General features: G+C 57.4%; 49 protein-coding genes and 1 pseudogene (1 of these 50 cut by a window edge). 32 read left to right on the plus strand and 18 right to left on the minus strand.

Annotated features, from left to right (window positions below; genetic code table 11):
• Window positions 1–383: the 3' portion of a molybdopterin-synthase adenylyltransferase MoeB gene (gene moeB / locus URZ40_RS12435; protein WP_316379999.1), read on the plus strand. It extends 370 nt beyond the left edge of the window; only the last 383 of its 753 coding nucleotides appear in the window; its start codon lies off the left edge, out of view; it ends in the stop codon at window positions 381–383.
• A gap of 89 nt (window positions 384–472) precedes the next feature.
• Here the strand turns inward: moeB and fsa are convergent, their stop codons facing one another.
• Entirely contained in the window at window positions 473–1,135 is a 663-nt protein-coding gene (fsa, locus tag URZ40_RS12440; protein ID WP_316379998.1) for a fructose-6-phosphate aldolase, read from the minus strand.
• 128 nt (window positions 1,136–1,263) lie between these two features.
• Here fsa and URZ40_RS12445 point away from each other — a divergent pair, with 128 nt between their 5' ends.
• From URZ40_RS12445 to URZ40_RS12460, 4 genes are all read left to right on the plus strand, one after another.
• The gene (locus URZ40_RS12445) at window positions 1,264–2,163 is read left to right on the plus strand and encodes a glycyl-radical enzyme activating protein (protein WP_166710550.1); all 900 of its coding nucleotides are present in this window, start codon (window positions 1,264–1,266) and stop codon (window positions 2,161–2,163) included.
• A gap of 4 nt (window positions 2,164–2,167) precedes the next feature.
• Window positions 2,168–4,600, plus strand: coding sequence for a formate C-acetyltransferase/glycerol dehydratase family glycyl radical enzyme (locus tag URZ40_RS12450; RefSeq protein ID WP_316379996.1), 2,433 nt, complete (start codon window positions 2,168–2,170; stop codon window positions 4,598–4,600).
• A gap of 165 nt (window positions 4,601–4,765) precedes the next feature.
• Complete coding sequence (locus URZ40_RS12455) at window positions 4,766–5,581, plus strand: Cof-type HAD-IIB family hydrolase (protein ID WP_163330797.1); 816 nt, start codon at window positions 4,766–4,768, stop codon at window positions 5,579–5,581.
• 149 nt (window positions 5,582–5,730) lie between these two features.
• Window positions 5,731–6,987 carry a DUF1479 domain-containing protein gene (locus URZ40_RS12460; protein ID WP_320720620.1) on the plus strand — a complete coding sequence of 419 codons (1,257 nt, stop codon included), beginning with the start codon at window positions 5,731–5,733 and terminating at the stop codon, window positions 6,985–6,987.
• Here URZ40_RS12460 and URZ40_RS12465 read toward each other — a convergent pair.
• Window positions 6,984–8,057, minus strand: a complete 1,074-nt coding sequence (locus URZ40_RS12465) for a LacI family DNA-binding transcriptional regulator (RefSeq protein WP_316379994.1) — start codon at window positions 8,055–8,057, stop codon at window positions 6,984–6,986. The two genes, URZ40_RS12460 and URZ40_RS12465, sit on opposite strands and share 4 nt — an antisense overlap.
• 288 nt (window positions 8,058–8,345) lie before the next feature.
• Here URZ40_RS12465 and URZ40_RS12470 point away from each other — a divergent pair.
• Window positions 8,346–9,646, plus strand: a pseudogene (locus URZ40_RS12470) (MFS transporter).
• 17 nt (window positions 9,647–9,663) lie between these two features.
• Entirely contained in the window at window positions 9,664–12,027 is a 2,364-nt protein-coding gene (locus tag URZ40_RS12475; RefSeq protein ID WP_320720621.1) for a glycoside hydrolase family 31 protein, read from the plus strand.
• Between the two features lie 91 nt (window positions 12,028–12,118).
• Here URZ40_RS12475 and URZ40_RS12480 read toward each other — a convergent pair whose 3' ends face one another.
• Complete coding sequence (locus URZ40_RS12480; RefSeq protein WP_163330792.1) at window positions 12,119–13,714, minus strand: ABC-F family ATPase; 1,596 nt, start codon at window positions 13,712–13,714, stop codon at window positions 12,119–12,121.
• Between the two features lie 222 nt (window positions 13,715–13,936).
• Here URZ40_RS12480 and ldtB point away from each other — a divergent pair, with 222 nt between their 5' ends.
• Complete coding sequence (gene ldtB / locus URZ40_RS12485; protein WP_008501186.1) at window positions 13,937–14,857, plus strand: L,D-transpeptidase; 921 nt, start codon at window positions 13,937–13,939, stop codon at window positions 14,855–14,857.
• A 42-nt stretch (window positions 14,858–14,899) separates the two neighbouring features.
• On the opposite strand, the gene URZ40_RS12490 is transcribed toward ldtB, so the two are convergent.
• The 9 genes from URZ40_RS12490 to mntR form a co-directional block, all read right to left on the minus strand.
• Window positions 14,900–15,616, minus strand: a complete 717-nt coding sequence (locus URZ40_RS12490) for a GntR family transcriptional regulator (RefSeq protein WP_116343400.1) — start codon at window positions 15,614–15,616, stop codon at window positions 14,900–14,902.
• Window positions 15,617–15,631: 15 nt separating this feature from the next.
• A complete protein-coding gene (locus tag URZ40_RS12495) occupies window positions 15,632–16,954 on the minus strand; it encodes a PTS sugar transporter subunit IIC (protein ID WP_116343399.1) in 1,323 nt (440 codons plus the stop codon).
• A gap of 51 nt (window positions 16,955–17,005) precedes the next feature.
• Complete coding sequence (locus URZ40_RS12500) at window positions 17,006–18,382, minus strand: glycoside hydrolase family 1 protein (protein ID WP_320720622.1); 1,377 nt, start codon at window positions 18,380–18,382, stop codon at window positions 17,006–17,008.
• A 150-nt stretch (window positions 18,383–18,532) separates the two neighbouring features.
• Window positions 18,533–19,573, minus strand: coding sequence for an aldo/keto reductase (locus tag URZ40_RS12505; protein WP_320720623.1), 1,041 nt, complete (start codon window positions 19,571–19,573; stop codon window positions 18,533–18,535).
• Between the two features lie 102 nt (window positions 19,574–19,675).
• Window positions 19,676–21,199 carry an efflux transporter outer membrane subunit gene (locus tag URZ40_RS12510; protein ID WP_320720624.1) on the minus strand — a complete coding sequence of 508 codons (1,524 nt, stop codon included), beginning with the start codon at window positions 21,197–21,199 and terminating at the stop codon, window positions 19,676–19,678.
• Entirely contained in the window at window positions 21,199–22,770 is a 1,572-nt protein-coding gene (locus URZ40_RS12515) for a DHA2 family efflux MFS transporter permease subunit (RefSeq protein ID WP_320720625.1), read from the minus strand. Before URZ40_RS12515 ends, URZ40_RS12510 begins: the two co-directional genes overlap by 1 nt.
• The gene (locus tag URZ40_RS12520; RefSeq protein ID WP_116343395.1) at window positions 22,767–23,861 is read right to left on the minus strand and encodes an HlyD family secretion protein; all 1,095 of its coding nucleotides are present in this window, start codon (window positions 23,859–23,861) and stop codon (window positions 22,767–22,769) included. Before URZ40_RS12520 ends, URZ40_RS12515 begins: the two co-directional genes overlap by 4 nt.
• Window positions 23,862–23,962: 101 nt before the next feature.
• Window positions 23,963–25,072 carry an anion transporter gene (locus tag URZ40_RS12525; RefSeq protein WP_116343394.1) on the minus strand — a complete coding sequence of 370 codons (1,110 nt, stop codon included), beginning with the start codon at window positions 25,070–25,072 and terminating at the stop codon, window positions 23,963–23,965.
• Window positions 25,069–25,542: a manganese-binding transcriptional regulator MntR gene (mntR, locus tag URZ40_RS12530; protein WP_023335001.1), complete on the minus strand. Its 474-nt coding sequence runs from the start codon at window positions 25,540–25,542 to the stop codon at window positions 25,069–25,071. The genes URZ40_RS12525 and mntR overlap by 4 nt, the downstream gene beginning before the upstream one ends.
• A 183-nt stretch (window positions 25,543–25,725) precedes the next feature.
• Here mntR and mntS point away from each other — a divergent pair, with 183 nt between their 5' ends.
• The gene (mntS, locus tag URZ40_RS12535) at window positions 25,726–25,854 is read left to right on the plus strand and encodes a manganase accumulation protein MntS (RefSeq protein WP_014831181.1); all 129 of its coding nucleotides are present in this window, start codon (window positions 25,726–25,728) and stop codon (window positions 25,852–25,854) included.
• Window positions 25,855–26,123: 269 nt separating this feature from the next.
• Entirely contained in the window at window positions 26,124–27,707 is a 1,584-nt protein-coding gene (locus URZ40_RS12540; RefSeq protein WP_116343393.1) for a phosphoethanolamine transferase, read from the plus strand.
• 125 nt (window positions 27,708–27,832) lie between these two features.
• Here URZ40_RS12540 and ompX read toward each other — a convergent pair whose 3' ends face one another.
• Window positions 27,833–28,351 (minus strand): outer membrane protein OmpX, encoded by a 519-nt coding sequence (gene ompX, locus URZ40_RS12545; protein WP_014883110.1) that lies wholly within the window; start codon window positions 28,349–28,351, stop codon window positions 27,833–27,835.
• 354 nt (window positions 28,352–28,705) lie between these two features.
• Between ompX and rhtA the strand changes: the two genes are divergently transcribed.
• The 6 genes from rhtA to ybiO all read left to right on the plus strand — a co-directional run bounded on the left by rhtA (window position 28,706) and on the right by ybiO (window position 35,301).
• Window positions 28,706–29,593: a threonine/homoserine exporter RhtA gene (rhtA, locus tag URZ40_RS12550; RefSeq protein ID WP_116343392.1), complete on the plus strand. Its 888-nt coding sequence runs from the start codon at window positions 28,706–28,708 to the stop codon at window positions 29,591–29,593.
• A gap of 298 nt (window positions 29,594–29,891) precedes the next feature.
• The gene (gene dps, locus URZ40_RS12555) at window positions 29,892–30,395 is read left to right on the plus strand and encodes a DNA starvation/stationary phase protection protein Dps (protein WP_008501171.1); all 504 of its coding nucleotides are present in this window, start codon (window positions 29,892–29,894) and stop codon (window positions 30,393–30,395) included.
• 361 nt (window positions 30,396–30,756) lie between these two features.
• Window positions 30,757–31,500, plus strand: coding sequence for a glutamine ABC transporter substrate-binding protein GlnH (gene glnH / locus URZ40_RS12560; RefSeq protein ID WP_014831177.1), 744 nt, complete (start codon window positions 30,757–30,759; stop codon window positions 31,498–31,500).
• 84 nt (window positions 31,501–31,584) lie between these two features.
• Window positions 31,585–32,244: a glutamine ABC transporter permease GlnP gene (glnP, locus tag URZ40_RS12565; RefSeq protein ID WP_003858462.1), complete on the plus strand. Its 660-nt coding sequence runs from the start codon at window positions 31,585–31,587 to the stop codon at window positions 32,242–32,244.
• Window positions 32,241–32,963 (plus strand): glutamine ABC transporter ATP-binding protein GlnQ, encoded by a 723-nt coding sequence (gene glnQ, locus URZ40_RS12570; RefSeq protein WP_116343390.1) that lies wholly within the window; start codon window positions 32,241–32,243, stop codon window positions 32,961–32,963. The genes glnP and glnQ overlap by 4 nt, the downstream gene beginning before the upstream one ends.
• 124 nt (window positions 32,964–33,087) lie before the next feature.
• The gene (gene ybiO, locus URZ40_RS12575) at window positions 33,088–35,301 is read left to right on the plus strand and encodes a mechanosensitive channel protein (RefSeq protein WP_320720626.1); all 2,214 of its coding nucleotides are present in this window, start codon (window positions 33,088–33,090) and stop codon (window positions 35,299–35,301) included.
• A gap of 43 nt (window positions 35,302–35,344) precedes the next feature.
• Here ybiO and rlmF read toward each other — a convergent pair whose 3' ends face one another.
• On the minus strand, window positions 35,345–36,256 hold the full coding sequence (gene rlmF, locus URZ40_RS12580; protein ID WP_163330783.1) for a 23S rRNA (adenine(1618)-N(6))-methyltransferase RlmF: 912 nt from the start codon (window positions 36,254–36,256) through the stop codon (window positions 35,345–35,347).
• A gap of 243 nt (window positions 36,257–36,499) precedes the next feature.
• On the opposite strand from rlmF, the gene mcbA reads away from it, so the two are divergent.
• From mcbA to ybiJ, 3 genes are all read left to right on the plus strand, one after another.
• Window positions 36,500–36,766 carry a DUF1471 family periplasmic protein McbA gene (mcbA, locus tag URZ40_RS12585; RefSeq protein ID WP_163330782.1) on the plus strand — a complete coding sequence of 89 codons (267 nt, stop codon included), beginning with the start codon at window positions 36,500–36,502 and terminating at the stop codon, window positions 36,764–36,766.
• A 121-nt stretch (window positions 36,767–36,887) separates the two neighbouring features.
• A complete protein-coding gene (locus tag URZ40_RS12590; RefSeq protein WP_116343387.1) occupies window positions 36,888–37,154 on the plus strand; it encodes a DksA/TraR family C4-type zinc finger protein in 267 nt (88 codons plus the stop codon).
• Window positions 37,155–37,440: 286 nt separating this feature from the next.
• Window positions 37,441–37,701 carry a DUF1471 family protein YbiJ gene (ybiJ, locus tag URZ40_RS12595; protein ID WP_014883102.1) on the plus strand — a complete coding sequence of 87 codons (261 nt, stop codon included), beginning with the start codon at window positions 37,441–37,443 and terminating at the stop codon, window positions 37,699–37,701.
• A 114-nt stretch (window positions 37,702–37,815) separates the two neighbouring features.
• On the opposite strand, the gene ybiB is transcribed toward ybiJ, so the two are convergent.
• Window positions 37,816–38,778: a DNA-binding protein YbiB gene (ybiB, locus tag URZ40_RS12600; protein WP_320720627.1), complete on the minus strand. Its 963-nt coding sequence runs from the start codon at window positions 38,776–38,778 to the stop codon at window positions 37,816–37,818.
• Between the two features lie 256 nt (window positions 38,779–39,034).
• On the opposite strand from ybiB, the gene URZ40_RS12605 reads away from it, so the two are divergent.
• From URZ40_RS12605 to URZ40_RS12625, 5 genes are all read left to right on the plus strand, one after another.
• The gene (locus tag URZ40_RS12605; protein WP_061098798.1) at window positions 39,035–39,571 is read left to right on the plus strand and encodes a fimbrial protein; all 537 of its coding nucleotides are present in this window, start codon (window positions 39,035–39,037) and stop codon (window positions 39,569–39,571) included.
• 69 nt (window positions 39,572–39,640) lie between these two features.
• Window positions 39,641–40,315, plus strand: a complete 675-nt coding sequence (locus URZ40_RS12610; RefSeq protein WP_116343385.1) for a molecular chaperone — start codon at window positions 39,641–39,643, stop codon at window positions 40,313–40,315.
• 24 nt (window positions 40,316–40,339) lie between these two features.
• Complete coding sequence (locus URZ40_RS12615) at window positions 40,340–42,883, plus strand: fimbria/pilus outer membrane usher protein (RefSeq protein ID WP_316379985.1); 2,544 nt, start codon at window positions 40,340–40,342, stop codon at window positions 42,881–42,883.
• 22 nt (window positions 42,884–42,905) lie between these two features.
• A complete protein-coding gene (locus URZ40_RS12620) occupies window positions 42,906–43,895 on the plus strand; it encodes a fimbrial protein (protein ID WP_320720628.1) in 990 nt (329 codons plus the stop codon).
• 5 nt (window positions 43,896–43,900) lie between these two features.
• Complete coding sequence (locus tag URZ40_RS12625) at window positions 43,901–44,404, plus strand: fimbrial protein (RefSeq protein WP_116343424.1); 504 nt, start codon at window positions 43,901–43,903, stop codon at window positions 44,402–44,404.
• Here URZ40_RS12625 and dinG read toward each other — a convergent pair.
• Both dinG and rhlE read right to left on the minus strand, forming a co-directional pair.
• On the minus strand, window positions 44,391–46,568 hold the full coding sequence (dinG, locus tag URZ40_RS12630) for an ATP-dependent DNA helicase DinG (RefSeq protein WP_320720629.1): 2,178 nt from the start codon (window positions 46,566–46,568) through the stop codon (window positions 44,391–44,393). The two genes, URZ40_RS12625 and dinG, sit on opposite strands and share 14 nt — an antisense overlap.
• 97 nt (window positions 46,569–46,665) lie before the next feature.
• Window positions 46,666–48,048, minus strand: coding sequence for an ATP-dependent RNA helicase RhlE (gene rhlE, locus URZ40_RS12635; RefSeq protein WP_320720630.1), 1,383 nt, complete (start codon window positions 48,046–48,048; stop codon window positions 46,666–46,668).
• A gap of 205 nt (window positions 48,049–48,253) precedes the next feature.
• Between rhlE and cecR the strand changes: the two genes are divergently transcribed.
• The 5 genes from cecR to URZ40_RS12660 are packed head-to-tail and all read left to right on the plus strand — an operon-like array spanning window position 48,254 to window position 53,894.
• The gene (cecR, locus tag URZ40_RS12640) at window positions 48,254–48,931 is read left to right on the plus strand and encodes a transcriptional regulator CecR (RefSeq protein WP_163330776.1); all 678 of its coding nucleotides are present in this window, start codon (window positions 48,254–48,256) and stop codon (window positions 48,929–48,931) included.
• Window positions 48,928–49,923: a secretion protein HlyD gene (gene hlyD, locus URZ40_RS12645; RefSeq protein ID WP_116343380.1), complete on the plus strand. Its 996-nt coding sequence runs from the start codon at window positions 48,928–48,930 to the stop codon at window positions 49,921–49,923. Before cecR ends, hlyD begins: the two co-directional genes overlap by 4 nt.
• Window positions 49,916–51,655: an ATP-binding cassette domain-containing protein gene (locus URZ40_RS12650; protein WP_320720631.1), complete on the plus strand. Its 1,740-nt coding sequence runs from the start codon at window positions 49,916–49,918 to the stop codon at window positions 51,653–51,655. Before hlyD ends, URZ40_RS12650 begins: the two co-directional genes overlap by 8 nt.
• Window positions 51,645–52,778: an ABC transporter permease gene (locus URZ40_RS12655; RefSeq protein ID WP_163330773.1), complete on the plus strand. Its 1,134-nt coding sequence runs from the start codon at window positions 51,645–51,647 to the stop codon at window positions 52,776–52,778. The genes URZ40_RS12650 and URZ40_RS12655 overlap by 11 nt, the downstream gene beginning before the upstream one ends.
• A 9-nt stretch (window positions 52,779–52,787) precedes the next feature.
• A complete protein-coding gene (locus URZ40_RS12660; RefSeq protein ID WP_116343377.1) occupies window positions 52,788–53,894 on the plus strand; it encodes an ABC transporter permease in 1,107 nt (368 codons plus the stop codon).
• On the opposite strand, the gene URZ40_RS12665 is transcribed toward URZ40_RS12660, so the two are convergent.
• Window positions 53,856–54,266, minus strand: coding sequence for a YbhQ family protein (locus URZ40_RS12665; RefSeq protein WP_115874544.1), 411 nt, complete (start codon window positions 54,264–54,266; stop codon window positions 53,856–53,858). The two genes, URZ40_RS12660 and URZ40_RS12665, sit on opposite strands and share 39 nt — an antisense overlap.
• A 133-nt stretch (window positions 54,267–54,399) precedes the next feature.
• Here URZ40_RS12665 and URZ40_RS12670 point away from each other — a divergent pair, with 133 nt between their 5' ends.
• Genes URZ40_RS12670 through URZ40_RS12680 form a run of 3 tightly spaced genes read left to right on the plus strand, consistent with a single transcriptional unit; the run spans window position 54,400 to window position 57,358 of the window.
• Window positions 54,400–55,161: an endonuclease/exonuclease/phosphatase family protein gene (locus URZ40_RS12670; protein WP_116343376.1), complete on the plus strand. Its 762-nt coding sequence runs from the start codon at window positions 54,400–54,402 to the stop codon at window positions 55,159–55,161.
• Window positions 55,158–56,396, plus strand: a complete 1,239-nt coding sequence (gene clsB, locus URZ40_RS12675; protein WP_320720632.1) for a cardiolipin synthase ClsB — start codon at window positions 55,158–55,160, stop codon at window positions 56,394–56,396. The genes URZ40_RS12670 and clsB overlap by 4 nt, the downstream gene beginning before the upstream one ends.
• Entirely contained in the window at window positions 56,396–57,358 is a 963-nt protein-coding gene (locus URZ40_RS12680; RefSeq protein ID WP_316379980.1) for a YbhN family protein, read from the plus strand. The genes clsB and URZ40_RS12680 overlap by 1 nt, the downstream gene beginning before the upstream one ends.
• The last annotated feature ends 64 nt before the right edge of the window (window positions 57,359–57,422 follow it).

Genomic DNA, 57,422 nt, shown 5'->3' on the forward strand with positions numbered 1-57,422 from the left:
ATCTGGTGCTGGACTGCACCGACAACGTGGCTATTCGTCACCAGCTGAATGCGGGCTGTTTTGCCCATAAAACACCGCTGGTTTCCGGCGCGGCCATCCGTATGGAGGGGCAAATCAGCGTCTTCACGTACGCCGAAGGTGACCCCTGCTATCGCTGCCTGAGCCGCCTGTTCGGTGAGAACGCGCTAACCTGCGTCGAGGCGGGCGTGATGGCGCCGCTCGTTGGCGTTATTGGTTCGCTGCAGGCAATGGAAGCGATCAAAGTGCTGGCTCGCTACGGCACGCCTGCCGCGGGGAAAATCGTGATGTATGACGCGATGACCTGCCAGTTCCGCGAGATGAAGCTGATGCGTAACCCGGGGTGTGAGGTTTGTGGAGGTTAAAGCAAACGGCAACCTTCAGGTTGCCGTTTTAGTGTTTGCTCCCTCTCCCTGTGGGAGAGGTTTGGAGTGAGGGCATCAGGCCGCCCCCGTCAGATCGACGTCCGTCCAAACGCCCTCTGCCAGTCCTGCTCAAATTTCACAATCGCCGCATCCACAGCCGGAGACGTAATAAACTGCTGCGCCACGTCCAGCGGCAGCGTGATGGACTCACACCCTGCCAGCAGGCAGTCCAGCGCCTGACGCGGCGTTTTGAAGCTCGCGGCCAGCACCTTTGACTGCGGGGCGTGCAGCGTCAGCAGCTGTTGCAGCTCAATCACCGTCTGGATCCCATCTCCGCCCTGCGCGTCCACGCGGTTGACGTAAGGGGCCACATACTCCGCCCCCGCCAGCGCGGACAGCATTCCCTGCGCGGCACCGTACACCGCCGTACCCAGCGTCGGGATCCCTTCCGCTTTCAGCATTTTAATGGCAGCCAGCCCTTCCGCGGTCACCGGCACTTTCACCACCAGATCGTTAATGATGGCCCGCAGCTTACGCGCGTCCTCCACCATCCCTTCGGCGGTGGTCGCCATCACCTGGGCGAACAGACGGCCTTTACCACCCAGCGCGTCATGCAGCGCGGGCAGCAGCTCGTCGAGCGGCGTTTTACCTGCCGCCACAATGCTTGGGTTGGTGGTCACGCCCGCCAGCGGGAAGATACGCGCCAGCTTTTTGACTGCCGCAACGTCAGATGTGTCGAGATAAAGTTCCATGATGTCACCCTCAAAATTAGCCTGCACTTACCCTATCACGACAAAACCTGCTCAAGAGTTGACCTGCATCAAGATAACTTTCATTCGAAAGTCATTTAATCTTCATATGCAAGATGAGAGGCGAAATCATGATCTTCAATATTCAGCGTTACTCTACCCACGACGGCCCCGGTATTCGAACCGTGGTGTTCCTGAAAGGCTGCTCGCTGGGCTGTCGCTGGTGCCAGAACCCGGAAAGCCGCTCCCGCAGCCGGGACGTGCTATTTGATTCGCGTCTGTGCCTGGAAGGCTGCGACCTGTGCCAGCAGGCGGCACCGGGCTGCATCGAACGCGCGCTGAACGGGCTGGTCATCCACCGCGAAAAGCTTGATGACGCCACGCTCAACGCCCTTACCGACTGCTGTCCGACGCAGGCGCTGACCGTCTGCGGTGAAGAACAGCAGGTCGAGGAGATCATGGCGACCGTACTGCGCGATAAACCTTTCTACGACCGCAGCGGCGGCGGGATCACCCTCTCCGGCGGCGAACCGTTTATGAACCCGGAGCTGGCGCACGCCCTGTTTAAGGCCAGCCACGAACAGGGTATCCACACCGCTGTCGAAACCTGCCTTCACGTGCCGTGGCACTATATTGAGCCGTCATTACCGTACGTCGATCTGTTCCTCGCCGACCTGAAGCATGTGGATAGCGAAGTGTTTAAACAGTGGACCGACGGCTCGGCCAAACGGATCCTGGATAACCTGAAGCGCCTCGCGGCTGCCGGGAAAAAGATCACCATTCGCGTGCCACTGATCCAGGGCTTCAACGCGGATGAAGCGTCCATTACCGCCATTACCAATTTCGCCGCCGATGAACTTGGCGTCGAGGATATTCATTTTCTGCCGTATCACACGCTGGGCATGAACAAATACAGCCTGCTCGGCCAACCCTACTCTGCCCCTGACAAACCGCTGGATAACCCTGCCCTGCTGGACTTCGCGCAGCAGTACGCCTGCCAGAAAGGGTTAACCGCGACCTTACGAGGATAAACCTATGACCACTCTGAATCTCAACACCCTCAGCGAGCGCATTAAAGCGCATAAAATGGCGCTGGTGCATATCGTTAAGCCGCCGGTCTGCACCGAGCGCGCACAGCATTACACCGAGATGTACCAGCAGCACATGGACAAGCCGATCCCGGTGCGTCGCGCTCTGGCGCTGGCGTATCACCTGGCTGAGCGCACCATCTGGATCAAACACGACGAGCTGATTATTGGTAACCAGGCAAGCGAAGTGCGCGCCGCGCCGATTTTCCCGGAATACACCGTCTCCTGGATTGAGAAAGAGATTGACGATCTGGCGGACCGCCCGGGCGCGGGCTTTGCGGTGAGCGAAGAGAACAAGCGCGTACTGCATGAAATCTGCCCGTGGTGGCGCGGCCAGACGGTGCAGGACCGCTGCTACGGCATGTTCACCGACGAGCAGAAAGGCCTGCTGGAAACCGGCATTATCAAAGCCGAAGGCAACATGACCTCCGGCGACGCGCACCTGGCGGTGAACTTCCCGCTGGTGCTGGAAAAAGGTCTCGACGGCCTGCGCGCCAAAGTGGCCGAGCGCCGCTCGCGCATCAACCTGACGGTGCTGGAAGACCTGCACGGCGACCAGTTCCTGAAGGCGATTGATATCGTGCTGGAAGCCGTCAGCCTGCACATCAAACGCTTCGCCGATCTGGCGCGTGAGATGGCGTCTGCGGAAACCAGCGAAAGCCGCCGCGACGAGCTGCTGGCGATGGCGGAAAACTGCGACGTGATTGCTCACGAGCCGCCAAAAACCTTCTGGCAGGCGCTGCAGCTGTGCTACTTCATTCAGCTGATCCTGCAGATTGAATCTAACGGTCACTCGGTGTCATTTGCCCGAATGGATCAGTATCTCTACCCGTACTACCGCCGCGACGTGGAGCTGGACCAGAGCCTGGACCGCGAGCACGCCATCGAGCTGCTGCACAGCTGCTGGCTGAAGCTGCTGGAAGTGAACAAAATCCGCTCCGGCTCGCACTCGAAAGCTTCCGCCGGTAGCCCGCTGTACCAGAACGTCACCATTGGCGGCCAGAAGCTGGTCAACGGTGAGCCGATGGACGCGGTCAACCCGCTCTCCTACGCGATTCTGGAATCCTGCGGTCGCCTGCGCTCCACACAGCCTAACCTGAGCGTGCGCTACCACGCAGGGATGAGCAACGACTTCCTCGACGCCTGCGTGCAGGTGATCCGCTGCGGCTTCGGGATGCCGGCGTTCAACAACGATGAAATCGTAATCCCGGAATTCATCAAGCTCGGCGTTGAACGCGACGACGCCTACGACTACGCGGCCATCGGCTGCATCGAAACCGCGGTGGGCGGCAAGTGGGGCTACCGCTGCACCGGCATGAGCTTTATCAACTTCGCCCGCGTGATGCTCGCCGCGCTGGAAGGCGGCCGCGACGCCACCAGCGGCAAGGTGTTCCTGCCGCAGGAGAAAGCGCTCTCCGCCGGTAACTTCGACAACTTCGAGGAGGTGATGGCGGCGTGGGATACACAGATCCGCTACTACACCCGCAAATCCATCGAGATTGAGTACGTGGTAGACACCATGCTGGAGGAGAACGTCCACGACATTCTCTGCTCGGCGCTGGTGGACGACTGCATAGAGCGCGCGAAAAGCATCAAGCAGGGCGGCGCGAAGTATGACTGGGTCTCCGGCTTGCAGGTGGGGATCGCCAACCTCGGCAACAGCCTGGCGGCGGTCAAGAAGCTGGTGTTCGAACAGGGCACTATCGGTCAGCAGCAACTGGCGGCCGCCCTGGCGGATGACTTCGACGGGCTGACTCACGAGCAGCTGCGCCAGCGTCTGATCAACGGCGCGCCGAAGTACGGCAACGACGACGACAGCGTGGACATGCTGCTGACGCGCGCCTATCAGACCTACATCGAAGAGCTGAAGCAGTACCACAACCCGCGCCACGGCCGCGGCCCGATTGGCGGTAACTACTACGCGGGAACGTCGTCCATCTCCGCCAACGTGCCGTTTGGCGCGGCAACGATGGCGACCCCGGACGGACGTAAGGCGCACACCCCGTTGGCGGAAGGGGCAAGCCCGGCTTCCGGTACGGACCACCTCGGCCCGACGGCGGTGATCGGCTCGGTCGGTAAACTGCCGACGGAAGCGATTCTTGGCGGCGTACTGCTGAACCAGAAACTGAACCCGTCGACGCTGGAAAACGACAGCGATCGCCAGAAGCTAATGGTGCTGCTGCGCACCTTCTTCGAGGTGCATAAGGGCTGGCATATTCAGTACAACATCGTCTCGCGCGAAACGCTGCTGGAAGCGAAGAAACACCCGGACCAGTATCGTGATCTGGTGGTGCGCGTCGCGGGCTACTCGGCATTCTTCACCGCCCTGTCGCCGGATGCGCAGGACGATATTATTGCGCGTACTGAGCATACGCTGTAAGAAAACGCCCGGTGGCGCTGCGCTTACCGGGCCTACAGAGTCTCCCCGTAGGCCGGGTAAGGCGAAGCCGCCACCCGGCTTTCTGACTTTCATTCGAAATTAAATTTGTGCTCCCCGTCACCTTGTTATTAGAATGTTTCAAAACGAGTGACCCAGGAGCACAGTATGACCGTTAAAGTTATCGTCACCGATATGGACGGAACTTTCCTTGATGATGCCAAGCAGTACGATCGTGACCGCTTCCAGGCACAGTTTGAACAGCTTAAAGCCCGCGACATTGAATTTGTTGTCGCCAGCGGCAACCAGTATTACCAGCTCATATCCTTCTTCCCCGAACTGAAAGACCAGATCTCCTTCGTGGCGGAAAACGGCGCGCTGGTGTTCGACCACGGCGAACAGGTTTTCCACGGCGAACTGACGCGTCATGAGTCGCAGATCGTCATTGGCGAACTACTGAAAGACAAAGGGCTGAACTTCGTGGCCTGCGGTCTGGAGAGCGCCTACGTCAGCGACCAGGCCCCGGACGCCTTCGTGGCGCTGATGTCAAAGCACTACCACCGCTTAAAGCGCATCAGCGATTACCGCGAAATTGACGACGTGCTGTTTAAATTCTCCCTGAACCTGCCGGACAGCGATATCCCAACTCTGGTGGATAAACTGCACGTCTCCCTGGACGGCATTATGAAGCCGGTCACCAGCGGCTTTGGCTTTGTGGATTTAATTATCCCCGGCCTGCACAAGGCCAACGGCATCAGCCGCCTGCTGAAACGCTGGAAAATCTCTCCGCAGGAGTGCGTCGGCATTGGCGACAGCGGCAACGATGCCGAGATGCTGAAGCTGGTGAAATATTCTTTTGCGATGGGCAACGCGGCAGAGAGCATCAAAGAAATCAGCCGCTACAGCACTGACGACAACAACCTTCAGGGCGCGCTGAACGTCATTCAGGCCGTGCTCGACAACCATTCCCCGTTCGACGCCTGATCCTCTCCTCGCCGGAGCCTCGCTCCGGCCTCTCACTCTTTTTCCGTCCTGTGGCTTGCGTCAAGTTTTTAAACTTGCATTAACTTATTTTTAACTTAAAGTATCACTTGTAGATATTTTTACTTTCGAATGAAAGATGCGAGGCGGTTATGACCTTTACCAGTGAAACTTTGCCGGCGGATCACAAAGCGGCAATCCGTCAGTTGAAACGTGAGCTGCGCGCGCAGATCGGCGACGTGCAGGCGGTGTTTAATAAGCTCAGCGATAAAATTGCCACCCGCGTGGCGGAGATCAACGCCCTTAAGAACAAAGGCGAAACCGTCTGGCCGGAGATCCCGTTTGCGGACGTGAAAAACGGCACGATTACCGACGCACAGCGCGAGGCCGTTAAGCGCCGCGGCTGCGCGGTGATTAAAGGTCATTTCCCGCGCGAGCAGGCGCTGGCGTGGGATCGGTCGATGCTCGACTATCTCGATCTGAACAAATTTGACGACGTGTACAAAGGGCCAGGCGATAACTTCTTCGGCACCTTAACGGCCTCCCGCCCGGAGATTTACCCGATTTACTGGTCGCAGGCGCAGATGCAGGCGCGCCAGAGCGAAGAGATGGCGCAGGTGCAGTCGTTCCTGAACCGTTTATGGACTTTCGAGAGCAACGGCAAGCAGTGGTTCGACCCGGACGTGAGCGTGATTTACCCGGACCGTATTCGCCGCCGTCCGCCGGGAACCACCTCGAAAGGGCTGGGCGCGCATACCGACTCCGGCGCGCTGGAGCGCTGGCTGCTTCCGGCTTATCAACAGGTGTTTGCCCGCGTGTTTGACGGCAACGTCGATAAGTACGATCCGTGGAACGCCGCGCACCGTACCGAAGTGGAAGAGTACACCGTCGATAACACCACCAAATGCTCGGTGTTCCGCACCTTCCAGGGCTGGACGGCGCTGTCGGACATGATCCCCGGTCAGGGGCTGCTGCACGTGGTGCCCATCCCGGAAGCGATGGCGTACATTCTGCTGCGTCCGCTGCTGGACGACGTGCCGGAAGACGAGCTGTGCGGCGTGGCGCCGGGGCGCGTGCTGCCGGTTTCCGAGAAGTGGCACCCGCTGCTCATCGAGGCATTAAGCAGCATTCCGGCACTCGAGGCGGGCGATTCCGTATGGTGGCACTGCGATGTGATCCACTCCGTCGCGCCGGTGGAAAATCAGCAGGGCTGGGGCAACGTGATGTACATCCCTGCCGCGCCGATGTGCGAGAAAAACCTCGCCTACGCGAAAAAGGTCAAGGAAGCGCTGGAAACCGGCGCGTCGCCGGGAGACTTCCCGCGCGAGGATTATGAAAAAAGCTGGCAGGACCGCTTTACCGTGAACGATCTCAACATCCACGGCAAGCGCTCGCTGGGCATGGCTTAACTGTCGTAAAGCCCTTCTCGCTCCACGGCGGTGCGTCGTTTCCCCTGACGTATCCGCCGTACCGATTCCCGCACGGTCAGGGTTCCATTAAGCAACAACGTTCCCACCGGCGCGTCCGGGCGCATCAGCCGCTGCTGGAGCATATGCACCGCTTCGGTTCCCAGCTCGTCGCGGGGCACATGCACCGCCGTCAGCGGCACGTCCTGGATTGCCGCCAGATTAAATCCGTCGATGCTCATCACCGACACGTCCTGCGGCACGCGCAGACCGTGGTTTTGTAATGCGCTGATGGTACCCGCCGCCATGAAGTCGCCGCCGACCAGAAACGCCGTCGGCAGGTCTTTTCCCTTCTGCTGGTTAAGCCACTCGCTCACCAGCTGCTCCGTCTCTCTGGCGCTGAAGCTTGGCACCACCAGCAGATCGCGTTTATCGTTGAATTTCAGGTTATGAGACTGCCACGCGTCGCGGATCCCCGCCAGGCGCAGCTCCATGGTGTAGCGGCGCAGGCACAGCACGTTCATCACCTCGCGGTGCCCCATCTCGAACAGGTACTCCGCCGCCCGCTCGCCAATGGTGCGGTGATCCGGGGCGACGGCAGGCAGGCGCATGCGGCGGTCCCGGCAGTTAATCAGCACGCAGGGTTTCCCCACGTCCACCGCCAGGTCGTGAATATGTGGATCGTCGATGCCGAGAAGAATGGCCGCCTGGGTATCCGGCTCGTTCATGCGCGCCAGAAACAGCTGGGCGTCGCTGTCGTTCTCCTCCAGCGCGCAGTAGCGCAGCCGGACCTCGTGCGAGGCAAGCCCTTTGCTCACGCTCTGGATCACGCGGTAATAAAAGATGTCGGACCGCTCGTCAAACGCCCGCTGCGGGGCAAAAACCACCAGGCTGTTAAGCAGCAAACGTCCTGCCGCCATGCCCTCCATCACCCCCAGCTCCCGCGCGCACGCCAGCACCTTTGCGCGCGCCTTTTCGCTGGTATTCGCTTTGCCCGCCAGCACGCGGGAAACCGTGCTGATGGAGAGCTGTGTGCGGGCCGCGATTTCGGTGATTTTTAGCCTTTTGTTCATTTTGTGATCTGGCTCCATTTGCGAAATGAAAAAATTTTCATAGCGTATCCGTCAGGCAAAAACTGACATGAACGCCATCATGCCAGAGTGTTTTCGTTAGTTATGAGAAATTTTGCACAAAATCCACTTTTGCCCTCTCATTTTCTCCCTTAAGGTGAACCTGTCACACAACTTCCATACTAGTTGTATAGCAACTTAAGCAGTTTAAACGGATAGAAATCAAAGGCATAAAAATCTGTGTGACACCTGAACCTCCGTCCCCTTACCGTCCGTCTTGTGGAGAGTAAAATGAGTCAGGACATCAATAACACCGTTGCGACAAGTAAAACCCGTCGCGTCATCAAGAACCTGCGCTGGTACGTACTGGTGCTGTTCTTACTTGGCGTCACCGTTAACTACATCACCCGTAACTCGCTCGGGATCCTCGCCCCGGAACTGAAAGAGAGCCTGGGGATCACCACCGAGCAGTACTCTTGGATCGTCGGCGCGTTCCAGATCGCCTACACCATTTTCCAGCCCCTGTGCGGCTGGCTGATTGACGTTATCGGCCTGAAGATTGGCTTTATGGTCTGCGCCGGGATCTGGGCGCTGATGTGTATCTTCCACGCGGGCGCCGGAAGCTGGCTGCACCTGGCGATTCTGCGCTTCTTTATGGGGGCCTCTGAGGCCGCTGCCACCCCGGCGAACGCCAAAACCATCGGCGAATGGTTCCCGAAATCTGAGCGACCCGTTGCCGCCGGCTGGGCAGGCGTGGGCTTCTCCATCGGCGCGATGCTGGCTCCGCCTATCATCTACTTTGCTCACGCCTCGTTCGGCTGGCAGGGCGCGTTTATGTTTACCGGCGTGCTGGCGCTGCTGTGGGTGATCCTGTGGTGGGCGTTTTACCACAACCCGGAGCTGCACCCGAACCTGAGCAAGGACGAGCTGGCGTTTATCAAGCAGGATAACGAACCGCCCGCGGTGAAACTGCCGTTTCTGACCGCGCTGAAAACCGTCTCGAAAACAAACGTTTCTACGGTATCGCCATTCCGGCCTTTATGGCGGAACCGGCCTGGGCCGTGCTGAGCTTCTGGGTGCCGCTGTACCTTGCCAAAGAGCACGGCATGGACCTGAAGCAGATTGCGATGTTTGCCTGGCTGCCCTTCCTCGCCGCCGACCTCGGCAGCGTGGCGAGCGGCTACCTGACGCGCCTCTACACCCGCTGGTTTGGCTGCTCCCGCGTAAACTCGGTGGTGGCAAGCTCCGTCACCGGCGCGTTCCTGATGATCTCGCTGGCCATCGTCGCCATTACCCGCGACCCGTATATCACCATCGTGCTGATCTCCATCGGCGGCTTCGGGCACCAGATCATCTCCTGCATGCTGAGCGCCCTGGTCGTGGAGTCGTTCGACAAAGGCCAGATGGCGACCGTCAACGGCATGCGCGGCTCGGCGGCGTGGATCGCCAGCTTCCTGTTCTCGCTGTTAATCGGTGTGACCGCCGACAAAATCGGCTTTAACCCGCTCTTTATAGCCATGGGTTTCTTTGACCTGATTGGCGCTGTCTTCCTGGTAGCATTTATTGCTGAACGTCGCGCCAAGCGCGCCTGATAGTGGATGTATTGCATATGAAAACCCTGAAAAACTGGACCGTAGATAAGCAGTCGGCAAACCATCTGGAACTGCTGGTCGATAACCAGCACCGCCTGTGCCTGTATGTGCTGGAAGAGAACCTGTTCCGCGTGCTGATTACGCGTAAAGGCGAGCTGGCGCTGGACCGCACCTGGAGCATCGCGCCGGAAAAAGACGTGCCGTGGGAAGGCCGTCGTCGTGACGATATAAGCGGTTTCTCCTGCCCGGCCTGGACGCTGACGCAGCAGGATGATGCCGTTACGGTGGCAACGGAGCAGCTGCGCGTGACCGTCCACCAGCCGCTATGGATGGAGTGGCACTACCGCAATGAGGCGGGCGAATGGCAGCCGCTGGTTAATGACCGTCCGACCAGCGCCTACCTGCTGAACGCCCACGGCGACGGCGTGGCGCACTACTTCAGCCGTCGCAAGGACGAGCGTTTCTACGGCCTGGGCGAGAAAGCGGGCGATCTGCAGCGCAACGGCAAGCGCTATGAGATGCGCAACCTCGATGCAATGGGGTACAACGCGGCCAGCACCGACCCGCTCTACAAGCACATCCCGTTCACTATCGCCCGCCGCGACGACGTCAGCTACGGCCTGTTCTACGACAACCTGAGCAGCTGCTGGCTGGATCTGGGCAACGAGATCGACAACTACCACACCGCCTACCGCCGCTGGCAGGCGGAAGCGGGCGATATCGATTACTACATTTTTACCGGCAGGCGCGTGCTGGACGTCACCAAAGCCTTCGTGCGCCTGACCGGGAAAACGCTGTTTGGGCCAAAATGGAGCCTGGGCTATAGCGGCTCAACCATGCACTACACCGACGCGCCGGACGCCCAGAACCAGCTGATGAACTTTATCCGCCTGTGCGAAGAGCACGCCATTCCGTGCGACTCGTTCCAGCTCTCCTCCGGATATACCTCCATCAACGGCAAGCGCTACGTCTTCAACTGGAACTATGACAAGGTGCCGCAGCCGAAGGTGATGAGCCAGGCCTTCCACGACGCGGGACTGAAGCTTGCGGCCAACATCAAGCCGTGCCTGCTGCAGGACCATCCGCGCTATAACGAAGTGGCGGAGAGCGGCCTGTTCATTCGTGATTCAGAAACTGATGCACCAGAACGTTCAAGCTTCTGGGATGACGAAGGCTCGCACCTCGACTTTACCAACCCGCAGACGGTGAAGTGGTGGCAGAACGGCGTCACTACCCAACTGCTGGAGATGGGCATCGACTCCACCTGGAACGACAACAACGAATATGAAGTGTGGGACGGGGAAGCGCGCTGCTTTGGCTTCGGCAAGGAGATCGCCATCAAGCACATTCGTCCGGTAATGCCGCTGCTGATGATGCGCGCCTCGCTGGAAGCGCAGCAGCGCTTTGCGCCGGAGAAACGTCCGTATCTCATCTCCCGCTCCGGCTGCGCCGGGATGCAGCGCTACGTTCAGACCTGGAGCGGCGATAACCGCACCAACTGGGACACCCTGCGCTATAACATCCGCATGGGGCTGGGCATGAGCCTGTCCGGGCTGTTCAACGTCGGCCACGACGTGGGTGGTTTCTCCGGGGATAAGCCGGACGCCGAGCTGTTCGTGCGCTGGGTGCAGAACGGCGTGATGCATCCGCGCTTTACCATTCACTCATGGAACGATGACCACACGGTGAACGAGCCGTGGATGTATCCGGGCGTCACGCCTGCTATTCGCGGCGCGATTGAGCTGCGCTACCGCCTGCTGCCGTACCTCTACACCCTGCTCTGGCAGGCGCACGCCGACGACGAGCCGATGCTGCGCCCGACCTTCCTCGACCACGAGCACGATGCGCAGACCTTCGTAGAGTGCGATGACTTCCTGCTGGGCCGCGACCTGCTGGTTGCCAGCGTCGTCGAAGCCGGGCAGCGCGAGCGCCGCGTCTGGCTGCCGGATAATGCCACCGGCTGGTACGATTTTTACACCCACGCGTGGTATGCGGGCGGCCAGTCGATCGTTCTCGACGCGCCGCTGGAAAAACTGCCGCTGCTGGTGCGCGCCGGTGCCGGTCTGCCGCTGAGCGAGCGCATTACCCACGTATCCGCTGAAAAAGACGACACCCGCGAGCTGAAGCTGTTCCCGGTGAAGGGCGTCGGCACCACCTCCGGGCTGCTGTTTGAAGACGACGGCGAAAGCTGGGGCTATCAGAACGGCAATGCGCTATGGGTGGAATGGGAAATGGTGTGCGATGGCGCAACCGTCAACCTGAAGATCAACGCGCGCGGGGATTATCGTCCGGCGTGGAAAGCGCTTAAGGTGTCGTTGCCTGTAGGGGAAAAACGTAAGCTGCTGGTGAACGGGATTGAAGGGGGCGAGTGGGTGGTGTAGTGCGGCCTGATGCCCTCACCCTAACCCTCTCCCACAGGGAGAGGGGATAGAACGTAGGCCGGGTAAGGCGAAGCCGCCACCCGGCTTTTTTTTAGTTCTCGATACCTTTGCTGCGCAGGTAGTCTTCGTAGTTTCCGGTAAAGTCCACCACGCGCTCAGGCGTAATTTCGATCACGCGGGTCGCCAGCGAGCTGACGAACTCACGGTCGTGAGAGACGAAGATCAGGGTGCCCTGATACATCTCCAGCGCCATGTTCAGCGATTCGATAGATTCCATATCCAGGTGGTTAGTCGGTTCGTCCATCACCAGGATATTCGGTTTTTCCATCATCAGCTTGCCGAACAGCATGCGGCCTTTCTCGCCACCGGAGAGCACTTTGGCCGGCTTTTTGATATCGTCCTGGCTGAACAGCAGACGACCCAGAATGCTGCGCACCGCCTGCTCGTCGTCGCCTTCCTGCTTCCACTGGCTCATCCAGTCGAAGACGGTGAGGTCGTTTTCGAACTCGTACTCATGGTCCTGCGCGTAGTAGCCAATCTGCGCGTTCTCGGACCATTTCACGGTGCCGTTGTCCGGCTGCAGTTCGCCGACCAGGGTTTTCAGCAGTGTGGATTTACCCACGCCGTTGGCGCCGAGGATGGCAATCTTCTCGCCCACTTCCAGCAGCAGGTTGAAGTTTTTAAACAGCGGGCCTTCATCAAAGCCTTTGGTAAGGGCTTCCACTTCCAGCGCGTTACGGAACAGCTTCTTGTCCTGCTCGAAGCGGATGAACGGGTTCTGACGGCTTGAGGCTTTAACTTCTTCCAGCTTGATTTTGTCGATCTGACGCGCACGTGAGGTCGCCTGACGCGACTTAGAGGCGTTGGCACTGAAGCGGCTAACGAAGGACTGCAGGTCCGCAATCTGCGCTTTCTTCTTGGCGTTGTCCGCCAGCAGACGCTCACGCGCCTGGGTGGCCGCCGTCATGTATTCGTCGTAGTTGCCCGGGTAAACGCGCAGCTCACCGTAGTCCAGATCCGCCATGTGCGTACAGACCATATTCAGGAAGTGACGGTCGTGCGAGATGATGATCATAGTGCTGTCGCGATCGTTCAGCGTCTGCTCCAGCCAGCGGATGGTGTCGATGTCCAGGTTGTTCGTCGGTTCGTCGAGCAGCAGGATGTCCGGGTTAGAGAACAGCGCCTGTGCCAGCAGCACGCGCAGCTTCCAGCCTGGGGCGACTTCGCTCATCGGACCGTAATGCTGTTCAACCGGAATGCCTACGCCCAGCAGCAGCTCGCCCGCACGCGCTTCCGCAGAATAACCGTCCATTTCGCCGTACTGCGTTTCCAGATCGGCCACTTTATAGCCGTCTTCTTCGCTCATTTCGGCCAGCGCGTAGATGCGATCGCGCTCCTGCTTCACTTCCCACAGCTCCGCGTGCCCCATGATCACGGTGTCCAGCACGGTGAACTCTTCAAAGGCAAACTGATCCTGACGCAGCTTACCAATGCGCTCGTTAGGGTCGAGCGACACGTTGCCGAGCGTTGGCTCCAGATCGCCGCCGAGGATCTTCATGAAGGTGGATTTTCCGCTACCGTTGGCGCCAATCAGGCCGTAACGGTTGCCGCCGCCAAATTTGACGGAAATGTTTTCGAACAGCGGCTTACTGCCAAACTGCATAGTGACGTTGCTGGTAACTAACACGGGGAGATTCCTGCGAAAAGTGTGATAAACACGGCATTATGCCACAATTCCGAATTGAGATCCCGTGTTGCGGCAATCCACTAAACTTTAACAAAATCGAAAAAAATGTGATTTCGTACACATCTGAATTCCCTGTTAGCGGGAATGCACATATAATGCGCTCCCATCACAGATTCAGACTTATCAACTCATCGCCAGAATGGCTTAGATACCTCGCACAACATGAACATGAAATTAACAACGCTTTTTGCGGCGGCGTTAGCCGTAGTAGGTTTTTGTAAGACCGCGTCTGCGGTGACGTATCCCCTGCCGACCGACGGAAGCCGTCTGGTGGGTCAAAATCAGGTAGTGACGGTACCTGAGGGTAACTCTCAGCCGCTGGAGTATTTCGCCGCACAGTACCAGTTGGGCCTGTCTAACATGCTGGAAGCGAACCCGGGCGTTGACCCGTATCTGCCAAAAGCGGGTACCGTGCTGAATATTCCTCAGCAGCTGATCCTGCCGGATACCGTTCATGAAGGTATCGTAATCAACAGCGCCGAAATGCGTCTGTATTACTACCCGAAAGGCACCAACACCGTTATCGTGCTGCCAATCGGTATCGGCCAGCTGGGCAAAGACACCCCGCTGAACTGGACCACCAAAGTCGAGCGTAAGAAAGCGGGCCCAACCTGGACCCCAACCGCCAAAATGCACGCGGAATACATCGCTGCGGGCGAACCGCTGCCCGCCGTTGTGCCAGCCGGCCCGGATAACCCAATGGGTCTGTACGCGCTGTACATTGGCCGCCTGTACGCTATCCACGGCACCAACGCCAACTTCGGTATCGGCCTGCGCGTAAGCCACGGCTGCGTGCGCCTGCGTAACGACGACATTAAGTTCCTGTTTGAAAACGTGCCGGTCGGCACGCGCGTGCAGTTCATCAACGAACCGGTGAAAGCGACCTCTGAGCCAGACGGCAGCCGCTACATTGAAGTGCACAACCCGCTGTCCACCAGCGAAGACCAGATCAATAACAACGAGATCGTACCGATTACGCTGAACAGCGCGGTGCAGTCCGTGACCTCTCAGCCTGACGTGGAAACCACCATCGTCGACCAGGCGATTCAAAACCGCTCCGGTATGCCGGTTCGTTTGAATTAACAGAGAAAAATTAAAAAAGCGGGCTTCGATGCCCGCTTTTTTTTACCCGTTATTCACGATCACGATCCCGCCGTGGTCGTAGCGATAGTGGCAGTGGGCATACTCCAGCGCTGTGCCGTCCTCCAGATAAATCACCTGCTCCACTTCCAGCACCGGATCGGTCTGCTCGCAGACCAGATGCTCTCTGTCCAGCGCGTTTGGCTTTAGCGCCCTCACCACCCGGTACGATCCCATAATTTTCAGCCCCAGCGTCTCCTGAACGTACTGGAACACCGAACCTTCAAGATGGCTTTTCGTCAGGCCGGGCACCAGATTCATCGGCATTACCGTGGAATCCAGCGACATGGGTTCACCGTTTAGTAAGCGCAGGCGGATAAAATCGTAGACAGGCGCATCGGCGTTAATCATCAGCGACGCCTGCTCTTTCTCGTTCGGGAAGCGCAGTTCAAAATGCACCACCCGGCTGGTGACCGTGCCCAGATGCTCCCAGGTTTTGGTGGCGCCGAAGTAGTCGCTGCCGGAGAGATCCCACTGCGAGAGTTGAAGGAAATTTTTGCGGATAAACGTTCCCTGTCCCTGGCGGGTATAGACCAGACCTTCGACGATCAGCTGGCGCATCGCCTGCTGAATGGTCATCCGGCTGGTGCTGAACTCCGCCGCCAGCGCAAACTGGTCCGGCAGCGGTTCATTGGCGGCGTACTGCTGGCTGATGATGCGTTTTTTAATTTCCCGCGCTATGGTGATGTACTTCGCCGCCATCGTCCTTCCTTTCAGTTAGTTTTCTATCCCGCTGTTTTTCATCGCCACTCTCTCGGCAATCTTGAGGAAAGGCAGGTAGAAGAATACACCAAATACGATGATTGCCAACTGCACCACCACCGCGCGCCAGTCCCCCGCCGTCGCCAGCCAGGCGCTGAGAATTGGCGGAGTGGTCCACGGGATCATCACCACGCAGCGCGACATTAATCCCAGCGTGGTACAGAGCCAGGCGAAGTAAATGCCGATGGCGGGCAGCAGCACAAACGGGATCATCAGCGGCAGGTTAAACACGATCGGCAGGCCGAAAATGACCGGCTCGTTGATGTTGAACAGACCCGGCGCCAGCGACAGACGCGCCACCTGCTTCGCCGACTTTTGTCGGGAGAAGATAAAGATGGCGATCAGTAGCGAGATGGTGCTGCCCGTGCCGCCCACCATGCCAAACGTCGGCACGAAAATGTTGTTGATGATATGCGGGATGGGTTGACCGTTGGCGAAGGCCAGCATGTTCTCGTTGGTGTTGATCAGCAGGAACGGCTCCAGCACCACGCTGTTAACGACTGACTGATGAATACCGAGGGTGAACAGAAAGTTACCGAAGCTGTAGATGAAAATCGTCCCCGGCAGGCTGGTGTTGATCAGCCGCAGCGGCTGCTGGATAAAGGTCGTAATGAGATGGATCAGGTCCGTGTGCAGAACGTTTGCCAACAGCGCCGCCAGCACGGCGAACACCGACAATGTAAGAATGGTTGGGATCAGCGCGGTAAAGGATTTGCTCACCGCCGGCGGCACGTTCTCACCCAGCGAAATGTGCAGCGCCTTCAGGCGCGAAATAGCGATAAACAGTTCCGTTGAGAGCAGCCCAATCAGCACCCCGGCGAAAATCCCGGTTGAGCCAATATTGGCGAACGTCAGCACCTGAGTGACGTTCACCACGGCGTCGCTACCGACGGGCGTAAGCTGCAGGCGCATCGGCATCATGATGATGAAGCTGCTGACGGCGATAACCACTGCCGAGACCGGATTGTCGAAATCTTTGTTGCGCGCCAGCGACCAGGCAATCATCGGGGCCAGCAGCAGCGCGGCGATGTTCAGCGTGCCGTTGATAATCGCCTCGCCCCACACCTTAAACTGCACGAGCGTCTCGCCGTGAAAAATCCACGGAAACACCACGTTGTTCACCAGCACCGCCAGACCGGCGAGGATGAAAATCGGCATCACCGTGGCGAAGGCATCGCGCAGGGAGCGCAGGTGCACCTGGTTTGCCAGGCGCGCCGAGAACTCAACAAATTTATCGACAAAGGACTGCATATGCGGTGTTATTTTTGCTTCAGACATAGCGGATAGTTCCCATCAATCAGTCACAAAAACGGCCCGGCAGCGTACGGCTTACATCTCGCGTCCGTTGGTATGAATAACCTGTTTTAACCACGCGTAGCTTTTCTTCGGCACGCGTTTCAGGTCTTTCAGGTCGTGGTTTTCCCGGTTGACGTAGACCACGCCGTAGCGCTTACGCATGTCACCCTGGGAGCTGAGAATGTCGATTAAGCCCCAGCCGAGGTAACCGATCACCTCCGCCCCGTCCTCGAACATCGCCGCCTTCATCGCGTCGATATGTGCCCGGTGGTAGTCGATGCGGTAGGTGTCCTCAATCGGGTTCACGCCGTCCCAGGACTCAATCACCCCGATGCCGTTCTCGATCGGGAATACCGGCATCCGCCAGTCGTTAGCGTAGCGGGTGATGATGGTGCGAAAGCCCAGCGGATCGATCTGCCAGTTCCACTCGGTGGCCTTCAGGTACGGGTTGTTTTTCTCGCCGTGCAGGAGGTAATAGTTCACCGGCGTGCCTTCCGGGATCGCATCGCTGTCCAGCGTTTTGCTGGCGTAGTAGCTGAAGGCCATATAGTCGTTTCTGGTACGCGCGAGAAGTGCTAAATCCTCGGCGCGATAGATATCACCAAAACCCTCCTGCTCCACCACCGCCATCACCGCCGGGCTGTAGCCCTGCCCGGCAAAGACGCGCAGCAGGTTCTGGTTGAGGAACTCGTCGTACTGCTGGGCGCAGAAGATATCGCGCGGTTTGCAGGTGGCCGGGTAGATCAGCTGGTGCGCCAGCATGCCGCCCATCAGCTTGCCCGGTTTGGTCTGGTGCAGATACTCGGTCAGCGCCATGTGCGCCACCATGGTGTGATGCTGCAACTCGTAGAGCTCGCGCAAGGTTTTCTCGCCTTTCATGTAGCCGGAAATGCGGAAGGCTTCCGGCATATGGAAGATGTTCTGCTCGTTGAAGGTCAGCCAGTACTTCACCCGGTCGCCGAAGCAGTCGATCATCTTTTTGCCGTAGCGGATAAAGGCGTCCATCACGCGGCGGTCGTTGAAGCCGTTGTTCTCCTGCGCCAGCGCCAGCGGCATATCGAAGTGGTACAGGCAGATCATCGGCTCGATGCCGCGGGCGATCAGATCGTCAATAAAACGGTCGTAAAACGCGATGCCTTCGTCGTTGAACGCGCCGTCACCCTGCGGACACACGCGGCTCCAGGAGATCTGGAAGCGGTAGCAGTTCATGCCCAGATCCTGCATCAGGTCAAAATCTTCCCGGTAGCGATGGTACGAATCGGTCGCCACTTTCCAGTCGGAGATGTTTTCCCCGGCTTCGCGAATGTCGTACACCGACATGCCCTTCCCGCCCTCGTTCCAGGCCCCTTCCGTCTGCATGCTGGATACCGAGTTGCCCCATAAAAAATTGGCCGGCAGCGATTTGTTCATGCTCTCTCTCCCTATATGACTAGTCATTTAAATATTCATGACTAGTCATATAGTCGAAGATAAAATGGCGATCAAAGAGGAGGATCGTTTTTTGTGAGCGATGCGGAAAAAAAGCCCCGGTAAGCGAAGCGTCACCGGGGAAAAGGAAGGTTACTGCTGCGCGAGCTGGTTACGACGATATTCGCCCTGGCGCTCCAGCATCCAGCCCGGGTATTCGCGCGGCAGCGCGCTCACCGCATCAAGCTGCTTAAGCTCGTCTTCGCTTAAGCGGATCCCGGTCGCGGCGATGTTGTCGTCCAGCTGATCGACACGTTTCGCACCAATAATCACGCTGGTCACGGTTTTTTGATGCAGCAGCCACGCCAGAGCGATTTGCGCGACGGAGACGCCCTTGCTTTCGGCAATCGTGCGCATCACGTCCACGCAGTCGAAGGCGCGGTCTTTATTCACCGGCGGGAAGTCGAACTCCAGACGGCGGCCTCCGGTTTCGCTCGTCCCGTCGCGGCCATATTTTCCGCTCAGCAGGCCACCCGCCAGCGGGCTCCAGACCATCAGCCCGACGCCTTCGCTCTGCATCATCGGTACCAGCTCGCGCTCAAGATCGCGCCCGGCGATGGTGTAGTAGGCCTGCAATGACGCAAAACGCGCCAGCCCCAGACGCTCGGAAATCCCGAGCGCTTTGGCTATCTGCCACGCCGCCCAGTTCGAGACGCCGATGTAGCGCACGTGGCCGTGCTGCACCAGGTTATCCAGCGCATAGAGCGTCTCTTCAATCGGCGTTACGGGGTCAAAGCCGTGAAGCTGGTAGAGATCGATATGATCCAGCTGCAGGCGACGCAGACTCTCCTTCACGCTGCTGATGATGTGATAGCGCGAGCTGCCGCGCGAGTTCACCCCCGCGGTGCCCGTTTCGCCGAACACCTTGGTGGCAACCACCACATTCTCGCGCGGGACGTTGAGGTTTTTCAGCGCCTGCCCGAGGATCGCCTCCGAGCGCCCTTCCGAATAGACGTCGGCGGTATCGATAAAGTTGATACCCGCGTCCAGCGCGCGACCCACCAGCTGTTCGGCTTCGCTCTGCTGCAGCTGGCCAATTTTTCCCCACATGCCGCCTTCACCGCCGAAGGTCATGGTGCCGAGGCACAGTTCAGAAACAAACAGTCCGGTGTTGCCCAGTTTTTGATAACGCATAAGTTAATCCTCGCATGTCGATTGGGTACCCGATAGTTATACCCGCCCCTCAGTCATCGCGAATGTGGCGTTCCTGTCCGTTTCTTGCCCAATCCTCTGAATTTATCCGCGCGGAGCGTCACCAAAGACGCTGTAATCCGGGAGCTGCACCTGCTGATAGGGCTCCCAGCCGCCGCCGAGCGCCTTGTAGAGCGCCACCAGATCGAGCGCACTCTGCACCTGCGCCTGAGCGCGCTGCTGCTCGGCCTGCGCCAGCTGACGCTGGGCGTCCAGCACGTCAATAAAGCTGGCGATCCCCTGCCGGTAGCTGTCGCTCGCTAAATCAAAGGCGTTTTGCAGGGCGTCAATCGTTTTTGCGAGACCCGCTTCACGCTGCTGGTCGGTACGGTAACTTACCAGCGCGTTTTCGACATCCCCGAGCGCCGTCAGGACCGTCTGGCGATAATCCAGCACCGCCGCCGCCTGCTGCGCGCGCGCCACCTTGACGCTGGAGACCAACCGCCCGCCCTGGAAAATGGGAATGGAGACCTGCGGCCCAAAGCTGTAGAAGTGGCTGCTCCAGTCGGTCAGCCAGTTGCTTTCGCTGTTGCGCAGACCAAACTGCCCGGAGAGCGTAAAGCTCGGGAAAAGCTCCGCCACCGAGATGCCGATTTGCGCCGTCGCGGCGTGGAGGTTCGCCTCCGCTTCGCGCACGTCCGGACGGCGGCGCGCCAGCGTGGACGGAATACCCGTTTGCACGATATCCGGCAGCGCGGGCATTGGCTGCACGCTTTGCAGTTCCGCATCCAGCGCTCCCGGCGGCTTGCCGAGCAGGATCGCCAGGCCGTTCATCGCCTGGCGCTCCTGCGCCTGATACTGCGGTAGCTGCGCTTCGAGGTTGCCCAGCTGCGCCCGGGCGTTTTCCACATCCATCTGCGGCGACAGCCCGCCCCGCTGGCGGCTTTCGGTCAGATCCAACGTCTGCTGGGCGCTTTTAATCTGGGTATTCAGGGTGGCAATAATGCTCTGCGCCCCGCGCAGCTGTAGCCACGCGCGCGCCACTTCGGCTTCCAGCGACACCAGCGCGTCATTACGCTGCTCTATCGCCGCCTTCTGCTGAGCCTCCGCCGCCTCCACCTGACGGCGCACCTTGCCCCACAGATCGATTTCCCATTGGGCGTCGAAGCTGCCCTGGTAGAGGTTAATCGGCTGCGTCAGCGGCCCCAGCGCGCCTCTGAGTTCAGGATCGACATTATCCAGCTGGTCGTAAACGCCGTGGGATTTCAGCTCCCCTTCCAGCCCGAGCTGCTGGCGCGTCGCCTGCAGATTGCCGTTCACCGACGGGAAAAATGCCCCGCCCGCCTGGTTAATCTGTTCACGCGCCCCGGCGATGCGCAGCACCGTCTGCTGCAGCGTCAGGTTTCCGGCGATGGCGCGCTCAACCAGGCTGTCGAGCTGCGGCGAACCGAAGGTTTTCCACCAGCGGGGGTTGGTCGCGGCGGAGGTGGTTTGCGATTTCACCGCGCTGTCGCCCTTATCGTTCCAGTGCGTAACGGCGGGCGGCGCAGGCTGCTGGTAGTCCGGCCCGACGGCGCAGCCCACCAGCAGCATCACTATCATCAGGGGGTGTAAACGTCTGTGTATCATCAATGTGCTCCTGCACTCCCCTCGCTCTTAACCGGCGAGAGCAACAAACAAAACGGAATCAGTAACAAGGCCACCGCGCTCAGGATGGTGAAGACATCGATGTAGGCCAAAAAGCGCGATTGCTCGATCATCGTCTGGTACATCCTCCCGGTGGCTATTCCCGTAGGGTCACCCACCTGGGTGGTGAAGTTTTGAATAGCCTGCGCGCTCTCGCGAATCGCCAGCTGGAACTGCTCGTTAAACGGCGAGGCGTGGTACGCAAGGTGCGCGCTGTGCGCCTGCGCGCGCTCGGTGATGGCGGCCGTCGAGAGCGAAATCCCTATGGACCCCGCCACGTTGCGGAACATGGTAAACAGCGCCGCCGCATCGGCGTTGAGCCGTCTCGGTATAGAGATAAAGGCGATGGTGGTGAGCGGCACAAACAGGAACCCGAGACCTATCGACTGGGCGCTGCGGAACAGCACCAGCGTTTCGAAGTCGATATCCGGCGTCAGCGTGCGCGACCAGAAGAACGACACCGCCAGACAGGTAAAGCCAAAGGCAATAATCCAGCGCGTCTGTACCACCGGCATCAGCTTCAGCACCAGCGGGATGGTTAACACAATCAGCACCGCCCCGGGCGAGAGCACCAGCCCGGACCAGGTGGCGGTATAGCCCAGGTCCTGCTGCGCCAGCTGCGGGATCACCACCGAGCTGCCGTAGAGGATCATCGCCATCCCCGCCATCAGCAGGCTGGAGATCGCGAAGTTGCGGTCTTTCATGCAGTGCAGATCCACCACTGGCTTTTTGGCATACATCAGCCAGTAGATTGCGCCAATAATGCCGACCAGCGTCAGCACCGCGAAGGTGCGGATAAAGTTCGAATAGAACCAGTCGTCATCCTCGCCCCGGTCGAGCATCACCTGCAAACAACCGAGACCAAGGGCGATCAGGCCGATCCCTGTCCAGTCAATTGTCAGCTTATCTTTTGATTTACTCTCCCACGGCGGATCTTCCAGCAGCTGGTAGATCGCCAGCACCGTGACAATCCCCACCGGGATGTTGATAAAGAACACCCAGCGCCAGGAGTAGTTGTCGGTGATCCAGCCCCCCAGCGTCGGGCCGAGCACCGGCGCAACGATAATCGCGATCGAGGAAAGCCCGAACGCTTTGCCCCTGTCCTCCGGCTTGAAGTAGTCGAGCAGCACCGACTGCTGGGTGGGCTGTAGCCCGCCGCCAAAGAAGCCCTGCATCACGCGGAACAGGATAATTTGCCACAGCTCGGTGGCGATGCCGCACAGGAACGAGCAGATGGTAAACATCACGATGCAGATCAGGAAGAACTGCTTGCGGCCAAACAACCGGCTCAGGAACGCCGAGATGGGCAGCACGATGCCGTTCGCCACCAGGTAGCTGGTCAGCACCCAGGTGGATTCGTCATAGCTGGCCGAGAGCGACCCCGCAACGTGCGGCAGCGCGACATTGACGATGGTGGTGTCCAGAATTTCCATAAACACCGCCAGGGTGACGACAATCGCCACCGCCCACGGATTGCTGGCGGGCTTCCAGTTATCGTGGCTGTGATCCGTCATTCCACGGTAACCTTCGGTTCAACCGACAGCCCCAGCGGCAGCGGCTTGTTTGGATCAAGACCTTTATCAATGACGATTTTTACCGGCACGCGCTGAACAATCTTCACAAAGTTACCGGTGGCGTTTTCCGACGGGAAGGCGGAGAAGCGCGAACCGCTGCCCTGCTGGATGCTGTCGATATGGCCCTCAAGTTCCATATCCGGCCAGGCATCCACGGAGACGCTGACCTTATCGCCGGGCTTCATGCGCTCAAGCTGGGACTCTTTAAAGTTCGCCACCACCCACACGTTCGGGGAAACCAGCGAGAACAGCGCGGTGCCCGCCTGCACCAGCGTGCCGGGCTGCACGTTGCGTTTGGTGACAAAGCCGTCGAACGGAGCGCGGACTTCGGTGTAAGAGAGGTTCAGGTTGGCTGTTTCCAGCTGCGCTTTAGCTTGATCGACCTGACGCTCGCGGGCTTCGACGTTAGTCTCCTGCTGTCGAATTTGCAGCTGAACCTGCTCCGCCACTTCCAGCTGCGCCTGGGCGCTGGCCAGACCGGCCTGGGCGCTGCGCAGCTGAGCATTCGCGGAATCAATACTTTGCTGGGTGGTCGCACGCGGGTCGACGCCGCGCTGGCGACGGTACTCTGCCTGCGCGTTCGCCAGATCGGCCTGCGCTTTCAGCACCTGCGCTTTAGCTTCATCACGCTGGGCGGGATACTGCACTTTTGAGAGCGCCAGCTGCGCCTGGGCCTGATGGAGCTGCGCGATAGCCAGCCCAAGCTGCGCCTGAGCCTGATCGCGCTGCGCGGTGGTATCACGCGGATCGATGACTACCAGCAGGTCGCCCTTTTTCACACGCTGGTTATCGCGCACGCGCAGCTCGGTAACGTAGCCCGCCGTCTTGGGGGCAATCGTCACCACGTCGCCGTCGGTAAAGGCGTCGTCGGTCGTCTCTTCGTTACGGGTTAAAAACCACCAGACCAGCGCCACAACAACCATCACCACCACGACAATGCCGAGGATAATTAACGGTTTTTTGCCCGGGCGCTTACGCTCATTATTGTTTTTGTCCTGCTCGTCAGCAGGCGGGTTTTGATCTTCAGCCATAGTTCAGCAACGGTCCTGTCAGTGAGCGGCATCACACTATGCCGTTCACTAAAGCTAGGACGTTGCTATACGTTTGCCAGGAAAAACTGACAAATTGCGCACTATATGAGAAGGAATAGTCCGAAACCGATCGCCGCAGCCCAGAGCAGCATCGGAATCGACCAGAGATGGAAGCGCCACCAGATGCGGCGGTCGTTGGCCATGCGCAGGGCGATCAGGTTTGCCAGGGAGCCGGGCAGCAGCCCAAACCCGCCAATGTTAACCGCCCAGGCCAGCAGCGTGTCCGGCGGAACGTAGTTGAGCAGCAGAATGGTGGCAGGCACGTTGCTGATAAACTGCGACAGGCCAATCGCCGTCAGCCACAGCCCCGGCTGCGACAAGCCGCTGACGCTGTGCAGAACGTTTTGCAGTACCGGAAGCTGGATAAGAAGATGCACATCAATAAACATCGCCATAAAGACCAGCAGCAGCGTCCAGTCCACGCTCACCAGCACGCGCCGTGCCAGTACGACAAAGCCCGCAGCGACGAGCAGGACGCCCGCCAGCTCGTACTTCAGCTCCAGGGCGAACAGAAAGACGATATACAGCCCGAGGCAGCTCCAGACCAGCCGCGGCTGCCACTGCGGGCCCGTGGTCCCGCTATGGTATTGCAGCTTTTTATCCGGAAACGCGAACCAGCACACAGCCAACAGCGACAGCATCATCACCAGCGCCAGAGGCACCATCTGCCAGGTAAAGGCAGCGAACGACAGACCGGAACGACCCCAGAGGAGGATATTTTGCGGGTTGCCGATAGGGGTCAACAGAGAACCCGCGTTAACGGCGAGTGCTTCAAAGATGATCAAGCGGCTGACCGGGATCTCGCACAGCTTACGCAGCGTGAGCGTGAGGGGCACGATGATAAACAGCGCCACGTCGTTGGTCAGAAACGTTGACAGTACCGCGGCGGAGAACACCATAAACAGGGCCAGCCTGCGCTCGGTGGCAAAACGGCGCACCATTTTACGGCCCAGCACGTCAAAATAGCCGCTCAGCTCGACCCCTTTGGTCAGCATCATTAACCCGCTCAGGGTAATGATGGTGCGCCAGTCAATCGCCGCAGACCAGGCCTGTGGCGCAAACGGCACAAACAGGCTTAACGCTGCGCCAATAATTAATAAGAGATGGAAGAAACGATCGCGTGACAGGGCCTGCAGTCCAGGGATTTTCATTCAGCGGAGGGACCATATTTAAGGGTAAACTCACGAAACTTCACCAGCGTCTCTTCGCTAACGTGGTGTTCCATTCCTTCCGCATCCCGGCGGGCAATTTCCGGGCTGACGCCCAGTACCAGCAAAAAATTCTCGACAAGCTGGTGACGCTCGCGGCTCTCCTGCGCAAGCTTCTCCCCTTCCGGCGTCAGAAACACGCCGCGCCAGGGGATCATTTCAATAAGGCCCACCGAGGCCAGACGTTTTAACATTTTCGCGACCGTCGGCTGCGAAACCCCCAGCCTGGCGGCCATATCAACCTGACGCGCTTCCCCGACCTCGCGGATCAGATCGGAAATCAGCTCAACATAATCATCAATTAGTTCACGCCGGTGCGCCTCACGGACCTGGCGAAAACCTTCGACATGTTCTTCAACATTCACCAGTTGCGTCGTTTTCCTCATTGTTGGCTTACCTGCACGACGGTTCATTGTACTTCCTCAGTGGGGTGACGCTTCCAGCGCCCGGTATCGAGAGCGCACATTGTAAACCATAGCTCTGCAAGCACAAAAAATTAACGAAATAGCCATAGCTATACAATATAGCCTGTGCTATATCTGTATGTAATGCAGTCACCCTTCACGGATCGAAGGGATCAAAAATCAGGAGGTCTTATGAACGAATTCAAGAGGTGTATGACCGTGTTTACCCACTCTCCTTTTAAAGTGCGCTTAATGCTGTTGAACATGCTGTGCGATATGTTTAACAACAAACCGCATCAGGACGACAAACCTTCCCACTAAGCGGCGTTGCGGTACGCCGCTTCATTTTTCTGTCACATTTCCGCTGTAAACTGACCAATTCCCGATTATTTTTGCGGATTTGCAGCCCCCTTCGCAAAACATCTGTTTAGCAACTGTTGACCTTAATTCACGCTCGCACTATCTTCTTGCAGCCCTGCACAATTTGCGGCTCGCTGAAGCGGACCTCTCATTCCCTTTCCACGCACTGTCCGGCAGGCTTTGACCCTTGGCGCCAGGGTGAGCACATGGCGTTTTTGTGATAGTGACCTATGAATGTAACCCTGATAGATACCATCGTTACCCGCAGCCGGGCCTTAAGCCCGTGGACGGGATTTTACTTTTTGCAGTCGCTGCTGATTAACTTTGCGCTCGGCTATCCCTTCAGCCTGCTTTATGCGGTGGCTTTCACCTGTGTGCTCCACGTACTGTGGAGGAGTGCCCCGCGAGTGCAGAAAGCGTTTGTGGGGGTCTGTTCACTGGTTGCTGCTATGTATTTCCCGTTTGGTCAGGCCTACGGCTCGCCAAACTTTAATACCCTGCTGGCGCTGCACTCGACCAACATGGAAGAGTCGACGGAGATCCTGACGATCTTCCCGTGGTACAGCTACGTGGTAGGGTTATTCATCTTCGCGTTGGGCGTTATCGCCATCCGCCGTCGGTCGGGCGAGAAAAAATCCTGGGGTAAAATCGAAATACTCTGTCTGGTCTTCAGCCTTGCCGTGGCGTTCGTCGCCCCCATCCAGAATATTCCCTGGGACGGTAAGCTAAGGCTCATCAATATCGGCTATCCGGTTTTCCGCTTCGTTAAAGACGTCGTTGTCAACAATAAAGAGGTTCTCGACGAGCAGGCGCGCATGGCTGAACTTTCCAATATGAAAGACACCTGGAACGTGCTGGCGGTTAAGCCGAAATATCATACCTACGTGGTGGTGATTGGCGAGAGCGCACGTCGCGACGCACTGGGTGCCTTCGGCGGGCACTGGAATAACACGCCGTTTGCCAGCTCGGTCAACGGCACCCTGTTTACCGATTATGTTGCGGCCAGCGGCTCGACGCAGAAATCGCTTGGCCTGACGCTGAACCGCGTGGTGGATGGCAAACCTCAGTATCAGGATAATTTTGTTACGCTGGCCAACCGCGCCGGTTTTCAGACCTGGTGGTTCTCCAATCAGGGGCAAATTGGCGAATACGACACGGCCATCGCCAGTATTGCTAAGCGTGCTGACGAAGTGCAGTTCCTGAAGAGCGGCGACTTTGAAGCCGACAAAAACACCAAAGACGAGGCGCTGCTGAAGATGACGGCGCAGGTCTTTGCTACCCCGCGCACCCAGCCTCAGCTGATTGTTCTCCACCTGATGGGATCGCACCCGCAGGCCTGCGATCGCACTGGCGGGAAATACGCAGAGTTTGTGCAGTCAAAAGAGACCTCTTGTTATCTCTACACCATGACGCAAACTGACGATCTTCTCAGCAAGCTGTATGATCAGCTGCGCAACACGGGCGAAAGCTTCTCTGTGGTCTATTTCTCGGATCACGGGCTGGCGTTTAAAGAGCGTGGCAAAGAAGTCCAGTATCTGGCGCACGACGACCAGTTCCAGCAGAACTTCCAGGTGCCGTTTATGGTGCTGTCGAGTGATGATAAAACGCATCGCGTCATTAAAGCGCGGCGCTCGGCGAATGATTTCCTGCAGTTCTTCTCACAGTGGACGGGGATTAAGGCCAAAGAGATAAAAAATAGTTACCCGTTTATCTCCAACAAGAAAGCGCCCCCAGTGTACGTTACCAACTTCAAGTTACAGAAAGTTGACTACAACCATCTGGGTACGGATATTTTTGATATTAAGAGTAAGTAGTTTCTGCCGTCTCGTGCGGTCTGATGCCCTCACCCTGGCCCTCTCCCACAGGGCTGAGGGAAAAGGGAAAAGGCAAAAAAAAATCCGCCACATTGGGCGGATTTTTTATTTCATCACCGGAGTGATTAGAAGCGGTAACCTACGCCCGCGATCCAGGTGCCAACGTCAACGTTGCGGATACGGCTCTGCTCATAGGAGAAGTCCAGAGCCACGTCCTGGATTGGGTTGAACTGCAGGCCTGCGCCATAGGAGAAGCCGTAGTCGCTGGTGCTTGCAGTGCGGTTCAGACCCTGGTTTTCGGTCTGCTGGAATTTACCGTAGCCAACACCTACAACACCGTAGATGCTTGCCCAGTCGTTCAGACGGTAAGCTGGACCAGCGGTGATACCGTAGTACTGGCCTTTGTTGTATGCGCCGTTTTCAGTACGATCTTTCTCGGTGTAGGTGAAAGAACCGATCACGCCCAGCGGGTTGTTATCCTGCTCGTAACGATACTTCAGGTTGAAACCGTTGGTTTTGTTCATCACGCCCTGCATATCGCTCTGAGCGTAACCACCGGTTACAGTAGAAGTAGCAGCTACAGCGGTACCTGCGGAAACAGCCAGTACAGCGGCCAGTGCTGAAAGACATGCAATTTTTTTCATAACCACCTCAAATGTGCTTCAAGTAAGTCCGTAAGTTTTAAATATATCAAAAAAATTTGCGAAACTCTTTGTGATTCGTGATGTCTAATGAGGCCTTTCCTGTAACAGAACGTTTCCAACATCAGCTAACTCTTTCAAATCACATGCGATTTTTCCTACTAAACGCCCATATTGCGCGTCTGCGCCGTTACATTCATCCAGATTATTCCTAATCTTTCAGGCGATAAATCCACCAGCGCTTAACCATTTTACGGATTTCACGGGCTTTTTTTTCAACAGAGTCTCAACCGTAGCTGTATATTTCCTTTACACTGCAACCTTTACTCCATTTGACATTAGCTGACAGGAGAAAGGATGCCTGGGTTATCCCGCACGTCGTCGGTCTGGTTGCCGGTAGCCGTCATACTCATTGCCATGTTGTCTATCCAAAGCGGTGCCTCGCTGGCAAAATCGCTTTTTCCTCTGGTGGGTGCCCCCGGGGTGACGGCCCTGCGTATCGTGCTGGGCACGGCGATACTGGTGGTCATTTTCAAACCCTGGCGTCTGCGCTTCAAAAAAGAGCAGCGTCTCCCCCTGCTTTTTTATGGTCTCTCCCTCGGGGCAATGAACTATATGTTCTACCTCTCCATCCAGACCATTCCGCTCGGGATCGCCGTCGCGCTGGAGTTTACCGGCCCGCTGGCGGTGGCGCTTTTCTCCTCCCGTCGTCCGGTGGATTTTATCTGGGTCGTGCTGGCCGTTCTGGGCTTATGGTTCCTGCTGCCGCTCGGCCAGAATGTCTCTGAGATTGATCTCACGGGCGCAGCGCTGGCTCTGGGAGCAGGGGCCTGCTGGGCTGTCTATATCCTCACCGGGCAGCGCGCGGGTGAAGAACATGGCCCGGCAACGGTTGCCCTGGGTTCCGTGATTGCGGCTATCGTTTTTGTGCCGATCGGTATGGCGCAGGCCACGGAGTCTATCTGGCAATGGTCAGTCATGCCCATCGGGCTGGCGGTCGCTGTTCTTTCAACGGCTCTCCCCTATTCTCTGGAGATGATCGCCCTGACGCGTCTGCCGACGCGCATATTTGGCACCCTGATGAGCATGGAGCCCGCCCTTGCGGCGATCTCCGGGATGGTGTTCCTGGGCGAAACGCTGACGTTTACCCAGACGCTGGCGCTCTGCTCAATTATCGCGGCGTCAATGGGTTCAACGCTCACCATGCGCCCGGAGCCCAAAGTAGAGAAAATCGACATCAGCTAATGCCATATATTCTGCATGGCTTCACGGCCATGCAGAATAAAGGCCAGAAATTCATACGTTATAATTTCTTACATACCTGGTCATATTATCGAAATATCCTTTCCCACCTGTTCCCTTCCGGTGAATTAAGATTGATCTGTATCAATTTCAAAATTACCCATTCATTTCAAGCAATTAAATTATCAAACTCCTTCTTACTATTAAACCGATAGGCACAGCCAGACCGCAGAGAAAAAATCCGGTGCTATACTTAGTTCCGTAATTACCTGGGACATAAACATCAAGAGGATATGAGATTATGAGTACCGCTAAACTGGTGAAAACGAAAGCGTCTAATCTGCTTTATACCCGTAACGATGTATCGGATAGCGACAAAAAGGCGACCATTGAGTTGCTGAATCGCCAGGTGATCCAGTTCATCGATCTTTCGCTGATCACCAAACAGGCCCACTGGAATATGCGCGGTGCAAACTTTATTGCCGTTCATGAAATGCTGGATGGCTTCCGCACAGCACTGGTGACACACCTCGATACGATGGCTGAACGTGCCGTACAGCTGGGTGGTGTCGCGCTTGGGACCACGCAGGTGATCAACAGCAAAACGCCACTGAAAAGCTACCCGCTGGATATTCATACCGTTCAGGATCACCTGAAAGAGCTGGCGGACCGCTACGCGATTGTGGCCAATGACGTGCGCAAAGCGATTAGCGAAGCCAAAGATGAAGATACCGCAGACATCTTCACCGCCGCGTCCCGCGACCTGGATCAGTTCCTGTGGTTTATCGAATCTAACATCGAATAATTCATACGACTTTTCTATCAAACCCTCGCCTCTGGTGAGGGTTTTGCACATCTATGGTGCACAGTTTTTGCCTGATACGGTGCAAAAGTGAAGAAATTGTAATAATCACCTCACACAACCGTTAATGGAAGATTGTTTTTTCGTCAGAATTTACGCTAAATATCTCCCCGTCAGTTGACCCAAACGAAGTGCACCAAAACGGTGCTCCATCCTGGTGCAACACGACATCATTGCCACGTTTTTTGTGCAATGCATGACTCCATCCCCTTTGCAAAACAACAGCTTGAAAAGTTGGCACGATTTTTTCATTGTGCCAGTCGTTCTCGCAGGGGATCGCCCCGTGGATATAAAAGGAAATGCTATGAAGTCTGTATTAAAAGTTTCACTGGCTGCACTTACCCTGGCTTTTGCGGTGTCCTCTCAGGCTGCCGACAAACTGGTTGTGGCGACCGACACGGCGTTCGTTCCGTTTGAATTTAAGCAGGGTGATAAATACGTTGGTTTTGATGTTGATCTGTGGGCCGCTATCGCCAAAGAACTCAAACTGGACTACACCCTGAAGCCAATGGACTTCAGCGGCATCATCCCGGCACTGCAAACCAAAAACGTCGATCTGGCGCTGGCGGGTATCACCATTACCGAAGAACGTAAAAAAGCGATCGACTTCTCTGACGGCTACTACAAGAGCGGCCTGCTGGTGATGGTCAAAGCCGATAATAACGACGTTAAAAGCGTGAAAGACCTCGACGGCAAAGTGGTCGCGGTGAAGAGCGGTACCGGTTCTGTGGATTACGCGAAAGCGAACATTAAAACCAAAGACCTGCGTCAGTTCCCGAACATCGACAACGCGTACATGGAACTCGGCACCAACCGTGCTGACGCTGTTCTGCACGATACGCCAAACATCCTGTATTTCATCAAAACGGCAGGTAACGGCAAGTTCAAAGCCGTGGGCGACTCTCTGGAAGCTCAGCAGTACGGTATCGCGTTCCCGAAAGGCAGCGACGATCTGCGCACGAAAGTTAACGGCGCGCTGAAAACGCTGAAAGAGAACGGCACCTACAACGAGATCTACAAAAAATGGTTCGGTACCGAGCCTAAATAATAAGACGTAAAAACGACGTTCACTCAGGGGCGGCCTTTCGCCCCTGCTATTTTTGAAACACGGTAACAGTAACAGGAAATTATCATGCAGTTTGACTGGAGCGCCATCTGGCCTGCCATTCCACTCTTGCTTGAAGGCGCTAAAATGACCCTGTGGATTTCGGTCCTCGGTCTGGTTGGCGGGTTGATTATCGGTCTTGTCGCCGGTTTCGCCCGCACCTACGGTGGCTGGATTGCAAACCACATCGCGCTGGTTTTCATCGAAGTGATCCGCGGCACGCCTATTGTTGTGCAGGTCATGTTCATCTACTTCGCCTTGCCCATGGCGTTCACCGACCTGCGCATCGACCCGTTCAGCGCAGCCGTCGTGACCATTATGATCAACTCAGGCGCCTACATTGCGGAAATCACCCGCGGTGCGGTTCTGTCGATTCATAAAGGTTTCAGTGAAGCGGGTCTGGCGTTAGGTCTTTCTCGTCGCGAAACGATCCGCCACGTTATTCTCCCATTGGCGCTGCGCCGCATGCTGCCACCGCTGGGTAACCAGTGGATCATCAGTATTAAAGATACGTCGCTGTTCATCGTTATCGGCGTCGCCGAACTGACCCGTCAGGGCCAGGAAATTATTGCGGGCAACTTCCGCGCGCTGGAAATCTGGAGTGCGGTCGCCGTTGTCTACCTGATCATTACGCTGGTTCTGAGCTTCGTTCTGCGTCGTCTTGAAAGAAGGATGAAAATCCTGTGATTGAATTTAAAAACGTTTCCAAGCACTTTGGCCCAACCCAGGTGCTGCACAATATCGATCTGAACATCAAGCAGGGTGAAGTGGTGGTGATTATCGGGCCATCCGGCTCCGGTAAATCCACCCTGCTGCGCTGCATTAACAAGCTGGAAGAGATCACCAGCGGCGATCTGATCGTTGACGGTCTGAAGGTGAACGACCCGAAAGTGGACGAGCGTCTGATTCGCCAGGAAGCGGGCATGGTGTTCCAGCAGTTCTACCTGTTCCCGCACCTGACGGCGCTGGAAAACGTAATGTTTGGCCCACTGCGCGTGCGCGGTGCCAACAAAGCGGCAGCGGAAGCGCTGGCAAAAGATCTGCTGGCGAAGGTTGGCCTGGCGGAGCGTGCGCACCACTACCCTTCCGAGCTTTCCGGCGGCCAGCAGCAGCGCGTGGCAATTGCGCGCGCGCTGGCGGTGAAACCGAAGATGATGCTGTTTGATGAGCCGACGTCCGCACTCGACCCGGAGTTGCGCCACGAGGTGCTGAAAGTCATGCAGGATCTGGCGGAAGAAGGGATGACCATGGTTATCGTGACCCACGAAATCGGCTTTGCTGAGAAAGTGGCCTCCCGTCTGATCTTCATCGATAAAGGCCGTATCGCGGAAGACGGTAACCCGCAGGCGCTGATCGCGAATCCGCCGAGCCAGCGTTTACAGGAGTTCCTGCAGCACGTCTCCTGATCCCTCGCTTTACGCCAAGCCGGGCTTGCCCGGCTTTTTTACGCCAGATTGTTCCCAAAAACGCCCCTCCTCCCCTCGCCCTCTATACTTATCATTTTGCACGATATTTTTGTCGGAGGACGCCGTGCCCTGGATCCTGCTGCTGTTAATAAGCCTGTTTAATGCGCCATCGCTCGCCGTGGCGATACCCGGTGTCAACACCGGAGCAACCGCGTCCCAGCAAGGTTCTCCTCCTCCGGAACCGGATGCTGAACAAAAAAAAGCGGCTTACAGCGCGCTTGCCGACGTTCTTGAAAACGACGCCTCCCGAAAGGAGCTCATCGAGCAGCTGCGCAAAGCCGCCGCCGCGCCGCCGCAGGAAACCGTCCCGACCCTCACCCCGCCGCAGGTGGAGGAACAAAAAACGGTGCTGGAAAACGTCACCGACGTGAGCCGCCGTTACGGTGAAGCGCTTTCCGCGCGCTTTGCCCAGCTCTACCGCAACCTGATGGGATCCCAGCACAAGGCGTTTAACCCGCAAACCTTTACCGCCGCCGCCACCCAGTTTTTGATGCTGGCCGCGGCCGTGTTTATTTTTTACTGGCTGGTGCGCCTGTGCGCCTGGCCGCTGTACCGCAGGATGGGCCACTGGGGGCGAAAAAAGAACCAGCATAAAAACAGCTGGCTGCACCTCCCCGCTATGGTTGCCGGGGCGTTTATCATCGATTTACTGCTGCTGGCATTAACGCTGTTTGTCGGTCAGGTGCTGGCGGATCGCCTAAATACAGGCAACAAAACCATTGCCTTCCAGCAGGCGCTCTTCCTGAACGCGTTTGCGCTCATCGAATTTTTTAAAGCGGTGCTGCGCGTCATCTTTTGCCCGCGCGTGCCTGAGCTTCGCCCTTTCAATATCAGCGACGACAGCGCGAAATACTGGGCCGTGCGGCTAAGCGTGCTCAGCGGCCTGATAGGCTACGGCCTGCTGGTTGCCGTGCCGATTATCTCCAACCAGGTTAACGTGCAGTTTGGCGCGCTGGCGAACGTGCTGATCATGCTCTGTATAACCGTCTGGTCTCTGTACCTTATCTTTCACAATAAAAAGGCGATCACCGAGAGTCTGCTGCACCTGGCCGACCGTTCCCTCTCGTTTTTCAGCCTGTTTATTCGCGCCTTCGCGCTGGTGTGGCACTGGCTGGCAAGCGCGTACTTTATTGTGCTGTGCTTCTTCTCGCTGTTCGACCCGGGAAACAGCCTGAAATTTATGATAGGGGCAACGTTCAAAAGCCTGGCGATTATCGGCATCGCGGCATTTGTGTCCGGGCTGCTGTCCCGCTGGATCTCGAAAACCATCACCCTGTCGCCGCAGGTACAGCGTAATTACCCGGAACTGCAAAAACGGGTGAACGGCTGGATGTCGGTCTCGCTCAAGGTGGCGCGCATTCTGACCGTCTGTGTGGCGATCATGCTGCTGCTGAACGCGTGGAGCCTGTTTGATTTCTGGAACTGGCTTCATAACGGCGCAGGCGAGAAGACCGTCGATATTTTAATTCGTATTGCGTTGATATTATTTTTCTCCGCCGTCGGCTGGACGCTGCTGGCAAGCCTTATCGAGAACCGTCTGGTCTCCGATATTCACGGCAGACCGCTCCCCAGCGCCCGCGCGCGGACGCTGTTGACCCTGTTCCGTAATGCGCTGGCGGTGATCATCAGCACCATCACCATCATGATCGTGCTGTCGGAAATCGGCGTGAATATCGCCCCGCTACTGGCAGGTGCCGGCGCGCTGGGGCTGGCGATCTCTTTCGGTTCGCAAACGCTGGTGAAGGATATTATTACCGGCATCTTTATCCAGTTTGAGAACGGGATGAACACGGGCGATCTGGTGACCATCGGGCCGTTGACCGGCACCGTTGAGCGCATGTCGATTCGCTCGGTAGGCGTGCGTCAGGATACCGGGGCGTACCACATCATTCCGTGGTCATCGATCACCACCTTCGCCAACTTTGTGCGCGGCATTGGCTCCGTTGTGGCGAACTACGACGTGGATCGTCACGAGGATGCGGATAAAGCGAAGCAGGCGCTGCGGGATGCGGTGGAAGAGCTGATGCAGATGGAGGATATTCGCGGGCTGGTGATTGGCGAGCCGTCATTTGCTGGCATCGTCGGGCTGACGAACACGGCATTTACCCTTCGCGTGTCGTTCACCACCCAGCCGCTGAAGCAGTGGACGGTGCGCTTTGCCCTCGACAGCATGGTGAAGAAGCACTTCGATCTGGCGAACGTGAGAACGCCGGTGCAGACGTATCAGGTATTGTCGCCGCCCGCCTCGCCGCTCCCTCCGCAGGAGCCGACGCTGTAACCCTATTGCCCGGTAGCGCTGCGCTTACCGGGCCTGTGGGTACTTACTTCCGACGTTTGTTATCGTCCATAAATGACCAGGCGATAAAGCGGCTCTGCTTCTGGCCCTGCGCCATCTCTTTTTTCACCACTTTTACGGCGCCCGCTTCGGTCAGCGCGCGGTAGAGCGGCGGCAGGTTATCCCCTCGGGAAACCAGCGTCGTGAACCACTTCACCTGACGGCCAAACTGTTTGCTTTCCGCAATCATGCGCAGGATAAACGCAACTTCACCGCCCTCGCACCACAGCTCCTGCTGCTGACCGCCGAAGTTCAGCGCGGCGTCTTCCGCCTGACCGAGGTTGCGGCGTTTACGCTCGCTGCCCGCGCGGGCCGCTGCCGCCGAATCATGAAACGGCGGGTTGCACATTGTGGCGTCATAGCTTTCATTTTTGTGAATAATGCCGTTGAAGATAGCTGCAGCATCTTTCTGACGACGCAGACGAATAGCGCGGCTCAGGCCGGAATTGGCGCTGACGATCGCCTGCGCGCTGGCAAAGGCCTCGGCCCCGATTTCGCTCCCGGTAAAGCGCCAGTGATACTCATGCACGCCAATCAGCGGGTAAATCAGGTTTGCCCCGGTACCAATATCCAGGATGGAAGCCTGCTGCGGGATCGCGCCGTCACGGTCTTCGGCGAGAAGATCGGCAAGGTGATGAACGTAATCAGCGCGGCCCGGAACGGGAGGACAGAGAAAGCCTTCCGGGATATCCCAGTGCGCCACACCGTAAAAATGCGCCAGCAGCGCTTTGTTCAGCGTTTTCACCGCCTGCGGGTCGGCAAAGTTGACAGACGGCTCACCCGCTGGGGTCTGGACAATGTAGTCCTGCAGCGCAGGGCAGCTTTGGCACAGGGCGTTCATGTCGTAGCGACTGCGGTGGCGGTTTCGTGGGTGCAATCCCGGCTTTTGGGAAGTCATGGCATTCTCCTTTAAACAGCGGCGTAAGATACCCTGTGCTGGCCCAACGGTAAATCTTTCTCTGCGGCGCTTAAAAAAACACCGTAAATCAAACACCTCTACGTCTATGATCTGTCAGTGAATTGTCAGCTTTTATCGTTCAAAAAATAAGCAGATCATCATCAAATATTTGCGCTAAGTCACACTCGTCAGGCTTCTAAACTTAGAGGGAATCACCTGTTGTTTCCTCATGAGGATGTGATTATGAAAAAGTACCTGACCCTTGCTGTTATCGCCGGCGTCCTGGCGACCGCTTCATTTTCTGCAATGGCCGTCCAGTCGCTGACCGAGAGTAACGATACCAGCCAGCTGCGTCCGGCGGGCACCGTCTCGGTAAGCCGCGCAAGTAATCTGGACGATCTGCAAAATAAACTGGCCGAGAAAGCCCGCCAGGAAGGTGCCAAAGGCTTCGTGGTTAACTCCGCAGGCGGAGATAACCATATGTACGGCACTGCGACCATCTATAAATAATTTCCCTCTCTATAAAACTGCATCTGCCTGCCGGATGCAGTTCGCTTCCCCCTTCACCTTGATTGTTCATTTTTTAACCCCATATTCAAAGCAGGGTATAAACCAATTTCAGGAGGATGCTATGGCTTCCGGCTGGGCGAATGACGACGCCGTTAACGAACAGATCAACAGTACGATTGAAGATGCAGTTGCGCGCGCTCGCGGTGAGATTCCGCGCGGTGAAAGTTTAAAGGAGTGCGAAGAGTGCGGAGAGCCGATTCCGGAGGCGCGGCGTAAAGCCATCCCCGGCGTAAGGTTATGCATCACCTGCCAGCAGGATAAAGATTCAAAAAATGCTTCACATCCAGGTTATAATCGCAGAGGATCGAAAGACAGCCAGCTACGTTGACTTTCCTTTACCTAAGTTAACCGCGAGGGAACCTACCTTTACGCTCACGAAATTTAGCGAACCGCGTAGCAAAATGTGCCCTTCACCTCTCTTCTGTAAAGCGCACCAACAAGAAGTGTAAAGCGCAACTTCGATTTAATTAATAATCAATAAGTTATTTGTCATTCAATTTTTTTGATTGAACACGTCAATTCTCTTCGATTTTATCTCACCGAAAAAAACGTGATACTTATCACATCGACGGAACATCGTCCCCTTAACAGAAAACACCTGCGAGAGATTAATTATGAAAACCATTAAATATGCTGTAGCTGCTGTTGCCCTGTCCGCTCTGTCTTTTGGCGCATTCGCCGTAGAGCCAGTTTCATCCACTCAGGCTCAGAGCATGAATAAAATCGGTGTGGTGAGTGCAGAAGGCGCAACCACGCTGGACGGTCTGGAAGCCAAGCTGGCCGAGAAAGCGGCGGCTGCCGGTGCAAGCGGATATACCATCACCTCCGCTAACACCAATAACAAACTGAGCGGTACTGCGGTTATCTACAAATAATCGCCTGAATGAATGCTGTACCCTCGCCAAACCCTCTGGTGAGCTGCTCCAACCCTCATTGACCCTGTTGTTACCCTTGTTTGCCCGTCCGCCACTGGACGGGCTTTTTTTTGCCTAAAACGCCGCTTCAACGCGTTTCAGACCGGCCTCGACCGTGTCAGCTTCCCCGGTTGCCAGCAGGCAGCAGGCCATCTGCAGCTTAATAGCATGCGGCACAGGCACATTTCCGGCAAGGCACTGTTCAATCCAGCGCGCGGTGGTGAGCGGATCTTTCGCCTCGGGGAGAATGACTCCCGTATTCTCTTCCCCACGCTCCAGAATCGCACGCGTACCGGCAGAATCGATCAGCATCAGCTGAGGGCAGCGCAGTGGATTGGCATAAACTTCACCTTCCGTGCCGTGCATCAGCAGCGCCCTGCCGCCAATCTCCTCAAAAAATGTCCCAACACGCCCCACGTATTCCGGGTGTGAGACGCTGGAAAGGCGCAATGCGGCGTCTTCAGCAAACGGCGTCGCCAGCTTCGCCAGGGTATGCGCGCTGTTACGCACGCCCATTCGCCAGCGCATATCAAGCTGCTTTTCCAGCGGCGGACACAGAGCACCAACGGGGATGTAAACCGGTTCATGACCCTCCAGCTTTGCCTGCGCCTGGCCCGCATGACGCGTGGGTTCAATCCCCAGCATGCCAAAAATGGTCTCCGTCAGCACGCGCGTCGGATCTTCGCTGACCCCGTGTACCACCACCGGGAACCCCAGCTTATGTAATAAGATCGCCAGCAGCGGGGTCAGGTTTGCCTGCTTGCGCGCGCCGTTATAGCTGGGGATTACGATCGGCATCGGTTTTGCCACCGGCGGCGTTAAGCGCAGCGTTTGCGCCTGCATCGCCTCGTAAAAGCCGCGCATCTCCGCTTCGCCCTCGCCTTTAATACGTAGCGCAATCAGGATGCCGCCCATTTCCAGGTCCGGTACCTCTCCATTGAGCATACGGGTATACAGGGCGCGAGCGGTCTCATGGTCCAGATCGCGGGCGTGGTTTTTGCCCCGGCCTACCTCTTTGATAATCTTGCGATAATCCACGACATCTCTCCTGAAAATATCATCTTGTTAACAATATAGCCCCGTTGAACGTCTGGACGTTAGTTTTTTTCGACACAATCAACGTTTTGTTTTTATGGCGAAAAATGAAACTCAAGCATTATTTCAATTATTTGTGATTTCTGCAGAAGATTCTTAACGCATCAATATTTGTTTAAATAACCAGCGGAAAGTCATTAAGGGTCAACGGTGAAAACGTCCAGGCAACGCTATCACCAGAAACATATCAGGATTTGTTATGAACAAGGTTGCTTTAGGTTTAATTATCGCCGCAACGATAGGATGTTCTGCATCCGCATTTGCGACAACAAACGGTGAAGGTCAGATCAATTTCACCGGTGAAATTATCGATTCTGCTTGTCAGGTCGTGAATGGGTTGAGTAACCCATTAAATGTTCAGCTGGGCAAAGTGTCTAAAACGGTATTTACCGGCGCAGGCTCTACCAGCACATTGACGAAGTTTGATATTCAGTTAACGAACTGCCCGGAAACGGTCACCTCCGCTGCGATTAACTTCGGCGGTACGCCGGATGCGAATAACAACGCCACGCTGGCCTTAACGCCAGATACCGATGCAGCTACAGGTGTCGCTATTCAGCTGGTTGACGCGTCAGAGCAGCCGGTCACCCTGTATACACCGTCTCAGCAATATCCATTAGCCTCCGGCACGGCGGTTAACGATCTGGAGTTCGGCGCACGCTATATCCAAACCGGCGCTGCGATTACCGCAGGCCCTGCTAACTCTGTATCGACCTTCACCGTTATTTATAACTGATCTTATCAATCCTGAGATATTAATGCTTTTGCGGGCATTAATATCTCATCTATTTATTGAGAAATCTTTATGCGCCACGGTTATTTACTGAGCACTCTTTTACTGGTAGCCGCCACTGCACATGCAGGTGTCGTTATTAATGGCACCCGTCTGGTCTATCAGGGAGATAAAAAGGAATCATCTCTTGGTCTTTCAAATCCAGATGCGACGGATTATCTGGTGCAGTCCTGGGTTGATTCCGGCGGTAAAAACCTGGCCAAAGCCCCGTTCCTGATCACCCCGCCGCTTTTCCGTCTGGATGCGAAAGAAGATAACGTTCTGCGCGTGGTGCGTACGGGCGGAAATTTACCGGAAGACAGGGAATCCCTGTACTGGTTGAACATTAAAGCGATCCCTTCCTCAAAGCACGTTGAGGGGGTAAACACGCTGCAAATCGCCATTAACACCCGCATTAAATTGCTCTATCGCCCGTCCGCGGTAAAAGGCAGACCAGAAGATGTGGCCGATAAACTTGAATGGCGCCGCGAAGGTAACGATCTGGTCGTGAATAACCCAACGCCGTTCTATATGAATTTCCAGACCGTTACGTTGAATGGTCAGAAAATCACTAAAGCCACCTGGGCCGTCCCGAAAACGGAAACGCATTTTGCTTTACCTGGCAATGTCGGGGGCACGAACTTAACGTATTCCATTATTACTGATTACGGCAGCATCAGCCATACCTGGTCGAAATCCGTTCATTAATACTTCCCCGGTAATAAAATAATCATGTACAGCGATAAAAAGCCGTTCACCTGCCGATTTTCGTCATTGCTGGTCATTCTCTGTAGCCTGGCAATGGCGATCTTTGCGCAGCAGGTTATGGCTGATGATTATTTTAACCCGGCCCTGCTGGATATTGATAATCCCCAGCAGGGGAAAACCGATTTGTCCGTCTATGAAAAAGGCCCTGGCCAGGCGCCGGGTAAATATCAGGTCGCGGTATTTATCAATAACAATAAAATTGATACCCGCGATGTCACCTTCACTCTGCAAAAAGACGCTCAGGGTAACAGCACGCTGCAACCTTGCTTCACCCTGGACGATTTAAAAAGCCTCGGCATCAAAACGAAAAAATATCCGCAGCTGATGGCCAAAGGCCAGTGCGCCGATTTACACGCCATCCCTGCAGCATCCGCAACTTTCCGCGTTCGTAACCAGCAGCTGCTGCTGAGCATTCCCCAGTCGGCGCTCGGTCAGGTACCTCGCGGTTACATTGACCCAAAAGAATTTGACGAAGGGATCAACGCAGGCTTGCTTAACTACAGCGCCAATGCCAGCCAAAGCCATGCGCGCCAGCAGGGTGAACAGGATAACAGCAGCCAGTACGTTAACCTGCGTCCTGGCTTGAACATTGGCGCGTGGCGCGTTCGCAACTATTCCACCTGGAATCGCAGTACCACGGGTAAGGAGGAGGAACAGAAATTCACCTCCGTTTATACCTACGCGCAGCGCGATATTGTGGCGATGAAAAGCGACCTCACCGTCGGCCAGAGTTCCTCCCCATCCGACGTGTTTGACAGCGTCCCCTACACCGGCGTGGAGTTGAAATCCGACAACGACATGCTGCCGGACAGTGAAAAAGGCTACGCCCCCATTATTCGCGGCACCGCCCACAGTAACGCGCTGGTAGTGGTACGCCAGAACGGATACATCATTTATCAGAACACGGTCGCACCGGGCGCGTTCGAAATTAACGATCTCTACCCCACCGGCAGCAGCGGCGATCTTCAGGTCACCGTGAAAGAGACCGACGGCAGCGAAAGCCATTTCGTCGTGCCGTTTGCCTCCGTGCCGGTATTGCAGCGTGAAAAAAACCTGCGCTACAGCGTGACCGCCGGACGCTATCGTTCTTATGACAAAGACGTGGAGAAGACCCCGTTTGCCCAGGGCAGCGCCATCTACGGTTTACCCTACGGCTTTACCGCCTACGGCGGCGTGCAGCAGAGTAGCCATTATCAGTCTCAGGCGGCTGGCGTCGGGAAAAACATGGGCGATTTAGGGGCGTTCTCCATTGACGTCACCCGCGCCAAAGCCCTGTTGAAAAAACAGCAGGCCAGCAAAGGCCAGTCGTGGCGCGTGCGCTACAGCAAAGATATCGCCCGCTCGGGCACCAACTTCTCGCTGGCCGGCTACCGCTACAACAGCAAAGGGTTTTACACCCTCGAAGACACCATGGAGTCGTATACCCGCTCTGACGACTGGTCTGCACCGCAGCAGCGCCGCGCCCGAACCGAAGCCACCATCGACCAGACGCTGCCGGAAGGCTGGGGATCCGTCACCCTGAGCATGGTGAAAGAAACGTACTGGAGCCAGAGCCAGAACATGACCTCCATGAGTGTCAGCTACAACAACAGCTGGCACGGCGTGAGCTACAGCCTCAGCTACAGCATGAATAAAAACACCAGCGACAGCGATGAAGACGGTAATGAGGTAACGAACGACAATCAGTTCTCGCTGAGCGTCTCCGTGCCGCTGGACCACTGGATGCATAACACCTGGGCCACCTACAACCTGAACAACACCAAAGACGGCACGACGCAGAACATCGGCCTGAACGGCACGGCGCTGAAGGAAGACAACCTTAACTGGAACATTCAGGAAGGGTTGAGCAGCACCGGCAGCGGTAACTCCGCCAGCGTCAATGCCGACTACAAAGCGACCTATGGTGAAGTGAGCGCGGGGGTCAGTCAGGACAAATATCAGCAGACCGTGAACGTCGGTTTGCAGGGCGGCGTCATTGCCCATGCTAACGGGGTAACCCTGAGCCAGCCGCTCGGTGAGACCATCGCGCTGGTGAAAGCGCCGGGCACGCACGGAACCCATATCACTAACCAGACGGGCGTTGAGACCGACTTCCGCGGCTACACCGTCGTGCCGTTTGTTACCGCGTATCGCCATAACACCATCGCGCTGGATACCGAAACGCTGCCGGACAACGCCGACGTCACCCACGCGGCGCAGATCGTGACCCCAACCCGCGGGGCCGTGGTGCGCGCCAGCTTTAATACCCGCGTGGGTAACCGCGTCCTGATGACGTTGACACAAAACGGTAAACCGCTGCCCTTCGGTGCAACGGTAACCACGGACGATAAGGACAGCGAGTTTATTGTCGGTAACGATGGGCAGACCTATCTCTCTGGTCTGCCACAGCAAGGGCATCTCAACGTTTCCTGGGGACAGGAGGCGAGCGAGCACTGCGTCGCTGACTATGCGCTAACGGATGAGAAAGAGAAAACCAGCATCATTAACGCTGCCGCGCAGTGTCACTGATCCACCGTTCAGGCTAACGACTATGCAACTGATTAAACAATGCTTTTTCTTACTGGTTCTGGGAACCGCCGCGTTATTTATGCCGCACGCAAGGGCAACCTGTACGACGCCGGACCTGCCGAAAATGATCAACGTGGCTTCTATCTCCGTTCCGACCACGCTGGCCGTTGGTGAAACGATCCCGGGTACAGAGCAGATCGCCCATATAGCCGGTAATTGTGACAATGCGGAAGATAACGGGCTGGAAATTGTCTCTTGTTACTACGGCACTGGTTCTGAGATCCCTGGCCTGAAAGGAGTCTACGATTCGGGCGTCCCCGGCGTCGGTGTGGCGCTGATGAACGATCGTGGGCAGCGCATCAGCGGAGCCGGAGGGGTTAACTGCATTTCTACGGGAACGCCGGTGGGTTATGTTTCCAGCGATGGCAAACAGACCTTTAATTTCAACGTCACGCTGGAGTTGGTCAAAACCAGCGATACCGTCGCGTCAGGCACGCTGAATCAAAGTCAGACCCGCTTTGGCATCGGGGTTTATCACCACGAAGGGCTGGGCGATCCCAACACCATCTCCTATGCGGGCAACGTTATTCTGAAAGAGGTCACCTGCTCCGTCCTGCCGAAAAATCTCACCGTTAATCTGGGGGACTTCCCGGTCAGCGATTTCGTCAGCGTGGGGATGCTCTCTTCCCCGGCACAAAACTTTGACGTTACGGTGAACTGCAACAGCACCGTACAACCTGAGGTAAAAATTACCAGCGCAAACGGCTATGAAACGGCGTTTGAAGGGGTGCTGAAACTCACGCAACAACCCGGCGCGGCAACAGGCGTCGGCGTAAGAATGCTGTTCGACGACAATATCGCCACCTTTGATACCTACGTTAACACCCGAAGCGAAGCCATCGCCAACGAAACGCTGACCATACCGTTTGAGGTGCGCTACGAGCAGGTCAGCGACATGGTCACCCCCGGCCCGGCCAATACCGTTGCCACCATCACGCTTGCCTATAAGTGACCGACATGAAAAAGACAATCGCACTTCTGGCGCTGGGGCTGATCGCCCAGGCGCACGCCGACGATATTCAGATCCAGATGACGGGCAACATTTACGCCAATACCTGCATCATCGACAGCGCCAGCCGCAACCTGACGGTGGATTTAGGCCAGGCAGTATCCGGCGATTTTAAAGACGTGGGCGATACCGGCGAGTGGAAAGATTTTTCCCTTTCAGTGTCACATTGCCCGGCCACGCTCGCCCTTGCCACGGCCTATTTCTACGGCCAGGCCGACAGCGCGCACCCGACTAAGTTCGCCAATATCGGCAGCGCAAAAGGGCTGGCGCTGGAGCTGGCAGACCGTCAGGACAAAATCCTGATTGCCCCGCAGGCGGCCTTTAACGCCGTCATTAATCCAGGTGACCACACGGCCACGTTTCCGTTGTCCGCACGCTATTACGCCACCGCCATACCCGTCACGGCCGGCACGTTCAGCAGCGTAGTGCAGGTGACATTCACTTACCAGTAGGACCGCGCCTCTTAGCACGGATGCTTTTACCACGCCCGGCGGCCAGTTTTGCCGGGCGTTTTTTTACCTCCGGCACCTCCGGCTGTTCGATCGGGAAAACAGGCAGCGCGTTCAGCAAACGCTGGCCGTAGTTTTTGGTGAGCAGACGCTTGTCATAAATCACCACCTCGCCCCAGCAGCCGTGGCTACGAATAAGACGCCCCACCTGCTGAATCAGGTTAAACGACGCCGCAGGCAGGCTCTGCACCTCAAACGGATAGCGGTTAAGACTCTTCAGCCACTCCCCCTCGGTGATCACCACCGGGCTGTCGATGGGCGGGAAGGCAATTTTATGGATGTGCACCTGCGTCAGGTAGTCCCCTTTCAGATCCAGACCTTCGGCAAACGACTGTAGCCCCACCAGCACGCTGCGCTCGCCGTTATCAATACGCTTGCGGTGGGTTTCCACCAGCCGATAGCGCGGCTGATCGCCCTGCACCAACAGAAGTAAACGCAGATCGGTGACGTGTTCGAGGAAGCGCTGCATCGCCCGCCCGCTGGCAAACAGCACCAGCATGCCGGGATACTTTTTACTCTCGACCTGTTCACGGAAGTAGGCCGCCATCTCCGCAATGTGCTGCTCTTCGTTGTCGATAAGCGGCTCAAATTTCATGCGCGGAATCACCAGCTTGCCCTGCTCGCAGTGGTTAAAGGGCGAGTCCAGCGCCACAAAACGGTCGCCCGCTTTCTCCTTCAGGCCGCTCATCTCCTGCAGCCTGGAGAAGCTGTTCAGGGAGCGCAGGGTTGCGGAGGTGACAACCACGTGCGGCACGCTGCGCCAGATCAGCTTTTCCAGCTGATCTGCCACGCGAATGCCCACGCAGTGGAAAAAGAGGTGGACCTGCCCATCCCGCACTTCACGGGTGGCCCATTTGGTGACCGGCGCCCCCGACGCCTGAGCCATCGAAGCCAGACGCCAGAGCTTGCTCTGCGCCTCAAACATCCCCAGCGCGCGGTTCATCTGCAGCAGAATACGGTGCAGGCGCACCACGTCGTGCGAGCCCGTTTTCTCGCTCAGATCGTTTAAGAACATCTCCGCCAGCCCGCGCAGCTTTTCCAGATGCTTCGCCAGCTGCTGGCAGATCTCCATCACCTCTTCCGGTAGTTCCCCCATCGCAAAGCGGTGTTCGGCTTCCTGGGCGGCAGGAAGATAGAGGTTCAGGATGTTGTTCAGGGACGAAATGAGGCTATAAACCTCTTCACAGTGCTCGCTCAGCCGCTCCGGGACCGCCAGCGGCGGCGTGGTTTTCGGGCGGAACTGCTCCATGCAGGTCGCCACCAGCTTGCAGAAGAGATCGAGCTGCAGGCGGAACCAGGGCGCCGTAATTTCAGCGCTCATTTCCAGCGCGTCCCGCGCCACGTCCGGCAGATGATGGCCTTCATCAAGCACCAGCAGCAGGTTTTTAGGCTCCGGCAGCACCGCTTCGCTCTCAAGCGCGGCCATCACCAGCGCGTGGTTAGCCACAACCACCTCCGCCTCCTGAATTTCGCGCCGGGCGACAAAGAACGGGCACTCGCGGTAGTAGTGACAGTTGCGGTTCAGGCAGCTTGCTTTATCGGTGCTGAGCCTGCGCCATAAGTAGTCGCTAATCGCCAGGCTGGTGTGATCCCGCAGGCCGTCCCACTTATAGCCGTCGAGCTCGGTTTTCAGCTTTGCACACTGCTCCTGCTCCGCCTTATTGTTTGGCGTCAGCTCGTCATCCAGAAACGCGAGCAGATCCTGTTGATTCGGCTCGCTGCTGGCAAGCGCCGCCAGGTTACGCGGGCACACGTAGCGCCCGCGCCCAAAGGCGGCGGTAAACCGCAGATCGGGGATGATTTTGCGCAGCAGGGGCAAATCTTTGCTGAAGATCTGATCCTGCAGCGCCACGTTGGCGGTGCTGACCACCAGCGTTTTGTCCTCTTCCCGCGCAATCGCGATGCCGGGAATGAGATACGACAAGGTTTTCCCGACTCCGGTCGGGGCTTCAATCGCCAGATGTCGCCCGTCGTCCCCGGCGAGCGTTTTTGCCACGTCGGCAATCATCTGCCGCTGCGGCGCTCGGGGGATAAAATCGGGGATCTGCTGCTGTAGCGCCTTATACCATGCGCCAATTTGCGCTTTCAGCGCCGCGGTTAAAGCCATTGGAAAACCTAAAACACTGTATAAACAGCCACTATTGTGGCACTTTCTCTTCTCTGCCGCAAAAAGAAAAGCCCGGCTTTACGACCGGGCTTCCAGATTACTGCGGGTTAGCAGGCTTGCGCGGGCGGCGTCGGCGCAGCCCTTCCCCTGCCGGCTTGCCTTCGCCGCTGCGCCACGGGCTTTCACCCGCCGGCTTGCCGTCGCTGTTGCGACGAGGCGGTTTGCCCGATGATTTTGGCGCGCCGCCTTCTGAACGACGCGGCTGCTGACCGCGACCGCCGCCGCCCTGACCGCGACCGCCACCCTGACGACCGTTCTGAATCGGCTCGGCTTTGATGGACGGGTCCACTTCGTAACCCGGGGTTTCAATGCGCGGGATCTCTTTCTTCAGCAGACGTTCGATGTCACGCAGCAGCTTGTGCTCGTCCACGCAGACCAGAGAGAGCGCCTCACCGGTTGCCGCCGCACGACCGGTACGGCCGATACGGTGCACGTAGTCTTCCGGGACGTTCGGCAGCTCGTAGTTCACCACGTGCGGCAGCTCTTCAATATCGAGGCCACGGGCAGCGATGTCGGTCGCCACCAGCACGCGGATGTCGCCAGACTTGAAGTCCGCCAGCGCGCGGGTACGCGCGCCCTGGCTCTTGTTACCGTGAATGGCGGCGCTGCGGATGCCGTCTTTATTCAGCTGTTCCGCCAGGTGGTTAGCGCCGTGCTTGGTGCGGGTAAAGACCAGCACCTGCTGCCAGTTACCCTGGCCGATCATCTGGGAGAGCAGTTCGCGCTTGCGCTTTTTATCCACAAAGTGCACGTGCTGCGTCACCTGCTCGGAGGCGGTGTTGCGGCGCGCCACTTCCACTTCGAGTGGGTTATGCAGCAGCTTTTCCGCCAGCGCCTTGATCTCGTCGGAGAAGGTCGCGGAAAAGAGCAGGTTCTGGCGACGCGGGGGCAGCTTAGCCAGCACGCGGCGAATGTCGTGGATAAAGCCCATGTCGAGCATGCGGTCGGCTTCGTCCAGCACCAGAATTTCGATGTTATCCAGCTTCACCGCGTTCTGGTGTTCCAGATCCAGCAGACGGCCCGGCGTTGCCACCAGAACGTCCACGCCGCCGCGCAGCTTCATCATCTGCGGGTTAATGCTCACGCCACCGAAAACCACCAGCGAGCGAATGTTCAGGTAGCGGCTGTACTCACGCACGTTCTCACCAATCTGCGCCGCCAGCTCGCGGGTTGGGGTGAGGATCAGCGCGCGCACCGGACGACGGCCTTTGGCGTGCGGCTGGTTTTTTACCAGCAGCTCTAACAGCGGCAGGGTAAAGCCCGCGGTTTTACCGGTGCCGGTCTGGGCGCTGGCCATCAGGTCACGGCCCTGAAGCACTGCGGGGATCGCCTGCTGCTGGATTGGGGTTGGCTCAACGTAGCCCTGCTCTGCGATGGCGCGCAGAATTTCCGGGTTCAGGCCAAGGGAATCAAAAGACATAAAAACTCCGAACCGCCCCGACCATCACAGGTGTAGTTTTCAGGGAGATATAACAATTAGGAGGACAAAAACCACAATGTCGCGAAGGGGCGGAGTGTAGCAGCTTTTGTGACGTGGCGCATAAAATATCCCTCAGCATTCCCTCGACGTTAGCGGGAATCAGGCATAATCTTAATCAATCGATTGATTAATTCTTAATGACGCCATGAATACGACACCCACAACAACCAAAGGTGAACAGGCCAAAAATCAGCTTATCGCCGCCGCGCTGGCGCAGTTTGGCGAGTACGGGCTGCATGCGACCACGCGCGATATTGCCGCGCTGGCCGGGCAGAACATTGCGGCGATTACCTACTATTTTGGCTCAAAAGAAGATTTATACCTCGCCTGCGCCGAGTGGATCGCCGATTTTATCGGCGCGCAGTTTCACCCGCACGTTGAGGAAGCTACCGCGCTGCTCAGCCAGCCGTCACCCGATCGCGCCGCCGTACGCCAGCTTATTCTCAAAGCCTGCCATAATATGATTCGCCTGCTGACGCACGACGATACGCTCAACCTGAGCAAGTTTATTTCCCGGGAACAGCTCTCCCCGACTGCCGCCTACCAGCGGGTACACGATCGGGTAATTGCCCCGATGCATACCCACCTGACCCGGCTGATCGCTGCGTATACCGGGCGGGACGCCAGCGATACCGACACTATTTTGCATACCCACGCCCTGCTGGGTGAAATTCTCGCCTTCCGTCTGGGGCGGGAAACCATCCTGTTACGCACCGGCTGGACACAATTCGATGAGGATAAAGCCGCGCAGATTAGCCAGGTTATCGCCTGTCATCTCGATCTGATCCTGCAAGGCTTAACGCAAAGGAGCCTGAAGTCATGAAAAAACCTGTCGCCATCATTCTGGTGGTTGTTGTTTTGCTTGCCGCGGGAATCGGTGGCTGGCTGTGGTATCAGAGCCAGCAGGATCGGGGCCTGACGCTGTACGGTAACGTGGATATTCGTACTGTGAATATGAGCTTCCGCGTTGGCGGACGTCTCGCCTCGCTGAGCGTTGACGAAGGCGATGCCATCAAAGCCGGTCAGACGCTGGGCGCGCTGGATAAAGCCCCTTTTGAGAACGCGCTGTTGCAGGCTAAAGCTGGCGTTTCCGTCGCGCAGGCGCAGTATGACCTGATGCTGGCAGGCTATCGCGATGAAGAGATTGCCCAGGCCGCCGCCGCCGTTAAGCAGGCCAAAGCCGCGTACGACTATGCGCAGAACTTCTATAACCGCCAGCAGGGACTGTGGAAAAGCCGCACCATTTCCGCCAACGATCTGGAAAACGCGCGGTCATCCCGGGACCAGGCGCAGGCAACGCTGAAGTCCGCGCAGGATAAATTAAGCCAGTACCGCTCCGGTAACCGCGAGCAGGACATTGCCCAGGCGAAAGCCAGCCTTGAACAGGCGCAGGCCCAGCTGGCGCAGGCGGAACTGGATCTGCACGACACGACCTTAATCGCTCCCTCTGACGGCACGCTGATGACCCGCGCCGTGGAGCCGGGCAGCATGCTCAGCGCTGGCAGTACTGTCTTAACGCTCTCCCTGACCCGTCCGGTGTGGGTGCGCGCCTACATTGACGAGCCGAACCTCGGGCAGATGCAGCCGGGCCGCGAGCTGCTGCTCTATACCGACGGCCGCCCGGACAAGCCGTATCACGGCAAGGTGGGCTTTGTCTCCCCTACCGCTGAATTTACGCCGAAAACGGTGGAAACACCGGACCTGCGTACCGACCTGGTATACCGCCTGCGCATCATCGTCACCGATGCGGACGACGCGCTGCGTCAGGGCATGCCTGTTACCGTGACCATAAACGACGGGGAACGACATGAATGATGCGGTTATCCAGCTCAACGGTCTGGTCAAACGCTTCGCGGGCATGGACAAGCCGGCGGTCGCGCCGCTGAACTGCACCATTCAGAAAGGCTACGTAACCGGGCTGGTCGGCCCGGACGGCGCGGGGAAAACCACGCTGATGCGGATGCTGGCGGGGTTGCTCAAGCCGGACGAAGGCTCGGCCAGCGTGCTTGGCCTGGACCCGATAAAAGACGACGGCGCGCTCCACGCCATGCTCGGCTATATGCCGCAGAAGTTTGGCCTGTATGAAGATCTGACGGTGATGGAAAACCTGAACCTGTACGCCGACCTGCGCAGCGTCACCGGTGAAACGCGGCAGAAAACCTTCGCCCGACTGCTGGAGTTTACCTCCCTCGGCCCGTTCACCGACCGGCTGGCGGGCAAGCTCTCCGGCGGGATGAAGCAGAAGCTGGGTCTGGCCTGCACGCTGGTGGGCGAGCCGAAGGTGCTGCTGCTGGATGAGCCCGGCGTCGGCGTGGACCCGATTTCCCGCCGCGAGCTGTGGCAGATGGTGCACGAGCTGGCGGGCGACGGGATGCTGATCCTCTGGAGTACCTCCTACCTCGACGAAGCGGAACAGTGTCGGGACGTGCTGCTGATGAACGAGGGTGAACTGCTCTATCAGGGCGAACCAACCGAACTGACGCAAACCATGGCCGGGCGCAGCTTCCTGCTGCACAGCCCGCAGGAGTCGAACCGCAGGTTGCTCCAGCGGGTGCTGAAGCTGCCGCAGGTCAGCGACGGGATGATTCAGGGCCGCTCGGTGCGCATTATTCTCAAAAAAGAGGCCACCGCCGACGACGTTCGCCAGGCGCAGGGGATGCCTGAGATCGAGATAGAAGAGACTGCACCGCGCTTTGAGGACGCGTTTATCGACCTACTGGGCGGCGCGGGTACATCAGAGTCGCCGCTTGCCGCCATTCTGCATACGGTGGAAGGCACGCCGGGCGAAACGGTCATTGAAGCGAAATCGCTCACCAAAAAGTTCGGGGATTTCGCCGCCACCGATAACGTCAATTTCGCGGTGAAGCGCGGCGAGATTTTTGGTCTTCTGGGGCCGAACGGCGCGGGAAAATCGACCACCTTTAAGATGATGTGCGGCCTGCTGGTGCCGACATCCGGCAAGGCGCTGGTGCTGGATATGGATCTGAAGGTCAGCTCCGGCAAGGCGCGCCAGCATCTGGGGTATATGGCGCAGAAGTTTTCCCTGTATGGCAACCTGACGGTCGAGCAGAATCTGCGCTTTTTCTCCGGCGTGTACGGCCTGCGCGGGCGCGCGCAGAATGAGAAAATCCGCCGCATGAGCGACGCCTTTGGGTTAACGAATATTGCTTCCCATGCCACCGACGAATTGCCGCTCGGCTTTAAGCAGCGGCTGGCGCTGGCCTGCTCGCTGATGCACGAACCCGATATTCTTTTCCTGGATGAGCCGACCTCCGGCGTTGACCCCCTCACCCGCCGCGAGTTCTGGCTGCACATCAACAGCATGGTGGAAAAAGGGGTGACCGTGATGGTGACCACCCACTTTATGGACGAGGCGGAGTACTGCGACCGTATCGGGCTGGTCTATCGCGGCAAGCTGATCGCCCACGGCACGCCAGACGACCTGAAGGAGCAGGCCGCTGACGAAGAACAGCCAGACCCGACTATGGAGCAGGCGTTTATTACCCTCATCCACGACTGGGACAAGGAGAATGCCCATGCGCAGTAGTGCTATATCCTGGCGCCGGGTGCGCGCGCTGTGTATTAAAGAGACGCGGCAGATCGTGCGCGATCCCAGCAGCTGGCTGATTGCGGTGGTGATCCCCCTGCTGCTGCTGTTTATCTTTGGCTACGGCATTAACCTCGACTCCAGCAAGCTGCGGGTCGGGATTTTGCTTGAGCAGCAGAGCGAAGAGGCGCTGGACTTTACCCACGCCATGACCGGCTCGCCCTATATCGACGCCACCGTCAGCGACAACCGGCAGGAGCTGATCCAGAAAATGCAGGCCGGGAAAATTCGCGGCCTGATCGTCATCCCGGTGGATTTCGCCGCCAACATGGCGCGGGCGAATACCAATGCACCGATCCAGGTGATTACCGACGGCAGCGAGCCGAATACCGCCAACTTCGTACAGGGCTACGCGGAGGGGATCTGGCAGCTCTGGCAGATGCAGCGCGCGGAAGACCGGGGCGAGACGTTTGAACCGCTTATCGACGTGCAGACGCGCTACTGGTTTAACCCCGCCGCCATCAGCCAGCATTTTATTATTCCGGGCGCGGTGACCATCATCATGACGGTGATCGGCGCAATCCTCACCTCGCTGGTGATCGCCCGCGAGTGGGAGCGCGGCACCATGGAGGCGCTGCTCTCCACCGAGGTGACCCGGGTCGAGCTGCTGCTGTGCAAGCTTATCCCCTACTACTTCCTCGGCATGCTGGCGATGCTGCTCTGCATGCTTGTGGCAGTCTTTATCCTCGGCGTGCCGTACCGCGGCTCGCTGGTGGTGCTGTTCTTTATCACCAGCCTGTTTTTACTCAGCACGCTGGGGATGGGGCTACTCATCTCCACCATCACCCGCAACCAGTTTAATGCCGCGCAGGTGGCGCTGAACGCCGCTTTCCTGCCGTCGATAATGCTCTCCGGGTTTATCTTCCAGATAGACAGCATGCCGGCGGTGATCCGCGCCGTGACCTACATCATTCCGGCGCGCTACTTCGTGAGCACGCTGCAGAGCCTGTTCCTGGCGGGGAATATTCCGGTGGTGCTGATCGTCAACACCCTGTTTCTGATGGCGTCGGCGGTGATGTTTATCGGGTTGACGTGGATGAAAACCAAACGGCGACTGGATTAAGGAGCGCACATGTTTCACCGTTTATGGACACTGATCCGCAAAGAGCTGCAATCCCTGCTGCGCGAGCCGCAAACCCGCGCCATTCTGGTGCTGCCGGTGCTGCTTCAGGTTTTACTGTTCCCGTTTGCCGCCACCCTTGAGGTGACCAACGCCACCATTGCCATTTACAACGAAGACAACGGCAAACACGCCGTCGAGCTGACGCAGCGTTTCGCCCGCGCGAAGGCCTTTACCCACATCCTGCTGCTGAAAAGCCCGCAGGAGATCCAGCCCACCATCGACACGCAAAAAGCGCTGCTGCTGGTACGCTTCCCGGCGGATTTCTCCCGCAACCTGGACACCTTCCAGACCGCGCCGATGCAGCTGATCCTCGACGGGCGCAACTCCAACAGCGCCCAGATAGCGGCGAACTATCTGCAGCAGGTGGTGAAGGATTACCAGCAGGAGCTGATGGACGGCAAACCGAAGCCCAACAACAGCGAGCTGGTGGTGCGCAACTGGTACAACCCGAATCTGGACTACAAGTGGTTTGTGGTCCCGTCGCTAATCGCCATGATCACCACCATCGGGGTAATGATCGTCACCTCCCTGTCCGTCGCCCGCGAGCGCGAGCAGGGCACGCTGGATCAGCTGCTGGTCTCCCCGCTCGCCACCTGGCAGATTTTCGTCGGCAAAGCGGTGCCGGCGCTGATCGTCGCAACGTTCCAGGCCACCATCGTGCTGGGGGTGGGGATTTGGGCCTACGAGATCCCGTTCGCCGGTTCGCTGGCGCTGTTTTACTTCACGATGGTGATTTACGGGCTGTCGCTGGTGGGATTTGGACTGCTGATATCCGCGCTCTGCTCGACGCAGCAGCAGGCGTTTATCGGGGTATTCGTCTTTATGATGCCGGCGATTCTGCTCTCCGGGTACGTTTCGCCCGTCGAGAACATGCCGGTGTGGCTCCAGGATTTAACGTGGATAAACCCGATTCGACACTTTACGGATATCACCAAGCAGATCTATCTGAAGGATGCGAGTCTGGACATTGTCTGGGGAAGTTTGTGGCCGCTACTGGTCATAGCGGCCACGACGGGCTCAGTGGCCTATGCGATGTTTAGACGCAACATTGCGTAGCTTTTTCTCTTTGGTGAGCAACGAGACGACAGCTGGCCCTGCGAGGATTGCCAGACCCGCCAGGGCCAGCAGCAGGTTGTTTTGCAGCACGCGTGACAGCAGCCAAAGCACGATCATCGCGGCACCAAAGTACCAGGTGGTGGTGAGCTCTTCGAGCACATCACCCACCTCGCGCCAGCGCGCTTCATGGTGGCGCTGTAAGAACAGCATCGACAGCACGGTGACGCCATAGAGGACGCACAGTCCTAAGCCAACACGCACCAGCGTGCCGCTCATCCAGCCCATCACCAGTACGGCCACGACCAGTAAATGCAACATTATCTGCCAGCAACTCAAACCGGTTGCGACACGAACACGTTGTTGCCACTTCATGGCTTCTCTCCTGAAGGATTTTTCTCTGCTTAATCAGACTACCGCACTTTACGGAAAATTCCGTAACGCCGCATCTTTTTGTGACGCCGACTACACTTTATTTTCATCGGGATAGTCACCCAGGAAGGTGTTTATGAGCAAAAAAACGCAGCATTTCTCGCTTAAGGTGCTGACGATAAACATTCATAAGGGCTTCACAGCATTTAACCGCCGCTTCATTTTACCGGAGCTGCGCGACGCGGTACGCACCGTCAGCGCGGACATTGTCTGCCTGCAGGAGGTGATGGGCGCGCACGAGGTGCATCCCATGCATTTCGAAAACTGGCCCGATACGCCGCACTACGAATTTCTGGCCGACACCATGTGGAGCGATTACGCTTACGGCCGCAACGCGGTCTATCCGGAAGGCCATCACGGAAACGCCGTGCTGTCGCGTTTTCCTATCGAACATTACGAGAACCGGGACGTCTCCGTTGGAGAGAGCGAAAAGCGCGGGCTGCTTTACTGCCGCATCGCACCGCCGGATCTTGACGTACCCGTTCACGTAGGCTGCGTTCACCTTGGCCTGCGTGAAGCCCACCGTCAGGCGCAGCTACAGATGCTGGCTGACTGGACTAATGCGCTTCCCGAAGGCGACCCCGTGGTGGTGGCCGGTGATTTTAACGACTGGCGGCAGCGGGCCAACCATCCTCTGAAGGTGAATGCGGGGCTGGAGGAGATTTTCACCCGGGCACACGGTCGTCCCGCACGGACGTTTCCCGTGCGCTTTCCCCTGCTGCGCCTGGACCGCATCTACGTGAAAAATGCGCATGCCAGCAGCCCGACGGCGCTGGCGTTACTTAACTGGCGACATCTTTCCGACCATGCCCCGCTGAGCGCGGAGATCCACTTATGAAATGCACATGGCAGGAAGGTAACCGTATTACGCTGTTGGAAAACGGCGATAACTTTTATCCGGCAGTCTTCGAGGCGATTAGCCACGCGCAGCAGAAAGTCTACCTTGAAACGTTTATCTGGTTTGAAGACGACGTTGGCAGGCAGCTGCACAGCGCGCTGCTGCATGCCGCCCGGCGCGGAATAAAAATCGAGGCCCTGCTCGACGGGTATGGCTCGCCGGATCTCAGCGATGAATTTGTTAATGAACTCACCGCCGCTGGCGTGGTGTTCCGTTACTACGATCCTGGTCCTCGCCTGTTCGGCATGCGCACCAACCTGTTCCGCCGCATGCACCGCAAAATCGTTGTGGTGGACGAAACGGTGGCGTTCGTGGGCGGCATTAACTACTCCGCCGAGCATATGTCGGATTACGGCCCGGAGGCCAAGCAGGACTACGCGATCCGCATTGAGGGACCGGTGGTTCAGGACATCCAGCTGTTCGTGCTGGAAAACTTGCCCGGTAAAGAGGCCGCTCGCCGCTGGTGGCGACGCCGTCATCGCCCGGAAGAGAACCGCAAGCCCGGCGAAGCGCAGGCACTGTTTGTCTGGCGGGACAACGAGGAGCATCGGGACGATATTGAACGTCACTACCTGAAGATGCTGGCCAATGCGAAGCGCGAAGTGATTATCGCCAACGCCTATTTCTTCCCCGGCTACCGCATTCTGCACGCCATGCGCAACGCGGCCCGCCGCGGCGTCCGGGTGAAACTCATCGTGCAGGGCGAGCCGGATATGCCGATTGTGAAGGTCGGCGCGCGTCTGCTCTACCGCTATCTGGTTAAAAGCGGCGTGCAGATATATGAATACCGCCGCCGCCCGCTGCACGGCAAAGTGGCCGTGATGGATGACCACTGGGCAACCGTTGGCTCCAGTAATCTCGATCCGCTGAGCCTGTCGCTTAACCTGGAAGCGAACCTGATCATCCACGACCGCCAGTTTAATCAGACCCTGCGCGATAACCTTCAGGGACTTATCAATAAGGACTGCGTGCGGGTGGATGAATCCATGGTGCCGAAACGGAGCTGGTGGAACGTTGGCGTCGGCGTGGTGGTGTTCCACTTCCTGCGCCACTTCCCGGCGATGGTCGGCTGGCTGCCGGCGCATACGCCGAAGCTGGCGCAGGTGGATCCGCCGGTACAACCCGAAATGGAAACCCAGGACCGCGTTGAAGCGGAAGATGGAGGCAAACCCTGATGTCAAAATCTCATCCTCGCTGGCGGCTGGCGAAAAAAATCCTCACCTGGGTATTCTTTATCGCGGTCGCGGTACTGCTGGTGATCTACGCGCAGAAAGTGGACTGGGAAGAGGTGTGGAAGGTTATCCGCAACTATAACCGACTGGTGCTGCTCGGCGCCGTTGGGCTGGTGATCGTGAGCTACCTGATGTACGGCTGCTATGACCTGCTCGGCCGCGCCTACTGCGGACACAAGCTGGCTAAACGTCAGGTGATGCTGGTGTCGTTTATCTGCTACGCCTTTAACCTGACGCTGAGCACCTGGGTCGGGGGGATTGGCATGCGCTATCGCCTGTACTCGCGGCTTGGCCTGCCGGGTGGGACGATCACGCGCATTTTCTCATTAAGCATCACCACCAACTGGCTGGGCTATATTCTGCTCGGCGGGGTAATTTTCACCATCGGCGTGGTGCAGCTGCCCGCGCACTGGTATATCGACGAAGCCACGCTGCGCATTCTCGGCTTCGTGCTGCTGCTGATCATCGCCGTGTATTTGTGGGCCTGCGCCTTTGCCAGACGCCGCCATATGACCATTAAAGGGCAGAAACTGGTACTGCCGTCGTGGAAGTTCGCGGTACTGCAGATGGCGGTTTCCAGCGCCAACTGGATGGCGATGGGGGCGATCATCTGGCTGTTGATTGGCGAGGACGTGAACTACTTCTTCGTGCTGGGCGTGCTGCTGGTGAGCAGTATCGCCGGCGTTATCGTGCATATCCCGGCAGGGATTGGGGTGCTGGAGGCGGTATTTATTGCGTTGCTGGCCGGAGAGCATGTCTCACAGGGAACGATTATTGCCGCCCTGCTAGCCTACCGCATGCTCTATTACTTCCTGCCGCTGGCACTGGCCACGGTCTGTTATCTGGTGCTGGAGAGTCGGGCGAAAAAGCTGAGGGCGAAGAACGAGAGGATGTTAGCGAAGTGAATAAGTCGGGTGGCGGCTTCGCCTTACCCGACCTTCGGTTCGCGTTTCGTAGGCCGGGTAAGGC

Source organism: Enterobacter sp. 296B2, from assembly GCF_034106185.1.
GTDB classification, from domain to species: domain Bacteria; phylum Pseudomonadota; class Gammaproteobacteria; order Enterobacterales; family Enterobacteriaceae; genus Enterobacter; species Enterobacter cloacae_N.

Bases quoted from the DNA above. Each gene is read 5' to 3' on its own strand.
- URZ40_RS12610 (WP_116343385.1), top strand. From the start codon at position 39,641: ATGCGCCACGGTTATTTACTGAGCACTCTTTTACTGGTAGCCGCCACT.
- fsa (WP_316379998.1), bottom strand. From the start codon at position 1,135: ATGGAACTTTATCTCGACACATCTGACGTTGCGGCAGTCAAAAAGCTG.
- URZ40_RS12510 (WP_320720624.1), bottom strand. From the start codon at position 21,199: ATGATACACAGACGTTTACACCCCCTGATGATAGTGATGCTGCTGGTG.
- dinG (WP_320720629.1), bottom strand. From the start codon at position 46,568: ATGGCTTTAACCGCGGCGCTGAAAGCGCAAATTGGCGCATGGTATAAG.
- URZ40_RS12540 (WP_116343393.1), top strand. From the start codon at position 26,124: ATGAATGTAACCCTGATAGATACCATCGTTACCCGCAGCCGGGCCTTA.
- URZ40_RS12625 (WP_116343424.1), top strand. From the start codon at position 43,901: ATGAAAAAGACAATCGCACTTCTGGCGCTGGGGCTGATCGCCCAGGCG.
- URZ40_RS12650 (WP_320720631.1), top strand. From the start codon at position 49,916: ATGAATGATGCGGTTATCCAGCTCAACGGTCTGGTCAAACGCTTCGCG.
- URZ40_RS12490 (WP_116343400.1), bottom strand. From the start codon at position 15,616: ATGGCGGCGAAGTACATCACCATAGCGCGGGAAATTAAAAAACGCATC.
- URZ40_RS12495 (WP_116343399.1), bottom strand. From the start codon at position 16,954: ATGTCTGAAGCAAAAATAACACCGCATATGCAGTCCTTTGTCGATAAA.
- URZ40_RS12670 (WP_116343376.1), top strand. From the start codon at position 54,400: ATGAGCAAAAAAACGCAGCATTTCTCGCTTAAGGTGCTGACGATAAAC.
- URZ40_RS12615 (WP_316379985.1), top strand. From the start codon at position 40,340: ATGTACAGCGATAAAAAGCCGTTCACCTGCCGATTTTCGTCATTGCTG.
- ldtB (WP_008501186.1), top strand. From the start codon at position 13,937: ATGAACATGAAATTAACAACGCTTTTTGCGGCGGCGTTAGCCGTAGTA.
- URZ40_RS12525 (WP_116343394.1), bottom strand. From the start codon at position 25,072: ATGAAAATCCCTGGACTGCAGGCCCTGTCACGCGATCGTTTCTTCCAT.
- URZ40_RS12445 (WP_166710550.1), top strand. From the start codon at position 1,264: ATGATCTTCAATATTCAGCGTTACTCTACCCACGACGGCCCCGGTATT.
- mntS (WP_014831181.1), top strand. From the start codon at position 25,726: ATGAACGAATTCAAGAGGTGTATGACCGTGTTTACCCACTCTCCTTTT.
- URZ40_RS12620 (WP_320720628.1), top strand. From the start codon at position 42,906: ATGCAACTGATTAAACAATGCTTTTTCTTACTGGTTCTGGGAACCGCC.
- URZ40_RS12605 (WP_061098798.1), top strand. From the start codon at position 39,035: ATGAACAAGGTTGCTTTAGGTTTAATTATCGCCGCAACGATAGGATGT.
- URZ40_RS12515 (WP_320720625.1), bottom strand. From the start codon at position 22,770: ATGACGGATCACAGCCACGATAACTGGAAGCCCGCCAGCAATCCGTGG.
- clsB (WP_320720632.1), top strand. From the start codon at position 55,158: ATGAAATGCACATGGCAGGAAGGTAACCGTATTACGCTGTTGGAAAAC.
- ompX (WP_014883110.1), bottom strand. From the start codon at position 28,351: ATGAAAAAAATTGCATGTCTTTCAGCACTGGCCGCTGTACTGGCTGTT.
- glnH (WP_014831177.1), top strand. From the start codon at position 30,757: ATGAAGTCTGTATTAAAAGTTTCACTGGCTGCACTTACCCTGGCTTTT.
- URZ40_RS12680 (WP_316379980.1), top strand. From the start codon at position 56,396: ATGTCAAAATCTCATCCTCGCTGGCGGCTGGCGAAAAAAATCCTCACC.
- glnP (WP_003858462.1), top strand. From the start codon at position 31,585: ATGCAGTTTGACTGGAGCGCCATCTGGCCTGCCATTCCACTCTTGCTT.
- URZ40_RS12660 (WP_116343377.1), top strand. From the start codon at position 52,788: ATGTTTCACCGTTTATGGACACTGATCCGCAAAGAGCTGCAATCCCTG.
- URZ40_RS12500 (WP_320720622.1), bottom strand. From the start codon at position 18,382: ATGAACAAATCGCTGCCGGCCAATTTTTTATGGGGCAACTCGGTATCC.
- rhtA (WP_116343392.1), top strand. From the start codon at position 28,706: ATGCCTGGGTTATCCCGCACGTCGTCGGTCTGGTTGCCGGTAGCCGTC.
- URZ40_RS12450 (WP_316379996.1), top strand. From the start codon at position 2,168: ATGACCACTCTGAATCTCAACACCCTCAGCGAGCGCATTAAAGCGCAT.
- rhlE (WP_320720630.1), bottom strand. From the start codon at position 48,048: ATGTCTTTTGATTCCCTTGGCCTGAACCCGGAAATTCTGCGCGCCATC.
- cecR (WP_163330776.1), top strand. From the start codon at position 48,254: ATGAATACGACACCCACAACAACCAAAGGTGAACAGGCCAAAAATCAG.
- URZ40_RS12465 (WP_316379994.1), bottom strand. From the start codon at position 8,057: ATGAACAAAAGGCTAAAAATCACCGAAATCGCGGCCCGCACACAGCTC.
- URZ40_RS12505 (WP_320720623.1), bottom strand. From the start codon at position 19,573: ATGCGTTATCAAAAACTGGGCAACACCGGACTGTTTGTTTCTGAACTG.
- URZ40_RS12455 (WP_163330797.1), top strand. From the start codon at position 4,766: ATGACCGTTAAAGTTATCGTCACCGATATGGACGGAACTTTCCTTGAT.
- dps (WP_008501171.1), top strand. From the start codon at position 29,892: ATGAGTACCGCTAAACTGGTGAAAACGAAAGCGTCTAATCTGCTTTAT.
- URZ40_RS12460 (WP_320720620.1), top strand. From the start codon at position 5,731: ATGACCTTTACCAGTGAAACTTTGCCGGCGGATCACAAAGCGGCAATC.
- URZ40_RS12665 (WP_115874544.1), bottom strand. From the start codon at position 54,266: ATGAAGTGGCAACAACGTGTTCGTGTCGCAACCGGTTTGAGTTGCTGG.
- mntR (WP_023335001.1), bottom strand. From the start codon at position 25,542: ATGAACCGTCGTGCAGGTAAGCCAACAATGAGGAAAACGACGCAACTG.
- hlyD (WP_116343380.1), top strand. From the start codon at position 48,928: ATGAAAAAACCTGTCGCCATCATTCTGGTGGTTGTTGTTTTGCTTGCC.
- URZ40_RS12520 (WP_116343395.1), bottom strand. From the start codon at position 23,861: ATGGCTGAAGATCAAAACCCGCCTGCTGACGAGCAGGACAAAAACAAT.
- URZ40_RS12590 (WP_116343387.1), top strand. From the start codon at position 36,888: ATGGCTTCCGGCTGGGCGAATGACGACGCCGTTAACGAACAGATCAAC.
- URZ40_RS12475 (WP_320720621.1), top strand. From the start codon at position 9,664: ATGAAAACCCTGAAAAACTGGACCGTAGATAAGCAGTCGGCAAACCAT.
- mcbA (WP_163330782.1), top strand. From the start codon at position 36,500: ATGAAAAAGTACCTGACCCTTGCTGTTATCGCCGGCGTCCTGGCGACC.
- rlmF (WP_163330783.1), bottom strand. From the start codon at position 36,256: ATGACTTCCCAAAAGCCGGGATTGCACCCACGAAACCGCCACCGCAGT.
- URZ40_RS12655 (WP_163330773.1), top strand. From the start codon at position 51,645: ATGCGCAGTAGTGCTATATCCTGGCGCCGGGTGCGCGCGCTGTGTATT.
- ybiJ (WP_014883102.1), top strand. From the start codon at position 37,441: ATGAAAACCATTAAATATGCTGTAGCTGCTGTTGCCCTGTCCGCTCTG.